Raw genomic sequence first — 50,609 nt, forward strand, 5'->3', positions numbered from 1 at the left:
TGGACGTAAATCAAAAGAAGAACAAGAGCAATGGCTTCAAGAACAAGCCGAACGCGAAGCAAATCTGTCGGTTTTCGAGAAACCCATTGAAGCTCAACTTGATACACCTCTAAATGTATTACGTTCATCCGTACCAAATGCCCCTAAATGGGGCATTAAGAAAAACAGCGAAGGGAAGAATGCTTATTGGTATGGATATAAAGGACACTTAGCCGTTGGAACCAAGAGTCAGTACATTCTACAATCCCTATTTTCATCTGGTAATCTGAATGACGGAAAAGCGGCAATCCCTTTATTAAAAGGCATTCATGAGCGTCTTTCTATCCTTCCGATCTCTTATAGCACATTGGATGCAGGTTACGATTATCCCGCTATTTATCAACAAATCTATCGGATCGGTGCCCAGTCGATTATTGCTTATAACAAGAAGAATGAATCAGAACCAGTAGGGTTTGATAAGAATTTTGCCCCTACTTGTGTTCATGAACATTCATATCGGTATGATAGTTATGACCCAACTTATGAGACGTTAAAATATACACGTCCAAAAGAGTGCAAAGACTGTCCGCTAGCAGAAGATACGTTGTGCCAGAAGGTTTATAAAGTCAAAATCACCACTGATTTACGTCGCTATACAGCCCCAGCCCGCGGTTCAAAGGCGTGGAAAACGCTCTATAAGCAACGAAGTGCTGTCGAACGAGTCATTGCTTATCTCAAAGAATTCTTCCAATTAAATAATGTTCGTTATCGTACAGGAAAACGAGCAAAAGTACACTTTGATTTGACACAATTAGTTTATAACGGAGCGAAGCTTGCTTGTGACCGGATAGCTAAGTCACTTTCCAACAAGGAGCTGAATCACGTGGCTTAAATCCAATTTTAAAAATGTTAAATGTAAAATTGGATTCTTGTACGATTCATGAGTTAGGCTTTATGAAATTGATTCAAATATATGAATTTTATCTATAATGAATCTAATAGGGTTATAACCTGCACGAAGAAGACTAGTTCTTACATCATTCAAAATACAAATGATAATGAGTTTGACAGCCTTCATTAAATGACGATTTACAAACAGGACACTTTGAACCACTATTTACATAAGCATTAATCGTTAACTCTGTCTTACATACGCCACATAAGATCGCTTTCTGGCCCCTTTCCTCCCGCTTCCAAATAACAGACTCATGTCCTGCCACTTCTTCATGGCAAAGGTGACAAGGATAATAAGTGTTGCAACATTTAAATTTAATCGCTATGATATCTTTCTCCGTATGATAGTGTTCACACCTTGTCTGTTTATCTACCTTCACGCCTTTGACTTCTACTTTTTTCATTTTCACCGATCCTTTTTCCCTGATTTTTAAATTCATCTAATTAGTATACCACCTGAAATTGATCAACTGGATGGTCTACCCTACTCATGAACATAGATTCCTCTTTTTTACAACAATCGCCCTTTCTACTGATTTTCGGACGTGAGTTCCGCTATCTACTAAAAGTCAGAAGAACTATACAGTTCATTGATAGATTAGCAGAACTCATGTCCACTCCGCCTCTCTACATCGCCTCCACCAAAATAACAGACTTCACGTCCCCTAATTCCACATGATGGCACACTATAACGAAAAAGAAGCAACGCCCTAACGAGCGCTGCTTCTCATCTTTAAAGTATCCAAGTTAGAACACCCAATACATCTAAAAACACAATAATGATGGCAATAGGTGTGACATAACGCAATAAATAAAACCAAGTATAATAGAAACCCATTCCTACTTTAGAACCTTGCTTAAGCTCATCTAGTAAATCTGTTTTTGAGACTTTAAACGTAACAAAGATGGATACCACAAGCGCTCCTAAAGGCATAAGGATGTTACTCACTGTCATATCAAGAAAGTCGAAGAACGTCCGGCCAAAGAAAACGGTATCGGCCATTAAACCAAAAGATAGACAGGAAGGGATTCCAACAATAAAAATCACCCCTCCGAGAATCCACGTATATTTTTTTCTCTTGTTTAAATCATCTTTTGCTAAGGTTGCCACAAGCGACTCAACCATCGAAAAGGCAGAGGTTAAAGCGGCAAATAAAAACAAGATCAAAAAGGCAATAAAGAAAACCATTCCAAATGGCATTTGATTAAAAACCGCTGGTAACACAGCAAAGATTAAAGTAGGTCCCTCATTGACTTCTAACCCCATCGAGAAGACTCCCGGAAAAATAGCTAACCCTGCAAGCAAAGCGATAAACAAATTCATTCCCACAATGGAGACAGCCGACTTCGGAAGATCCTGTGATTTGGGAAGATAAGAACTATAAGTCACCATAACAGATACACCAAGTGATAAAGAAAAAAAGGCTTGTCCTAATGCAAAGAGAATCACTTCTGAATTCAATTGTGAAAAATCAGGAACAAGTAAAAAACGCACGCCTTCCATTGCCCCATCCAAACTTAAAGACCGAATCACTAGTAATAAAAATAAAACAAACAAGGCTGGCATCATAAAGGTACTAGCTTTTTCAATTCCTTTTTGAACCCCTTTTGCCACGACATAAACCGTGATCAATAAAAAGACAATTTGTCCTGTTAGTGCATATAGTGGATTCGAAATAATATTTCCAAATAACTGTCCGTATTGCTCTTGTGGCAAGTCATTGAGCCCACCCGTAAAAGCTTGAAACAGGTATAAAATAATCCACCCACCGACTACACTGTAAAAAGATAAAACTAAAAAGCTCGTAAATACGCCCAGTCTTCCCGTTAAATGCCATAACGTGCTTGGTGCTAATTTTTTGTAAGTCGTGATCGCATCACTTTGTGCTCGGCGTCCTATTACAAATTCCCCGACTAACAAAGGATAGCCTAATAACAACGTAAAGAGAATAAAAAGGAAAAAGAACGCTCCTCCGCCTGATGTCCCAGCGACATATGGTAACTTCCATATAGCTCCAAGTCCGATCGCCGAACCCGCCGCTGCTAAAATAAAGCCTAATTTTGATTTCCATTGTTCATGTACAGACATTCTATCAAACTCTTTTCTATTATTAATTTAACTTTAAAAAAAGAAACACAAATGAAAGTATAACGCGAAATGCTATCGTTTTAAAAGGCTTTTGTCGAAAATATCGTATTTTGGTATAACTTTCACAAAAGAAAAACGATACAACCTCATCTAACAGGTTTTCAACCACACTACACCCATATTACAATTTGCTTACACTTCATCAAAAAAAGTAAAAAATCAACAATAAATCTATATTAAAGGTGTAAAATTATTTAATTACAATGATAATCTTGTGGTTCTACTATACTTAGAAAATGAAAAAGTTTACGATGATATTGTACACGTGCTTTCATTTGCACTTATATTCCATATGTAGTGAATAATGATTAAAAAAGAAAGGTGGCCGTTGTCATGAATCGAGATTTCACCTTGCAACAAATAGCTGAAGGTCTCACCAAATCTGTATTAAATGCATCGGACAAGGACTTAGAAGGTTTTCAAAGAATCATCGATGAAACCATTAAATTAAGAGAAGCACACAAAGATCTACATAAAATGGTCCAAAGTTATACGACCTCTGGTGTACAACGTTCATAGTGAAAATGACCAAAAACCGTCTGAGAGATAAAACTCACTTAGACGGTTTTTCAATGTATTCACAAAAAGAAGATTAATAGCTGGGACGCGATAGCCACGAAGATGAGTGCAAACGGGTATGCCGCCGCATAGGCAATCGAAGGATCTTCCGAATCAATCAATTGATTAACCGCCCCTAGACCAGGTGTACTAGTAAGACCACCGCAAAGAGCACCAAGTGAATGAATCATGCTCAGTTGGAACAGCTTTCTAGCAAGAAAAAAACCAACTACTATCGGAATAATCGTAATGAGTGCCCCTCCAAATACAAGGCGGAGTCCTTCTCTTTGGACAACCTCAACAAGACCTTGCCCTGCTGTGGTACCTGCTCCAGCTAAAAACAAAACTAATCCAATATCACGGATTACTTGATTAGATGGTTGAAAATAACGTGCCCGAATCGGCCCAAGCTTTCCAAAATGACCGATTACTAAAGCCACAAACAAAGGACCCCCTGCAACCCCGAAAGTAACCGTCCCGAGATTCGGTAAATGAATCGGAACCATGCCCATAACAATCCCAATCAACAAAATCAAACTCAATGAAAAAATATGTACGTTCGTCACGGCCAATGTTTTTTTGCTAAACAGCTTTTCGACTACGTTTAACCGATCTTCACTGCTAACAAGCGTTAGAACGTCACCTCTTTCCATACGCCACTTGGAACTTTGGTTAAATTCAAAGCCTCCTCGCTCCATCCGTGTAACCGTTACCCCATACATTCTTCTTAATTCAAGCTCTCTTAAACTTTTTCCAATCATCTCCTCCGAATCCACAACCACTTTACGTAGTTTCACGTGATCCGAGTTCTTAAAATCGACTTCAACTTCTTTCCCAATATCTTCACAAAGCCTATTTAAATCTGCTCTTAATCCTACAGCTACCAAACGATCACCTACTAAGATCACCGTGTCATTTAAAGCAATAATATTTCTATCTCCACGAATGACTCGACTTATGACCACGGATTTATACTGTTCAAACTTCAACTCTTTTAACGTTCGCTTGTTAATGATCGAATTGGTCACTTCAACGGTCACGACTTCAGGTGAACCTTCATTGCGCGCTGGATCAACCTTTTCCTTTAAATCCTTGACCAAATCAATGTTAAACACTCTTGGCAACAGTTGAACAAATAATACGACTGCGATCACCCCAAATGGGTAAGCAATTCCGTATCCAACTGAAGCAAGCGGATCATTGGTTGCCTGCAAAGCTGCCGCTAACCCAGGTGTACTAGTCAGTGCCCCTGTCATCAGTCCGATGCTAAGAGCCGGAGAAAGTCCGAACACTTTAGACACCACGATCGTTGTCAGCGCCGCAATCAAAACAATGAATAACCCGATGATGCCAAATACAATTCCGCTTGAGCGCATCATTCGAAAAAAACGAGGACCCGCTTGTAAACCAACCGCGACGATAAACAAACTTAATCCTAAATTCTGGACCGTTTGTGAAATCTCGTAACCGAAATGACCAAACAACATCGCAACCAATAGGACCCCTGATGTCCCTAAACTAAGCCCTTTGATCTTCGCTTGACCAAGCATGGATCCTAAAAATAAAATGACAAATAACAATAGTAATGGTTCATTTAATAAAGAAATGACAAATTCCACTTTGGATCCTCCATTAAAAACATACTGTGTCAATACTTTTGACTATGTCTTATTATAGAGATTTCAACCTCGAAAGAAGTGACTTTGCTCACATCTTCACTTGATGATAAAAAGATTATCCCTCTTTTTGAGGCTACTGAGTAGGTGATTTGAATCTTTTCAGTAGCCTTTTCTTTTTAAGAATCTTAAACCGTGCTGTTACAACATCATTAAATTCATCTACAGGAGTCTGTCAGTCACATATCCTTTTTCTTCTTATCCAACACACCTGGTTCTGCTGGTCGATTTTTTAAAAGAATAAGAGGCCCACGAATCATTAGGTCTAACCACTCTCCAAATTTATATGGTGCGAATGGAGATGTATAATAACTACCAAAGCTTCTTAACCCAACAAGGTGAATATTAATCAAAATATATGAAATGACAATGCCAAATAACCCAAGGAAAGCCGCTGAAATCATCACTAGAAAACGCAATATACGAAAGGTGATACTGACATTATAGGCAGGAATGGCGAATGATGCGATCGCTGTAACGGCCACGACGATAACCATGACCGGACTTACAATCCCAGCCCGAACAGCTGCGTCCCCGATAACAAGACCACCGACAATTCCGATTGTTTGTCCAATTGGACGCGGCAATCGAATTCCTGCTTCTCTTAATAATTCAAAGGTGATTTCCATTAAGAAAGCTTCAATAAAAGCAGGAAAAGGTACACCTTCCCGGGTGCTTGCAATCGATAGAGCAATAACAGTTGGGATCATCCCTTGATGATAAGAGACAATCGCAATGTAGAGTCCAGGTAGAAATACAGCGATAGCCGCTGCGAAATAGCGCAGGAGTCGAACAAAACTACTAATGTGCCATCGATCATAGTTATCTTCAGTCGCCCTCATTAAATCACTAAATGTTACAGGTGCCATTAAAATAAATGGTGTGCCATCTAAAACCACCACGACTTTCCCACTCGTTAAAGCGATGATTGTTTTATCCGGTCTTTCTGTTCGTAGTAATTGCGGAAATGGAGACAATACATTTTCTTCAATATATTGTTCAATCACACCTGTCTCCATAGTGATATCCATGTCTAGACAAGAGAGTCGATAACGCACTTCTTCGACAAGATCCTGATTTGTAATTCCCTTTAGGTACACAATCGCAAAATCCGTTTTCGAACGACGCCCTAGTTGACCAAACTGTACAGTCAAATTAGGATCTCGTAGACGTCTCCGTATTAACATAACATTCGTATGAAGAACTTCATTAAACCCATCACGTGGTCCCCTTACAATTACTTCACTTTCAGGTTCTTCTATACTTCGTTGATTATATTGTCTCGTTTCAAATAGAATCAACTTGTCTATTCCATCGATGACCAGTAATGTTTCTCCTGACATGAGAGACAAAATCGCTTCATCAAACGTTTCCTTTTCAGAAACCTCTATAAACGTAACGACTTCCGTCAGTAAGTGTTCGACCAATTGATGACTAGTTAGTTCCTTGTTGATATCAGCAAAATAAATAAGTGGTTTAATAATCCGATCCTCAATACCAGAATCAAAGGCTAGCCCATCAACAAAAAATAAACTCGCTTTTAATTGCCCTCCAATTTTGAAGTCCCTTTGAACGATATCATCGCTTTCTCCAACTATATTATTAATCGTCTCAACCATTTTAGTCAGACTTTTAGAACGCTTAATCTCATACTCATCTGAGGCTCTTTGTTTCTGTTCATTTAACCTTTTCAATAATCTTCTATACATTTCTTCACCTCAATTCTCTTCTAACTCCGCGGTTGTCATATAATGACGAATTTCTACGTCAACCTCTAAATTGATTTCAGCCTTAGAAAAAGCACCATCTTCCCCATCCCAACGATCTTTCACTTCTTGCCAATAAGAATTCTCATGAATTCTCACTTCGTCATGAAGCTGAAAAATATCAGTATAAAATTCATTTTGCATTTTTTCTATTACCTTCGTTGATTGACGTTTAATTTCGTTTGCAACTTCCTGTTCAAGCTTCGAAATGGTTTCATGGGTGTCAAGGTCAATGCCACCAATCCAATTATCCACAAAGAAGCCCTCTGCCATTATCGTGATCGTAAAAAGATCTTTGCCATTTTCGTGTTGATAATCAACCTTTACTTCTCCAGAATCTGTTTCAAAGACAAATGGCTTTTGCTCCGGACCATAAAAAGCTTCAATGGCTTCATTTTCCACTTCCCCCGTTACCCAACCGTACCCTTGAATATCATACTCACCAAGCCAACCTACCATTTTATTTTCTCTTCCAAAAAAAACAGCAGCACCTGCTAATTTAATGCCATCCCCGCCTGTTTTAGTAATCCTCGGAATGATATAGCTCTGATGACTTGCTACATTATTAATTAATTCACCAATATATTTTTTGGGAGGAATACTATGACCTTTCTCGGTATTGTTGCTCATCATCTCAATGGAGATCGCTGGCATGATTTCTAATGGAAGTTTATTTTCTAATATCTCATAACCACTCCCTTTTGAAATAAGAACCAGAAAATCTCTTCGCATTGCATGATCTCGAGCGAAAAAGTCAATAACGCTCTCTATGATTCCTTCTCGGGCTAATTCTTCGTTTATGAGTACTACTTTTACATGTTCATAATTCATTACTCGACTTCTTCTAGATGTAAAATTTCGATTTATCTTAAAGTTAGTCATTCCTGTTGAGCGAATGTTAAAAAATGGCCCTTCAGCTGGACTCCCTCCTCCTTCTCCCCCTCCTTCAATTAACCCCGGAATGACCACTTGATTCGTTACTTGAAACATCTCTTTAGGTAAAGGTCTGCCCGTTTCTTTTTGATATCTTGCTTTTATTTCTTCATCGTCTACTGGATCTAGAGCTGTACCAATAACAAAACTTAATTGTTCTATCTCTGTTAAATCCCAACACCCTGATAACATAAATAGACAAACAAGAAGAAACGATAGAGTTATCCCTTTCATTTTGCTATCTCCTTCGTATTTGTTTGATTCCTTTTCTTTCTCATTTTAATCCATACGGTCAAATAACCTATAATAAGTGACAGTAAAATGAGACTGGCACCTGCATAACCTATTAGATCTCCTAGTGTAAATACTTCTTGAATAGAGTTTGGGATAGCAGCAATATAATAAGTAAAAAACGTAACTACAGCTGGGATCCACATTCCTTTTTCCGTCTTTAAAAGGTCTTTTTTGATCGTTTGCACAGCTAAATAATGGATAATAGCCATGGTGTTAAAAATTTGCATGATCCAAATCACAATCATTAACGGCTCAAACCGTTCAATCAAACCCTCTACGATTTCTACTTCTTTCGCTAACCCAACCGTTGGAAAAACAATCGTTTTTACGCCATTAACAGACATAACCGTATAAGATATAACAACTATGAGAAGATACAACATCGTCACAAAAAGAACCCCTAGATTTAATGGCAAAGCTCGTAAATGGTCTGATTTCATAAAAGCAAGCCAAAAAAACAATAATTCGATTCCTAGAAACGAAAATATGGTAGGTTGTAGCGACGGTAATAGGGAGGTCATCCCCATAGGTAAAACAGGGCGTAGTTCCGTTATATTCATATCTTGAATATTAAAGACGATTAAGATTAGATAAACGAACATAATAAATGGGATAAACATTAGATTTAAATGAACAATTCCTTGTACTCCTTTAGAGACCGCATAGGTCGTCGTTAAGACGATAATTGCAAGTGTTATTTCAGGCGGCGTTCGATCAAGTAAATACATTCGAACGATAATCGTTAAAACTCGAGCTTCATAAGCTAGAAACGGAATAAAGTAAATAACAAAAAGGACAGCAATGAGTTTGGCAATCCATTTTCCCATTCCTTTTTCTCCGACATATTCTAGAAGAGACTGTCCAGGGAAATTCTTTTGAAGCCGGACGATCATGAAAACAAAACCCATGACAATTGCACTACTAACCAGAATGGCTATCCAACCATCTCCGCTATCCATCGCTTCAGCTAAAGAACGTGGTAACGTTAAAATTCCAATTGCCAGCATCATTGATATTAACGTAATGGACATTTCTAAAGGAGAAATACGATATGGTGGCTGATTCATATTTCCACCCCTTAACCTTAGTTTGACTTTTGTTGATTGTTCGCGTTTTGTTCTAGTTGCTTCCTTTTACGCTGGTTTTCTTCCTGCATCCAAGGTAGTTTTAAAATGTGATGTAACCATTTATTTAGAAATTGAAACGCTAATATAAGTATTGCGACTCCCGCCCCCCCTATAAACACTCCTCCTGGAGGTAAAAAACCCAGCAAATTATCCATTATTTCAGCCATATAATCACCCGCATCTGTAGTTACTTGTTTTTTAGCATTTGCACTTGTAAAGAGAAATATGTTATTGAACGTAAGTATTTCCAAAAGAACCTAAAAAGTAGCAACCTAGAACGAGCACGAAAAGGCCAAGTAGACACTAGTCTACTTGGCCTTTTATTAAAAATTGTACAGTTGCTATGAAGAAAGTACGAATGCCCCGAGTAAGCATTTTATAAATGACCTCAATGCTTCCGAAAATAGATTCTTCATGAGCTTGGATCGGCCTACCTGTATGAAACAACACAATCAACCCAGGAGTTAATCGGTTTAAATATGGATGAATATCCTATAGTGTAATAGCCTCTCTTGCTTTTTTTCTGTTACATGAATCACTAATCCTTTTCCTAAAAAAGATTGTAAACCGACCTCATCGATTTTTAAACTAATTTCTCTAAAGCGGAAAGGCGCATCAACATAGGTTTCCCTATGGCAGCCAGATTAACATAACTTACATGATATCCATCTTAATCAATGGTCGCCACTGGTCTGATAACTAGTTTTGATCTTCATTTTGAACCTCCTTCTTCCTAAGATCCATACACATCCGTTCTTCTTTCTTCTAGCATTGTAAAAAATGTCTTTTTTAACTCCTTGCGCCATTTTTGATTAATAGCTGTAATTAGAATTTCTTCTTGATCACTAGCCATTGTGAGACACTCTCCATTAGGACCATACACACACGATCCCCCAAAGAATGTTAGCTCTTGTGATGAACCAATATGATTAATGGTCATTAAGAAAAGGCTATTATCAATGGCCCTTGCCCTGCCAAAGTGATGGTAAGGGCGATCGTAAGGGACTTCCCACGCACTTGGAGCGAGCAAAAGATCTGCCCCTTTTTTGGCAAGCTCCCTCGCCAACTCTGGAAAAGCAAGATCCCAACAGATCATTAACCCGACCTTTCCCATAGTAGTGTCCACAATGACGATTTCATTTCCAGCCGAAAAATACGCTTTCTCCAAGCAAGTTAAATGAATTTTTCGATAATTACCTAAAGAATTGCCACTCGTATCAATGAATTTCAAAGAATTATATAGTATGTTCTCTTCTCCCTTTTCAACATAACCATATGCCAAATGCACATGATATTCTCTTGCAAGCTTTGCCATTTCTAACTCAATCGGACCACCTTGCTTTTCGGCTACCTCATAAAGATGTTCCGTTAAAAAATATCCGGTTGCCGCTAGCTCAGGGAATAAAAGTAGTTTCACATCTGGATTTAAAGTTAGACTTTCTTTTACAAACTCTCTTATCTTCTTTAAATTGTCGTCAATGTCACCTACGGAAAATTCTGCTTGTATTCCGGCAATATAATCCATTATGACAAATCAACGCCTTTTTGTTCCAATGACGATGTGACTGGAATTTGTTTTGAAAGTGTCATGACCACCCAATATAAGAAGCCAGAAACGAAGAATGTTAAAATCGATGAACCCACGAATAGCGGCATGACATAAGTAAAGTAATAGGCAAAAACAGCCCCTAAAATATAGGCAACATATGCGGCAATGTTAATCCCATTTTGATAACGGTAATTTCCCCTCACATCAGAAACAATGTCTTCAGCGTCATAACTCCCCTTTTTGATCATAAAAAAATCAACGAGAACAATCGCAAAAATAGGAATAAACAAGGTAGCAATTAATAGAATGAAGTCAAAGAAATTAGCCATCAATGCATCTTGAAGTAGGGCACCTATAATGGTTATAAGTCCGATCACAGCAACAGGTTTCCAGAATGAAACGTTTGAGAAGACATTCATAAATGACATCGATGCACTGTACAGAGCCATTACGTTTGTTGAAACAACCGATAAGAACACAACAATGGACGCAACAAAGCCAAATCCATAGGCGACAAGTAATAGAGTTGGATCATACGTTTGTTCCATTCCAGCTAAAATACTGAAACCACTAACGGTAGCCCCAAGCCCCATCGCAATTAAAGAAGCAAGGACATACCCCAAATACGTTCCGGCCATCGCCTTTTTTTCTGACTTAGCATGTCGGTTAAAATCACAAACAGTCGACATCCAAGAAAAGGCCGTTGCTACGACAATATCAAACGCAATGATCGTTGTGATTTCAGGATTTTGACTTACTTGCATCGAAATGAGAGACGAAACATCGTAAGTAGTAAACAATTTATAAAAAACAACTGTTGATAAGATTAACATCCCAATGGAAACATATTTTTCTAATCTTTCTACGCCACAGTGTCCATAAATCGTAATTCCAACAACTAGAACCTGTGTCAAAATAACAAATAACGCAATATTGCTGTACCCAGTTGCATAACTGATGGCATAATCTAAACTTAGCCCTGCTAAAAAGGCCTGAATCCAACTCCAACCAATCAAGATAATGGTATTAACAATTGAGGGAAGGATCGCTCCTTTTTGCCCAAATGCAGCTCTAGTCATTACCATTGTTGATAATCCAGTCCTTGTTCCAATAGCCCCTGTCAATGCAAGTGGAATTGCCCCAATCGCCGAGCCAATAATGATGGCCCATATCGCTGTCTTCCATGAAATATCTGGAACAAAAAGCATTCCTGTCAATACCGATGTAATGACCACATTCGCCGCTAACCAAAGAGCAAATGTGGAAAAGAAGGTCATCGTTCGTTTATTTTGAGGAGTAGGTTTAATGTTATCATTACCAAATTGATTGATGAGTTGAGCCATTTTGTTGCCTCCCAAATTTTTTATTTGTTAGCAATTAATCGCTTAGTAGTAGAGAATATTAAAACCTATACCAACCTAGCTTGTCTAATTTAGGGGTAAGATTGATATGCTTCGGTTCGGAATAAGCTGCTAATCCTTGTGGACCTAGCTCTCTCCCAATCCCACTTTGTTTAAAACCACCCCACGGCGCATTGACAAAAGGGGTATGGTAACTATTAATCCATATCGTTCCAGCTTGAATTCGATCAGCCAGACGCTCACAACGAGCGAGGTCTTTACTTAGAATTCCTGCTGCTAATCCAAATTTTGTCCCATTTGCAAGCTTAATCGCTTCCTCTTCACTACTAAAAGATTGAATCACACAGAAAGGCCCAAAAATCTCTTCTTGAACAATCGCCATTTCTAACGTAACATCCGTAAAAATAATCGGTGTTAAATAGAAACCCTTTTGTCCAATTCTTTCTCCCCCAACTTCCAATGTTGCTCCTTCTTCTTTCCCTAATTGAATAAAACTCTCTATTTTTTCTAGGTGCTCTTTACTTATGAGCGGACCCATTTCTGTCTCTTCTTTTAATGGGTTTCCTAGCTGTATTTTCTTTGTCTTATCAATGAGTTTTTTTATGAACGGCTTATACATGTTTTCGTGAACAAGGATGCGCGAAGAAGCCACACATACCTCTCCCTGGTTAAAAAATGCGCCAAAGATGGTCCATTCCACTGCTTGATCTATATTGGCATCATCCCAAACAATTAATGGCGATTTCCCGCCAAGCTCTAGGGATACACGCTTAAACGTACGAGCGCATTGTTCATTAATGGTCCGCCCTGTTTTTGTCCCTCCTGTAAATGAAATTTTGTCAACCTCCTCACTTGTAACCAATGTCTGGCCCACAGTCTGACCATCGCCAATGACTAGATTAAAAACACCGTCTGGTAACGCACACTTCTTCATCAATTCCGCCAGTTTAATCATTGTTAAAGGTGTTAGCTCAGATGGCTTAAACACAATGGTATTTCCAGCGGCTAATGCCGGTGCAATCTTCCAAATCCCTAATAATAGAGGGAAGTTCCAAGGAACAATTAAAGCGGTTACTCCATAAGGAACGTTTTTAATCCTACTTGTCGATCCGTCCCATTGGTCAGTTTCTTCAATCTGTTGGTCTTTTACTAGCTTGGCATAATAGCGCAAACAGTTAACTGAATCCTCCACATCAAGCCGTGCCTCACGAATTGGTTTCCCTGTATTTTCGGTTTCTAGTACAGCAAACTCTTCTCGTCTTTCTGCTAGTGTATCGGCGATCCTTAAGAGGAAATTAGTTCTTTCTTCTATGTCCTCCTTCCAACTTGAGTCATTAAAGGCATCCCTCGCTGCTTGTATGGCCATTTCAACTTGCTTCACCGAAGCCTCATAAACAGTAGCAACTGTGGATTCTGAGGATGGATTTAGAATGCGGCGAACATTCCCTTCTCCTCTAACCATTTCCCCATTCATATATAATTGCTTATCCAACGCATTCCCTCCGTTCATCATGTTACAGTTGTACTGGCATTTCCTACTCGTTGCTCTCTTCGTTTTTTTAATGCAACAAGTGAGATCATCTCATGAGCAACAGCTGAAGCCATTACTGCGGTGATTTCGCTGCTGTCATAAGGAGGTAGCACCTCAACTAAATCAAACGCAATAAAGTTCAATCCGTTCAAACGTCTAACACATTCAATTGCCTCAACATTCGTGGCCCCACACACTTCTGGAGTTCCTGTGCCTGGTGCGAAGGCAGGGTCAACAAAATCAATATCAAAGGAAACAAATGTCGGATGTGAACCTACTCTCTCATGAACTCGCTTCATGACTTGTTCATAACCAATCTTTCTGAACTCTTGCATCGTAATCACTTCAAATCCGAGTTTTCTTGTTTCATTCATATCATCTGGTCCATAAAGGGAACCACGCATCCCGATCATAATCGAATGCTCTACGTCAATAAGCCCTTCTTCTACTGCACGCCTAAAAGGAGTTCCATGCATATACTTTTCTCCGTAATAGTTGTCCCACGTGTCCGAATGAGCATCAAAGAGCACAAGGGCAACGGGTCCATACTTTTCAGCGGCCGCTCTTAAATTACCTAGTGTAATAGAATGATCACCACCAAAAATTATTGGGGTAATCTCCTTTTGTAGAATGGGTCTTAGTTCATTTTGAATATTGTCATAGGTCCGGTGTATGTTTCCAGGAATCACATCAATATCCCCATAATCGACTCCTGAACAGTAATCAAAAATATTGATATCTTGATCTGGATTATAAGGCCTAAGTAGCACAGAGAAATTACGAATATGTTGCGGACCTCCTCGTTGCCCTGTTCGGTAAGAAGCAGCTGTGTCAAATGGAATCCCTACGACAACAAAATCGACATCATCAGTTGTTTTGATCGGTTCTAATCTCATAAATGTTCTGACTCCACAAAACCTGGGTGACAGTGAAGAATCTTTCGGTTGATACATTCTTATTTCCCCCTATCGTTTTACTTTCTACACATATACTTGCAAAAGCCATGCCAACCTCAATTCTTTTAATTATTGAATTTTTTAGATATTTCAATGCAAGAATGAATTATTTTATTTCTAGATAATTCATTTTGGGATTTTAATGCATTTTTGAATTAATTGATACTTCTGAAGCTTACGTACCACCGTTGATTGACTTACTCCCAAATACTCTGCCATTTCATACGTCGTTTTATATTGTCGGTACGCCCTTTTTAACCAACGTTTTTCTACATTCTCTAATGCCTCTTTAAAGCTCATATACTCTTCACCATCTAAACTGGCATCAAATACATCTTGAGTTGAATCTTCGAATGACTGTTGCACCATTAGTGGAAGATGACTAGGTTTTATCGCGTCTTGATCAGAAGTAAGGATTATTCGCTCAATCATATTCTCTAATTCCCTGACGTTTCCAGGCCAGTTGTATGCAATCAGATGCTCAATCACCAATGGCAACAGTTGCTTACTCGTTCCATACTTATCATTGAATTTCTTCACATAATGTTGAATTAAAATCGCTATGTCTTCTTTTCTTTCTCTGAGTGGAGGGATATCAATCGGAATCACATTAAGTCGGTAATACAAATCTCGTCGAAATTCTCCTCGCTCCACCATTTCTTCTAGGTTTTGATTTGTTGAGGCAATTAGTCGAAAATCAATTTTACGTGGCTTCAAACCTCCTACTCTCGTGACCATCTTTTCTTGTAGCACTTTTAATAGTTTCGCTTGTACAGAAAGGGGCAGTTCTCCAATTTCATCTAAAAATAACGTTCCACGATCAGCAAGTTCAATCATTCCAACTTTTCCTTTTTTATGTGCACCTGTAAAGGAACCTGCTTCAAAACCAAACATTTCTGATTCAAACAAGGAATCTGGAATAGCACTACAGTTTACTTCAATAAAGCTCTCCTTTGAACGATCACTTCCATTATGTAAGGCTCTTGCAAATACATTTTTCCCAACACCAGACTCTCCTAAAAAAACGACGGTTGCTTCCGATTTAGAAATACGTTGAATTAAATCCCAAATTTGGAGGATTGCTTTACTCTTTAAGACAATCTCGCCCTTATTTCCTTTTTCCTGTAATTCTTCTATTTTTGACTCATATTGCCCCATTCTTCTCTGTAATTCATCAAAGTTGTCCTTTAATTCTTCTATCTCTGTTAAATCATAAGAAAAACTTATCACCCGGATGATCGATCCATCCTCATCAAAAACAGGCATCCCCGTCGCTAGCACAGTCCGATGGCCTTTGGTTTGCTGCATGATTTGGCAATCCTTTTTTTCTTTCAACACCTTTATTGTAATAGACGGAGATAATATATTTTCTTTTTCAAGATCGAATACGGTCTTTCCAATCATATCTTGATAATCTACTCCATAGATATCTAGACAATTAGGACTGACTTTTAACACAACCCCCTCCCCATCAGTAATTACGATATTATCTTTTGAAGTGGTTAAAATCGCATCTAGTTCTAATTCAAGTAATTTCAACTTATTTTGCATAGCAACCTCCATATTCGTAGATGGTAAGACGACTTTACACCTTAATGAATTCAGAATAGTTATCACTAATCTATTACAACTCTCTCTACTATAGTAATCATTTGTCAGATAATCTAGCAAGCGTTTTCAAAATGACTCAACAAACAGAAACCATTATCAAGCATTTGTAATTGAATAATAATTTTTTCATAAAAAAAGAATCAACCGTCTTATGAACAGTTGATCCCTCTACCTAATCCATTCTTTAGTTACTAGTTTCTTAAAGAAATGGCTCAAACACTCACCAACCGTTTAATGGGAAGTCTTTACTGATGACCATTCACTTCATTAAGGGCCTCCTTTAACGTCTGCACTAGAAATGTTAGCTCTTCTTCTTCAATGGTTAAAGGCGGAGCTAATGTTAATACATTATTATAGCCTGCTACAGTAGCTCCATTCTTACCGATAATAACGCCCTTTTGTTTGCATGAAGCAATCACTTGATTAACAATGCTCACATCAACTGGTGTTTTCGTTTCTTTATCAGAGACGAGCTCTATCCCAATAAGCAATCCTTTGCCGCGCACATCACCCACAAAAGAATGATTTTGTAAATGATTACGTAAGTCATTTTTTAAACGCTCTCCTAACTCTTTGGAGCGTTCATATAGATTTTCCTCTTCCATTAATTCCAGGTTCTTTAGCGCAAGCGCACATGCTGCTGGACTTCCACCAAATGTATTAACATGCCGAAAATAATCATATTGCTCAGATCCTTTAAAAGCATTATAAATTTCTTTTCGAACGGCCGTTGCGGAAAGAGGTAAATAGCCGCTTGTAATCCCTTTCGCCATCGTAATAATATCTGGCTTCACCCCATAGTTCATGAACCCGAAGGCCTCGCCGGTTCGTCCGAAGCCACAAATCACTTCATCTACAATAAGCAATGCCCCGTGCTTTTCACAAACTTCCTTAACGGCTGACAAATACCCATCTGGCGGAATGAGTACTCCTCCTCCTGTAATGATTGGTTCCATAATGACCCCGGCAATGGTATCACTTAACTCCCACGTCATCACGCGATCAATCTCTTTTACGGATTCTAGTTCCGAAGGGTCACAATCTAATTGATCAGTAGACCGATATACATCTGGAGGCGTTACATGAATGAAGCCAGGAGCTAACGGTTCGTACTTATATTTTCTTTCTGCCTGACCAGTGGCAGCGAGTGCTCCCATTGAATTGCCGTGATAGGCTCGATATCTTGAAATAAACTTATAGCGATGACCTTCGCCTTTTTGCTGATGATATTGTCGAACGATTTTAAAAGCCGCTTCATTTGCCTCTGAACCACTATTGGAAAAGAAAATAACATATTCGTCGCCTAGCATTTTGTTTAACTTTTCTCCAAGTTTAATGGCTGGTAAGTGACTTTGAGTCAGAGGAAAATAAGCCAATTCTTTTAACTGTTCATAAGCTGCATCAGCTAATTCTTTACGCCCATATCCTACATTCACGCACCATAGTCCTGACATAGCATCTAAATATTTATTCCCTTCATTATCGGTTATCCATACACCTTCTGCTTTCGTTACAACCATTGTCGTATCAGGATTATAAGGTTTCATGGAATGCCAAATATATTGCTCATCTTTTGTAAGAGCTTCATTCGTCTGATTAGTCCTTACCATTGCCGCCCCTCCTCTAGGAAAGTCTCAAGAATAATGTAGGTTGCTGTCGCGGTCTCGAACCTTTATAACAAAACACGACCTGATCGAACTCTATAAGGTTAACTTGTATAAAACGAGTTTGACCCTCTCGAACTTCTAAAAATCAAACCTAGTTGTAATCATCTTTTTCCGAGTGTAGAAATTCACTCCATCCTTGCCATTTACATGAAGATCTCCGTAGAACGAATCCTTCCAGCCTGAGAACGGGAAGAATGCCATTGTGGCCGGTACACCGACATTCACTCCAAGCATTCCTGCATCTGCTTCTTCTCGGAATTGACGGATTGCTTTTGCATCCTTTGTATAGATCGTAGCTCCATTCCCAAATCTAGATTTTCTAATGTAATCTAAACTTTCATCTAAATCCCCTGCACGAAGCAAACTAATAAGCGGAGCAAAGATCTCCTCTTTTGCAATTGTCATATCCGGTGTTACATGGTCAAAGATTGTGGGACCTAAGAAATTCCCACTTTTCATTTCTTCCATTTCTTTTCTTCCATCTCGAATAAGTGAAGCCCCTTCTTCCACCCCTTTTTCAATATACCCAAGCACTTTTGCACGATGTGACTCTCGAATGACTGGAGTTAGTAATACCTCCTCGTCTAATCCATTGCCAATAGTCAATTGATTCGCTTTAGCCTTTAATTGACTGACAAATGATTCACCATCTCCAACCACCACTACAGCACTACATGCCATACAACGTTGACCGGCGCTGCCATAAGCCGATGCGATAATATGTTCAACCGCTTTTTCCACATCTGCATCCGGCATGACAATATGGTGGTTTTTAGCTCCTGAAAGTGCTTGGACCCTCTTGCCATTGGCTGCGGCTCGTTCATACACATATTTTGCTACTGGCTGAGAGCCAACAAATGAGATAGCCTTCACATCTTCGTGATCAAGTAACCCATTTACCACATCATGTGCCCCGTGAACAACGTTCAATACACCAGCTGGAGCTCCAGCTTGAGTAAACAACTCTGCAAGCTTATTAGCTAACATTGGCGTTCTTTCTGATGGCTTTAAAACGAACGTGTTTCCACATGCAATCGCTAATGGGAACATCCATAAAGGAACCATCATTGGGAAATTGAATGGCGTTATTCCTCCGATTACTCCTAATGGATAGCGAAACATTTCTGAATCAATCTCTTCTGCAATCCCAGATAACGACTCTCCCATCATTAACGTTGGAGCCCCACTTGCAAATTCAACACATTCAATCCCACGTTGCACTTCACCGTGTGCTTCTTTATATGCTTTTCCGTTCTCTAGAACGATAAGCTCTGCAAGTTCATCGTGATGATCTGTTAACAATGTATGATATTTAAACAGGATTCTAGCGCGTTTTGGAACAGGGATATTTTTCCAATAGCTAAAAGCTTCTTTTGCCGCATTTACAGCCTGATCCACATCCGCTCTAGCAGAAACGGGCACAGTTGCCACAATGTCTCCTGTTGCTGGGTTGGGCACTTCTAAAGTTTCATGACTACTTGATTCTACCCACTTACCATTAATAAAATTTTTCAAAACATTTGTTTGTTTTTTTGCCACTGCCATCATCTACGCCTCCTATTTGTTCATTGTTTTTCTCTTCCTTCATTATCTCTTATTGCTTAATCGTATTCATTAGACATAACGTCAAATACCTCAGTGAAAATATTCCACAAAATGAACAGTCATTGTTTCTAAGGCTAACGAAAACACAAAAAGCACTAAATCCTAAGATTTAAGTGCTACATTTCATTTGCTAATACTTGTGTATGATTCTCAATTGTTAAAAAGTCATAAGCAAGAAGCATAAATTCAATGGCTAGCCTTTTCTCCGAACTCATAAAGTCATTTCCAAGAAGGGTTTCCAACTTCTCGATTCGGTGATACATCGTTTGCCTTACTACATAAAGTTTTTTGGCCGTTTCCTGTTTAGAACCATTACATGCTAAATACGTTTTTAATGTCTCAACCAACTTACCATTGTATTTTTGATCGTATTCAATCACAGGCTGTAAATACTCCATCACAATTTCTTGAAGATCACTATGCTTATTGATTAAAGATATAATTCGATACATATGTAGATCTTCATAAAAATAGCTTTTCCCTTTTTCTGTCAGCATATCTTGAAGCAATAAAGTTTCTTTCGCCGTTTTATAACTAATATGTATCTCACTTAGGTGATTTACAAATTTGCCTACTCCAAAAGAAATAGAGGAAAGTTTTAGTTTCTCTGAAAAATCAGCCGTTTTAAAACGAATGAACGCTTGTGACAATCTAGTTTTCCATGTTTTTCTTGTACGCTGATTACCCAGAATGAAAATGATATGATTTCTAATCTCGATTGGAAACACATAAAAACCTTGTTGTTCAAAAATCGTTCGGATGTGAAGTTTAAAGTACGTTTTATCTAAAATAGAAGATTGGTCCGTTAAATGTAGTTTACAAGTACAAACGACTCCCCCATTTAACTTAAGTCCTGGATCCACATATGTTAAATGCTCCCTTATATCCACATTACTGTGGTGACCATTAAGCCAGTCCGTCATCCATTCAGCTTCTTCCATTCTTCTTTTTTCTTCCACGTATAAAACTCGTAATAGGTGTTGAGCTAGTGCTGTTGTGGTACGATCAAGAATAAGTAAATCAAATTCGGCTAATTCCCTATCATTTGAAATAATAACTAATTCAGCAAATTGATTTCCTAGAACTTGAACAGGCTGTCGCGCAATCGAATTCAATCCGTTCTGCTCGTTTGTTTGGATTCGTTCTAGCAATATATGTCTTTCATTAGCTGGTAACTCCGGTATGCAGAAGATTTCATTATCAAACAACGCCACTACTTGTACATCCAAAAATGTTTGAAAAAACACAAGAATCTCTTCATGGTGATTGATTTCAAGTAACTGCCTATTTAATCGTTGTGAATAACTTTCTAAGTCTGTAATCATTTGGTACTGATGGTTAATGAGTAAGGAATGAATATCTTGAGTAATTTGAACAAATGGTACCTCTTCATGAAAGAGAATGATAGGGAATTGATGTTCATTTGCAACATCGATAATATCTTGAGGAATCGTTGAGGTATGCGTATTAATTTCAATACATAATCCTGATGCTTGACTTTCAATTAATTGTGATAAGAAGGACATAAATAATGCTTGATTTTCCTTCCAGCCCAGTCCTGTTGTTAGAACGAGCTCATCTCCATTAAGTAGCTTTTTAATATTAATCACTTCAACCACATGAACCCATTTGACGTTCCGATTCAGCCCACCTTCACCAGCAATTACTTCCGTACGTTCAAAGTGCTTTCGTTTTAATATTTCATTAATCGTTATATAAGATTTCATTTATTCACTTCCTCTATATAACTTCTACTCCTTAATATAAAATCGAAATATTTATGTCTATATCTATTATAATAGTAAATGTATCTTAAAATGAATGATTTTTCTAATTTCCCCAAAAAAACCAGACAAAGGTCTCCCTCAGCCTGGTTCTTCTCTGTATTCATCTCAATGTCATTCTAACATTTTTTACTCAGGAGGTGTCCATTATTGGTTTGATAGAATAATAGAACTAAAGTATTTTCTAGCATCAGCGGTTAAAATGTGTAGCCTTTCAACCGGTTCTTTGTAGCCAGCTGAATCCGGAGTCAATAATTCAAATTCAACAAATGCCCCGCTCAGATTTTCTGCAACAGCCTTTATCTGATAGCCCTGTTCAATGAGAAAATCAATTTTTTCTCTTTCTGCCATGAATTCCTGGTATGAAGACATGCTTGAATCCCCTTTCTATCTTGCTTCTAATTGTTTACTGAGACAGTTGATTCGGGATCGACTTCGATCCCTTCTTCTATTACCCAGTCTCTTCCAACCGTAATACCTAAATACTTTTCATCACTTGGATCCTCCATTTCAGCTTGTTTGTATTTGACGAACCACCAATATTTTGCAAGGAAGTAATAAGCGGTCAAGCCAACAGCAAATCCGACAATAAACGAATAGTTGGATAAAAAGTAAGCTGCTATTCCACCTAAAACAAAGGCAATAAAACCTGCTAAATTAAATCCACCTAAATATGTGTATTGACCTTCATCCCTATACAGATCTGGAACATTCACTCGGCGCTTACGAATGAGATAGTAATCTGCAACTAGAATTCCTACAATGGCTGATAAGATACCCCCAACAATTAATAAAGCTGGAATGATGATGCTAAACAAACTCCACGGTTGAACAAGAGAACCGATTATACCTGCTGCAACAACCCCTGCCCAAAACGGCACTTTAGGTCCACCTACATTTGAAAATATCGTTGCTGCTGGAATTAAATTCGCTGAGATATTGGTTGACCACTGTGCAAAGACAATCATGAGTAGGAGAACCCCTAATATTAAGCCTGTCGCTGCTTGTTGAAGGGCAACAACTGGATCATAATTAGAGACGGCAATATAAGAAACCCCTCCAATAATAACCATAAAAGTTTGTGTAATGGGTAAAGCAATTAAACTACCGACAATTTGTGATTTATTTCGTTTAATCCAACTTCTTTCGTGTTTCGGCGCTTTAATAAAGCGAGAAATGGACGGCATATCTGCTGCTAACGTTCCCCAAAAGCCCATATTACTCATAATGACGACGATAAATGCAGTTATCGCCGCACCACCAGTTACTGGACTTTCAATCCAAGCCCAAACATCACGACCTTCGGCTAATGCTTTATCTGCCAGAGTCAGGTACATCCATCCTGAAATGATGATGATGATAGGAGCTGCTAAATCTGCGAAACGTTCAACGGCTTTAATCCCGAGTGAGGTATTCACAATTTGAAGCGTCGCAAAAATTAAGAAACAGACAAACCAATTATCAAAACCGAACAATACAAATAAGATGCCATTCATTGCTGTTGAACCGAAGTACGTATTGATACCAAACCAACAGGAAGCAACAAATCCACGAATAACAGAAGGAATATGAGTTCCAATCGTACCAAACGGAGCCCTTAGATAGACAGGAAAAGACAGTCCATGTTCAACACCAATGTCACCTGTCATCGTCATAAAGAGACCAATTGCTACAGATCCAATAATTGTTGCCAAAACCACCCAACCTAAGGAGAGGTTTTGAACACCAGCCCCACCAATTGCAAAAGCAGCTAAAACAACGGCCATACCAATCCAAATAAACGCAAACCCAAACGTTCCAATCTTCTTTCCACTATGTGGAATTGGCAATAAATCTGGCGACTTTAAATGGCTTTGTTTTCCCTTCATGGTATCACCCTTCAGTTATTATTATACTAAATATTCAGTTTATTATTAGCAAATGGCATTGTATATGTGTTCTTTGTCTAGCCCATTGCTCGACCTTGATTACCAAAGGTCAAGCAATGGCTTTTTAATCATATTGTTAATGAATTACTTTGTCTTACATCTGTTTTTTCTGAGTTATATTTGGCTCTTTTAAGATATCGACCATGTCCTAGCTTCCCGACAAACTGCTTTTCACGAATAACGAATTCACCACGAGATAACACTGTTACAGGCTCTCCTGTCACCTTCATGCCTTCAAAAGGATTATAATCAGCTGCCATATGATGAGTTTCTACAGAAATAATTCTTTCTATTTTCGGATCAAAAATGACAAGATCTGCGTCCGTTCCAACAGCAATGGTTCCTTTTTGTGGATATAATCCAAATAATTTTGCGATTCGAGTCGATGTAATATTAACAAATTGATTTAATGTGATACGACCTTTGTTTACTCCCTCTGAAAAAAGAATGCTTACTCGATCTTCGATAATCGGTCCTCCATTGGGGATCTTTGTAAAATCACCTTTTCCTAAATCCTTTTGTCCTTTGAAATCAAAAGAGCATTGATCTGACCCTAATGTTTGTAAGTCCCCATTTTTTAGTGCATTCCACAATACGTCTTGATGCCACTTTTCTCTAAGAGGAGGTGACCATACGTACTTTGCACCCTCAAAGTCAGGCTTTTCTAGATAAGTTTGGTCGAGAACTAGATATTGGGGACATGTCTCTCCCCAAACGTCAAACCCTTTTCTTCTAGCATCTGCGATTTTCTCAACCGCATCAGCACAGGAAACATGCACGACATACAACTGAGAATTGGCTAAACCGGTTAACTGCGTCGCTCTACTGGTTGCTTCTCCTTCTACTTCTGGTGGTCTAGTAAGAGCATGATAGATTGGATCTGTTTTTCCTTCTGCTAGCGCCTGTTGGATTAAATATTCGATGACATCTCCATTTTCAGCATGCACCATGACTAATCCACCAAGTTCTTTTGCCGCCACTAATGTTCGAAAGAGTGTTCCATCATCCGCTTGGAAGACATTTTTATAAGCCATAAATACTTTAAAAGACGTAATCCCCTCTTCGTCCATGACGACCGGCAATTCTTCTAGGACGTCATCATTTATTTCTCCGATCATTAGATGGAATCCGTAGTCTATTACCGCTTTGTCCTTTGACTTTGCATGCCAAGTTTGAATCGCATTTGTCAAAGGCTCTCCTTTACTCGTTAAACAAAAATCGATCACCGTTGTCGTTCCGCCAAAAGCTGCAGCAATTGTCCCTGTTTCAAAATCATCCTTGGAAACCGTTCCACCAAACGGCATTTCAAGATGTGTGTGAGGATCAATTGCCCCTGGAAACACATAGCACCCTTTTGCATCAATGACCTCTGCCCCGCCTACGGCTAAGTCTTGCCCTATACAGGAGATTTTTCCATTCTCAATAAGTAGGTCTGCTTGATACGTATCAGTAGCCGTTACAATGATTCCATTTTTTATGAGTTTTTTCATTATTCATTATTCCCCCTATCACTTTCCTACATCGACTTCACAGCTTTGTATTGAACCGATTGCTGCTTGACGTTCGTTCCATGTCATTGGTGGTTGTTCACTTTGAAGTTCAACCATGTCAATGGCACCATCCACTGGACATACGATTGAACATAGATTACAACCTACACAGTTATCTTCATCTACTTTTAAGTAACTTTTCCCGTTTTCGTCCTTTAACATATCGATACATTGATGGGATGTATCTTCACAAGCAATATGACATTTATTACAGTTAATACACACATCCGTGTTAATTCTAGCCGCTACTTTATAGTTCAGATCAAGATTCCCCCAATCTGAGTAGCGCGATACAGATTTCCCAACTATACCGTCAATGGACTCGATCCCTTTTTCGTCTAAATAGTTGGAAAGCCCTTCGATCATGTCTTCAACAATGCGGAATCCATGGTGCATCGCTGCTGTACAAACTTGAACTCCTGTTGCCCCCATCAACAAGTATTCAACCGTATCCTTCCAGTTGGAGATGCCTCCGATTCCTGAAATAGGTACGTTAATGCGCGGATTGCGCGCACACTCTGCAACCATATTAAGAGCTATAGGTTTAACAGCTGGGCCACAATAACCACCATGAGCACCTTTACCAGCTACATGGGGAATGGTATTCCATGTATCAATATCAACACCTGCTAAACTATTAATGGTGTTAATCATACTAATCGCATCAGCACCCCCTTGAACCGCTGCCTCTGCAGTTACCGTTATATCCGTAATGTTCGGTGTGAGCTTTACGATAACAGGTGTTTGGGCCACTTGTTTTGCCCAATATGTTTGCTTTTCTACTAATTCCGGAACTTGCCCAGAAGCAGCACCCATCCCACGCTCTGCCATCCCATGCGGACAACCAAAATTAAGTTCAAGACCGTCAACTCCAACATCCTCAACACGTTTAACGATCTCATGCCATTTTTCCTGTTTCGGTTCAACCATTAGCGAGGCAATAATGGCATGGTTTGGAAACTTCTTTTTCGTCTCATAAATTTCTTTTAAATTCACCTCAAGTGGACGATCTGTAATTAGTTCGATGTTATTAAAGCCTGCAACCTTTTGTCCATTAAAACTTACTGCAGCAAAACGAGAAGAAACATTTAAAATAGGATCTCCTAACGTCTTCCAAACAGCTCCCCCCCAACCTGCTTCAAATGCTCTTTGAACTTGGTAACCTGAATTAGTGGGTGGAGCCGAAGCAAGCCAAAATGGATTCGGCGATTTAATTCCTGCCAGGTTTATTTGTAGATCAGCCATAATTGTATTAAACCTCCTCTTTTCTTTTAAATGAAAGCCTTCACGCAGATTCTGTTATGCTCTTAAATAGTTGTTTATGAATGGCATACGCTGTCTCCTTGCCTTGTTGAGCTGCGGAAACAACCATTGCTTCACCTTGTCCTTTACCAAAGATAACATCACCACATGCAAAGACTTTTTCATTTGATGTTTGGAAGGTTTCTTGATTTATTTTTACGACCCCACCGTCATGTTGCAAACCAAATTGTTCGATCAACTGAATGTATCGAGATTGACCAATGGCCTTAATAACAGCGTCTACCTGTAAAGTAAATTCTGAACCTTTTACAGGTAGAGGACGACGACGACCATCTTCACTTGGGTCCGCTAATTCCATTTTGATACACTCAATTGCTTTCACTTTACCATTTTCATCACCGATTAATCGTCTTGGAGCTGTTAACCAACGGAATTCAACACCTTCTTGCTTAGCAAACTCATACTCAAAGTCATAAGCCGTCATTTCGTCTTCGGTTCTACGGTATAGGATTTTGACATTTTCTGCACCTAACCGAACAGAACAAGTAGCACCGTCAATGGCTGTATTGCCTGCGCCAATAACAACAGCACGTTTTCCTACTAAATGATTTGAGATTTCCTCTGACTTTGTTCCCTTCACAAAATCAATAGCATCATACACACCTTCTAGTTCTTCTCCCTCAATCCCGAGATTAGGTACGCTTGACATTCCAATAGCCAACACAATAACGTCGAAATCTTCAGTTAATTGTTCGACTGAGATATCTTTGCCAACTCTTGTATTCGTTCGGATATCTACTTCTAATGTTTTCACCTGATCTACTTCCCAGAACGAAATAGCTTGAGGTAAACGGAAAGAAACGATCCCATACGTATTTAAACCACCAGCTTTTTCTTCCGCTTCAAAAATGGTTACTTGATAGCCTAACAATGCAAGTTCACGAGCAGCAGATAAACCAGCAGGTCCACCGCCTACAATCGCGACTGTTTTTCCATTTTTCTGACCAGGTTTAAATAATACTTGTTCATTTTTAATCGCCCAATCAGTTGCATACCTCTGTAAATTGCCAATCATAATCGGTTTCGTACTATGGTTAAGAACACAAGCCCCTTCGCATAGTTCTTCAGTTGGACAGACTCTCGCACAGCTTGCTCCTATTGGGTTTGCTGTCATAATTGTTTTTGCAGACCCTTTTAAATTTCCAGATGCTATTTTTTTAATAAAGGATGGGATATCAATTCCAGTAGGGCAAGCGGTAATACAGGGAGCATCATAGCAATATAAACATCTGTTAGCCTCTTCAATCGCTTCTTGATTGGCTAAACCTAGATGGGCTTCTTCAAAATTTTTCTTTATATCTAATAATGATGTATGTTTTGCGCTTTTATGATCCAATAGAAATGCCTCCTTTACAAAATAGTTGCTATTAATAAAATGGGTTTCACATAGATACTTCTTTCTTACTACTAATCTATGTAAAACCCATTAGGTCCATTTACTTATGGAAGAAGAGAAGTCATTTCTTCGTAAGTCTCCGGGCGGCGGTCGCGATAAAATTGCCAAGTATCTCTCACTTCACGTATAAGTTTTTTATTCATCTCGCCAATTATGACCTCATCTTCATCTCTGCTTCCGATAGAAACAAAGCTTCCTCTTGGGTCCACTAAATACGATTGTCCATAGAACTCCCCCATCTTCCAAGGCCCTTCTATCCCAACACGATTGATTGCTCCGACATAGTAACCGTTGGCTACTGCATGTGCTGGTTGCTCTAACTTCCAAAGATACTCTGATAATCCAGCTACGGTTGCTGAAGGATTAAATACAATTTCAGCTCCTTTTAATCCGAGTAGTCTAGCACCCTCTGGAAAATGTCGATCATAGCAAATATAAACACCTACTTTGGCAAAAGCCGTATCAAATACTGGATACCCTAAGTTACCTGGCTTGAAGTAGTATTTCTCCCAAAAACCATGTCCTTCATTACCAACTCCAACTTGAGGAATGTGTTGCTTACGGTATTTACCAAGATAAGAACCATCTGCGTCAATTACAGCAGCTGTATTATAATAAGTGGCAATCCCTTCACGCTCATAGATTGGGAGAACGATCACAATACCTAGTTCCTTAGCCAAATCTTGAAAGCGTCTCGTTGTAGGGCCATTCGGAATTTCTTCTGCAGCATCATACCATTTTGAGTTTTGCTCAGAGCAAAAGTAAGGTCCATAGAAAATTTCTTGCAAACATACAATTTGTGCTCCTTTATCTTTTGCCTCTTTTACTAAATTGATATGTTTCCCAATCGCTTTTTCCTTATGAACCTCAACAGGCTCATCCCCATGTACATCATTAGAAGCTTGAATAAGGCCTATTTTCACAGTATCTGACATAACAATTCCCCCTTAATACCTCAGTATATTTATAGAAGAAACTCTATAGTAAGCTAACATCTCTTACTACAAATGAGTTCATCATAAGGTTCATGGCGGTACTTGTATCAATTACTACACCCTAAAACTGAATTCAATTTCAGTTGATCATTAGCTACTTTCATACTATTGTTATGTAAATCCTAGTGAACTCTGATTTAATTCTACTTTTAATCCTAGGCTATTACACTATACATATTGTTAAATAGTCCAATTCAATTATTTATCAATATGTAAAATAGACATCACCCTTTCATTCAAGAATATTATCCTTTCAAACTAATAATGTTAGTCTATCTCACACCTCACCTAGGATTACTAAAGTTATAGCATATATCATTTGCGAAAATTGCAAAAATATAGGAGGTGTTGAAAATAAACAGTTAGAAATACTCACAATCTATTTTTTTACATCAAAAAGACCTTGCCACAACCCCTAGGACTCAGAATAATCTCTACAAATCCTCAAACATACGAAACTCATCCTCTGGTTCTGAAGAAAATAAGAAAGCAAAAAATCAACTACCTAATAGCAGTTGATTCGATTCTTCATCCTCATTCTGTTGTTGAGTTTTTCGTATAGTTAGATCGGTTTCCCTGTTTGAGAAAAAGATGAAAAAATGGTTTCCCAACCAATTGTATTAAACAACTATCATTTAATCACTTTCCTGTTCAGCTTTTTCATCATCATTCTCTAGAAACCAAAGGGGACTCATATTATCCACTTCGCCATTATAATTAATTAAAATTTCTTCTCCAGCTTTTATATCTTGATACGCATAATAGTTAAATGTATGGCTTTCAAAATCAATATCATACGTTGCATTAGGTTCATACGAGTGATTAAACAACATCCCGTATCCCAACACAACTGCTGAGTGATTTTTTCCATATTCATACACATAATCCGCCAGGGTCGTTTCCTGTATAAGAATATGTTCTTCATTTAGATAAGGGATAACAGGAGCTACGTGTATCAGCTCTCCTTTAGTGATATCTCGCGTTGCGAATACCCCTCTATTAAACTCCCCTGTACTGAGTTTGGACGTCTTGACTTCAATCATTTGTAATCACCTTCACGTTCTTTATAATACGTTCTAAGTAGCATGTCTATTTATTCAAAAGGGTGGACTTGTTTATCATAACATATTCATTCGTATTCAATAAGATTTTACTGTAAATAGGAATGACTTAGATTCTTAAAGCCGAGCAATCCCCTATACAGAGTTAAAATGGTCACTCCGTCTTATATTACACTAAAAAAACTTGTCTAGATTCACCCTAGACAAGTTTTTTAACCTATATAACAATAGATTGTTTCTCTTTATTAATAAAGTAATTCATCTCTTTAAAGCCTATTTCCTTCAGTCTTTTCTGTACTTCCTCAAATTCGTCCCCTACTCGGTTAGGATGATGCGCATCCGATCCGAAGGTTACACCGACGTTGTGAAACAACGCTCTCTCCAGTATGTCATCTGCGGGATACCAACCACCAGAATCCTTTGTTTTACCAGACGTATTGATTTCAATTACTACCCCTTGCTCTCCAATCACACGTAACGTATGATCGATCGCAGCCACTTGTATACTCGAAAATTCTGGATAATACCCCTTCATGGCATCAATGTGTCCAAGAATCTGGAACAACCCACTGCGCGCAGAATGTTCAATTAGACTATAATAGTTTTCTTTTGTTTTGACTTTCTGAGCATTCGTTAATCCGTCCCAACGTCCCTTTTTAAAAATACTAATATTATCAACGAAATGAACAGAACCAATCACATAATCAAACGGCTGCTCCTTTAGCGCTTGTTTGTACACTTCACTACTTTCTGGAAAAAAATCACTTTCTATTCCTAAAAGAACCTCAATTTGATCCGCATACACCTCTTTTAAACGCAAAACTTCCTCAATATACTGAGCGAAACCCGATTTTGCCATAGTAATACGTGGAAAAGGTTGATCTTGATCACTGTGAAAATACGGGGTGTGATCAGATATTCCTATGATTTGCAACCCTTTTTCTATTGCTGACCTCACATAATCTTCAATCGTACCAATTGCATGACCACACATCTCATTATGGGTATGTAAATCAAATTTCACAGAAGGATTTGTCATAAATAGCTCCTTTCAAAACTTTCCTATCGTTTAAGTATAAGGAGATGAAACATGACTTACAAGGTCATTAGGAAAATTTGGTAATGTTTTATACATTTGGACTTGGAAAAGACTAAGAGGCAAGGTTAGAGATCTCATTCATATGAAAGAAGAATGAAAGCACTAACTGTGTGATATATCCCATTTTTCAATCCTAAAAACTACTAAACTACTAGTATAAAAGTTATAACGATAACATAAAGAGGTGCTTTAAATGTTGAAATTGACGAAAATAACTCATAAATTAGGCTTAATCATTCTATCAATGATGCTTTTATGTATTACTTCCATTTGTTTTTCTAATTACAAAATTACGTACGATAAGGTGAAAGAAGCGGTTGTATGGGTGTGCCAATATTACAACCGGTTTATTGGATCCTTTAGTGATGGAACAATTAGCAAATGGAGATTTTTCTGCCGCTGCACAAACAGGTGATATAATCAGTTGGACTGTTGAGCACAAAGATATCTTTAGTGCTCAATACATATTATCTTTGGACGAAACCCTTCTAGCAGCTGATGAAAATTACAACAACAAGGCTTTACTTATGGTGACTCTTTTTATATCGAGGATGAAGCGCTTTTCCACCTCAAATAGACGAACTCATTCTAAGTTTTAACAGGCTAGTTACCAATTTCAAAACGATTCTAATAGAAGTTGGATCAAATTCCGGTCTTGTTTTTGAATCATCTAAAGTGATCTCTCAAGGGTCAGAGCAAGTGAGTCATTCAGTAGAGAAAATCTCAGACCACTTACAAGAAGTAGCAACAGGAAACACAGTACAAGCCGATAATACGATAACGATCAATCAATCCATTTCAACGATTTCAAATGAATTTGATCGAATTGGAGAAATGATCAAATGAGTGTCACACTCGTCAAATGTTACAACCATTCAAGCTAATGAAGGGAATGTGATTGTTGAAAAAGCAATCGAACAAATGCATTCTATTGACAAACATACTGATTCTACTGTTCAAGTCATTCTAAACCTGAATAATAAAGCAAATGAAATTCAAGAAATCGTTTCACTCATAACAGGTTTTGCTGAACAAACGAATTTACTGGCTTTAAATGCTTCTATTGAAGCAGCACGTGCAGGTAGGCACGGGGCTGGTTTTGCCGTTGTTGCTTCTCTCATTAATCAAATTAAGAACGAAACCAAGGTAGCCGTTACCGTTACAGAACAAGGCAGTCAATCGGTAAAAGAAGGATTGTTACTAGTCAATCATGCAAACAATGCTTTTAAAGAAATATCTACTTCTATCTTTGGCATTCCCAATGATATTAGCGAAGTCGACCAGCTTTCAAACGAGATTAACCGAAACATTCAAGAGATTGCTTCTTTTATAGACAACATCCAAACAATCTCCATTCAAAACGCCGAAAATGTTCAATATGTGGCTGCTTCAACAGAGAAGCAATCTGTCACGATGCAATAGATTATTACTTCTATTAATGATCTTGTCCACACAGCAGAAATTTTACAAACAGAAATAAACCGATTTAAAACGAACTAAAACATCCTGACTTACGAAGGGATTCTCACTTTACAGTTGCAGTAAGAATCCCTTTCTCTTTTATGGTCAGCTAGGCTCAATATCGGTCATTACTAGAAACTACTGCTTATCCCATAGATTAATCAATTTTAGATTCTCATTTTTAGTGAGCAGCACATCAAGTTACTCCAAACAATTAATCCTTCTTTCTAATCATCAACCTCTGTTGTTTCCGTAGCAACTTCGCCGTCAATTCAAAGAACCATTGCTCGTCTCGAGTGGAGAGCGCTAAATCTATTAAATTGAGAAGTTCTCCTTCTACATATTCTGAAAATATAGGTTGTTTCTCAACTGTCTTTTCATTTAGCTTAATCGTTCTTCCTTTAAATCTTAAATTATCACTATCAATGACAAAGACCTTTACTATGGTGTTCAACGGCTCAATTATTTCTATATATCCATGTACAATTTCTCCATTATACGATTTTCCTATAACCCAATCTCCCACTTTAAAACCTTTCTTGTTATAGGTTTCCACTATCTCACCAACCTTTAAATACCTTGTTTGTTAACATATCCACCTTGTCACTTCTGAATTTAAAACCCTTTAATTATTATCATTCTATTCAGTTCCCTCTGCTTTTTCTTGGGCTTTTGTTATTTTGTTCGCGGTCTTGTCAATTCACCATAAATTATGGATAACATAGGAGCAGAGAACGAATGTGGTAAGCTAAGTAGAGGATGCAGGCAACAAAAAGCCTACTTATGTAGACTTCTTGTTCCTATTGTCTCAATCACGTCTATACTCAATCGTGCAATCTTGATTTCTTGAAAACATTGAAAACCACTCATTCCACAACACCCACATTTCAAGCGGAATCTTTCTTGTCATCGTGTATTAATTCATCCATCCTTTTTAATCATTTACGTACACTTTGTCCACAAAACTTTCGGATTCATGTAAGATTGGTACGTCTAGATGGCCTGCTTTGTTTCTTTCAATCCATTAAGCGATTGTCAATTTGATCTCCGGATTATTCTCAAACTCTCCACCACCCCAAAAATCATTTTCCTCCAAAAAGATCCTGACTGGGAACTCATAATCTGTTTTGACTTTAGGAGGAAATTGGACACTGTTCCTCATTGAAACCATAGGCATTGTGAAGGTGTTGACCAAGTCGCTATTAAAAACGGATACTTGCGAATAACACTGCTAGCACTTAAGACTAGCTTCGTTTTCAACAAAAAAAGCATTCCTCAACGGAATGCTTTCAAATTGCCTGGCAACGTCCTACTCTCACAAGGGGAACCCCCCAACTACCATCGGCGCAAAAGAGCTTAACGACCGTGTTCGGCATGAGAACGGGTGTGGCCTCTTCGCTATTGCCACCAGCCTAAATATAGTAATAACCGTGCACCTTTCATTGATACGGTCACATAAGTGTAACTCACGTAGCCAGCTCAATCAGAGCTACCTGCGGCACACAGAATGATCTACTTATGGCTGCTTCCTTCCGGATCTGACCAAATTCATAGATTTCTGTTGCGCAGACCCCGATGGTCATCACCGCTTGCATAAGGCAAACCTTACATGAGCCATACCGCTAAAAGGAATTCAACCCCGCTAAGGCGGATTGCGGGTTACAGGGCACCGCCAACTCCCCATCTAGCACGGTATGTATAAAAAATGAATTCTATGTTGTTTTTTAACCTGCTCTCACAGATGATTACCCGCATATAACTTCTTGATCCTAATAAAAGATCCAGTCGTTAACAGCGACTAGTAATACTATAACACATTATATAATTCTACGCAAACTTATATGGCAGAGTATTTTATTTTTTAGCCTTTTACTTATAGGTATCTTCACTTATCCGTCTCAAGTTGCAAGTATTATGTTCATTATTGCAGCTGTAGGTGTATTTTTCATATTCGAGACACTAATTTCAGATAAGAATAAGTCCTTTAGATTTGGTTTTGCAATAACTATTGCAATAATCTTCTTTCTAATTACATTTATAACGGTATTTGTTGTCAACTAATACTATGGAGGTATTACATTTCTTGTCGAATAGAGAAAGTTAAATCAAATAATCAAGCATTTAATCCCATGCTACCTCCTACTAATTATGAAAAGGTAGCATTAGTATTTGAACTCTTTTTTATGGGTGTTTTCGTATAGATTGTTGCTTTCTTAACCACACTGTATAAAGGTTGATAAAATGCAGTTTAGGAGGCGTTCAAGTATGCAGAAAGATGTATATGAGGATTTCAGCGAATTAACAAAATCAGGACAAATGGGATAACTACCTCTATAGGTTCCGTTGGCTCGAATTAGGAAAGGATTTAGCATTTGATAAACAGGTAGAGCAAATACTTATTTCAGCCTGTCAAAAATCAAACTATACAACTGTTGATAGTTTGAAAAGTGCATAAAAAATAACCTCATTTTTTGAGGTTATTTAAGATGGGTAACTTTCTAAACCTTTATGTTGGATTAGTAGAACGGATGATACTATCCCGATAAGGCTTAACACTATTCCAATTGGCAAAAGAATAAATTCCAATAATGTTGGCATACCCATCATTGGAGTAAATATGCTCAATGGAACACCAATCAATAAAGTAATTAAAACGTTCCTATATAATCTTTTCGAATTCATTTCGAGTACCTCCTTTCATAATAAGACTGCCATAATACTAATTCTCTCTCCATATTTTAATATAATATTTTAAATTTGAGAAATTCATTTAAAAAGCAACAGCCTTTATAAAGTAAAAAGAGAGACACAAGATCGTACTTTAACCTTGTGTCTCATCGATTAAGATATCAATTCAACAAACTCTTATAAAAGTTTAGCCTCTGCTTGGCATTCCCTTTAATAATAATGTCTACCCCACTATCGATCGTACTTTCCACCCTTTCGCTTCTAGATACTTTTAACGCTGTTTCTGCGCTTAGGTACCCCATATCAAAGGGATTCTGTGCAACCGTACCAGGAATCTTTTCATCTTCAATCAATTCTATCATTTCAATAATTCCATCGGCTCCTGTAACCGGAATCGAAAGGCCGTGTTCCTCCAAAACTTTAACCACTTGTAAAGCAATTACATCATTTGTGGCGATAATGCCTTTTATATTAGGATGCTCTTCAAGAATTTCCTTCGTTGCATCCTTTATAGGAGTTGCCTCGTTTGCTAGATTTACTTTTTCTGTTGCAATGTTGATTTGGACCGCATTTAAACTAAGTCTCGCTCCTTCTATTCGTTCACCTGAAACAGGGCTTTTTACATCTCCTCCAATAACGGCCACATCATCCCCAGGCTGAAGTTGTGATGCCAATAAGGATCCTGCTTTTCTCCCTAAATCAAAATTATCAGTTCCAATATAAGCTATTTTGTGTTCCCAGGAGTTATCTGTATCTAGTAATAATACTGGAATATGTTGTTCAACAAACTCATCTAAAATGGGCATAATGATCGGGGCATAGGTAGGAGAAACGACTAAGACATCCGGGTTCTCTTTAAGGATCCCCTGTAACAATTCGCTTTGCTCCTCAGCCGTTCCAATAATCGGCGCAACGACCCTGCCATCAAGAGCAAAATCACGAAATCCTTTTTCTGCTCCTGCTTTGACAATTTCCCAGTACTGAGAATTTAAGTCTTTTAGGACGAAGACGACTTTTGGTTTTTCTTCTGCAAATGATTTTGATAGAAAACCTATTAATATAGCAAAGAGCAGAATACCAATAAAGCTAATGATTGATTTTTTTTTCAACTTTCCTCCCCCTCATTTATTTATTGCAGTTTCATTCGCTTAAAACAAATAGAAAATGTCGTTCCCTTTTTTCCTGTGTCAATATGAATCGTCGCATGATGTCGTTTGGCCACACTGTAGCAAATCGCTAGCCCCAATCCCGTTCCTTCATCCTTCGTAGTAAAAAAAGGTGTACCCATTTTTTCTAATACTTCTGGGGTAATTCCGACACCTTGATCTTTTATTTCTAACACTACTTCTTGTTCATTTGCATATGTCTTAATAGAAAGTTCTCCATTAGAAGACATCGCATCTAGTCCATTTAAGGAGACATTTAAAATGATTTGACGAATTTCCTTTTGATCTAATAAAAGGTCAGGACAAGAATGTAAATTAAGAATCGCATGTTTATTACAACGGAGCGCTTCTGCTTGAATCAGCGGAAATAAACTTTCAATAATCGTGTTTAAATTTTGCATCTTTTTATTACTGACTTTATCCTTCGCTAACGTGAGAAATTCTGTGATAATCGAATTCGCACGATTTAATTCTTGCAACATTAAGTCCACGATCTCAATGGGTAATTCATCACGTTCATTCCTTACCAGTTGCAAAAAGCCATGAACCGTTGTCATAGGATTGCGAATTTCATGAGCGATTCCAGCGGCCATTTCGCCAATTAAATTCAAGCGATCTAAACGAAAGATTTCTTTTTCTAAAACAGCGGTCTCTGTAATATCAGTTAATACAATAAGCACGCATGGCTCAAGATGAACATCAATCGTTTCCGTTGCTAATAGACCTGCTCGAATCTCTCCGCTTTTCGTTTCGTAACTAACCTTCAAATTACGAACAGGTAGGCTTAAATCAACAGAATACCCACTTATTTCCTCCTCTATATTGAGCACACTTATCTTCTCATTTTTGATCTCATCGTAACTATATCCGGTAGTATTTATCCAGCTAGTATTCATATCGATAAAGGACTTTTCATTTAGCGAGTAAATGGCTATTAAATTGGGACTCGATTCAAAAATGGTACGGAACCTCTCTTTAGAAGCAAATAAGAAATCGGCCATTTTTTTTCGCTCCGTAATTTCCTTCTGTAATCTTTCGTTAGCCAATTCAAGATCTAATTTCCGCTCCTCCACTATCTGCTCTAAATTCTGAAATTGCTGCCTTCTCACTTCCTCAATCTGTTTTCTTTCAGTAATATCGCGAATGGTACAGACAAAAATACGTTGTCCTTCAACGGTTACCACCCCTACTTGAATATCAGCTGGAAAGTGAGTTTCATCTTTACGTAAAGCAACAGATTCAACCACTTTTCCAACTGCTTTCTCAATTAAAGAAAAGAGAAAATACGGCGATCCCTGCCCCTCATCTCCCTCAATATTTAAAAAGAGTTTTACCACATGCTGACCAAATAAATCATCGTCCGTATATCCAAACATTTGTGTAGCAGCTGGGTTTACTGAAAGGATGTAGCCTTGTTCATTAAAAGTAACAATCGTGTCCATTAACGTATCAGTAATTGCCTGCGTTAACGCTTCTGACCGACGCAAGTCTAAAGCAGCTCGATCTAACCTTTCGTTCATTTCCTCAAGTTCAACCGTTCGTTCTAATTTATTTTGGAACAATTCTTCCTCATGCTTTTGCTGAATCCTGACAAACTGCTCCATTTTTTGCTTCAAGGTGTCTGGTTGAAACGGCTTAAAAATATAATCGATAGCGCCTACTGAATAGCCATGCTGAACATGTTCATCCTCTTGACTAATAGCTGTAATAAAGATGATAGGAATATCTTTTGTTTTCTCTCTCTTTTTAATGATTTTTGCAAGTTCAAACCCATTAAGGCCCGGCATCTGAACGTCTAATAAGATTACCGCAAAATCTTGTTTAAGCATATACTTTAACGCTTCATTCCCTGACGTTGCGCTAACCAAATTATAGTTGGGAGATGTAAGTACAGCTTCCAACGCTAGTAGATTTTCAGGGTGATCATCGACCATTAATATATTAACTTTTTTGATAGGTGTACTATTTGTATTTACGGTAGAGTTTTTCTTTTGAGTCAATTCCCTCGTAAGAATTTCCATAACTTGTGAATTCAATCCCCTCTCTTTTACCTAATCCAAGAAATCCTCGTAAACTAAGACTTTCATACAATAGTTGATGTACCTTATTTTGCAAATTCTTATTAAAATAGATTAAGACATTTCTGCAGATAATCAGGTCAAACTCATTGATCGATTGATCGGTAACGAGATTATGTTCGGCAAACACCATATTTTTCTTGAGAAAAGGGTGAAAAATCACTTTATCTCCTACTGCCTTATAATATTGTGAAAAAGCCCCTTCTCCGCCAGATTCAAAGTAATTCTTAGTATAGAGCTGCATTCCATCAATCGAACAAGTTCCTTGCTTTGCTTTCTCTAAAATATGAGTATTAATATCCGTTGCATATATTTGTGATTTTTCATAAATACCTTCTTCCTGTAAAAGGATAGCCATAGAATACACTTCCTCGCCAGTCGAACAGCCGACATGCCAGATTCGAATGGATGGATATTCCCTAAGGATTGGGATGACCTTTGTTCGCAAAGACTTAAAGAACAAGGGATCTCGAAACATTTCCGTTACGTTGATCGAGAAGTCAGCAAACAACCTCTCCATCACTTCGGGGTGATGAAGAACCTTCTCCAGTAATGCTGATATAGTGGAGAGCTTCTCATTTCGAAGACGATGCCCGATTCTTCTTTGAAGAAAAGGGAGAGCATAATTCCTGAAATCATAACCATAATAGCGGTAGATTGCTTCAAGTAATAATTCTATTTCAATTTTCTCCAACTCGCTTAATTGACTTTGTATTGCTGATGCGTTCGCGATCTTTGTTCCCTACTTTCTATATAACCAGACTTGTATGAGCGAGAGTAATTGATCCATGTCAATCGGTTTACTAATATAATCGGTTGCTCCAGCTTCTAAACACTCATCACGATTATGTTTCATCGCCTTTGCCGTGACTGCAATAATCGGTAACGTTTTAAAGTCAGGAAGCTTCCGTATTCTCCGGATCGCCTCAAAGCCATCCATCTTCGGCATCATGATGTCCATTAAAATTAAATCAGTATCCGGATTTTCTACTAACTCCTCTATTCCTTCTATGCCATTTTCAGCATAAATGATATCCATTTCGTATTTTTCTAGCGCTGACGTTAGAGCAAAAACATTGCGAGTGTCATCATCGACTATGAGAATTTTTTTATCCTTTAATAACGATAGCTTCTGTTGAATCATACTAACTTCTTCTTCATTCAAGATGTCTTGCTCTTCAATCTCCGACTCTGAAAAAAGGTCTACCTCAAGGCCAGCTGCAACTTCCTGATCATTAACTGATGTATTGTCTACTTTTTCATCTAACTGTAAGTATGGGATCGACAAAATAAATGTACTGCCTTTCCCTTCTTCGCTTTCTATTTCAATAGAGCCACCTAATAAAGAAGCAATTTCTCTGCTAATAGATAAGCCTAATCCCGTACCCCCGTATTGACGACTCGTCGTTCCATCCGCTTGCCTAAACGCATCAAAGATCGTATTTTGCTTTTCTTTCGCTATCCCAATCCCAGTATCACTCACAGAAAATACTAGCAGCTTCTGTTTTGGGTCTGCGTCTGGCATCTGTTTCTCTTGAATCAGTAACGTCACACTTCCATGCTCGGTAAATTTAAATGCATTCGACATTAGATTTTTTAGTATTTGCTGTAACCGATGCTCATCCGTAAAAATTTGTTCCGGTACATTTGACTCCACTTGAATGGAAAGTCCAACGTTCTTCTGTCTAGCAACAGGTGAAAACTGCCGATAGACAAACTGTTGAATACTTTTTGTTTTAACCTCTTTCGGAACCACTTCAAGCTTACCAGATTCTACCTTAGCCAAGTCCAGAATATCATTAATCAAGTGAAGTAAATCATGACCTGAGGAGTAGATGGTGCGAACATATTCCTCTTGTTTAGGAGTAAGATTTTTATTGCTATTCTCCGAAAGAATTTTTGCTAATATTAGTAAACTGTTAAGTGGTGTTCTAAGCTCATGTGACATATTAGCCAGAAATTCTGATTTGTATTGAGAACTTAGTTCTAGCTGCTGTGCTTTTTCTTCTAATGCCTCTCGAACTTTCTCTAACTCTTTTTTCTTTTGCTCAGACGTCTCATATTGCTCTTCAAGCTTCTCATTCGTTGTCCTTAATTCCTCTTGCTGTACTTGAAGTTCTTCTGATTGGGCTTGTAGTTCTTCTGTTAATACTTGAGATTCTTGTAAAAGCTTTTCTGCTTTCACATGGTTCGCGATGCTTACCATCGTAACCCCAATATTACTGATCACTTCTTTTAGTAATTTTACTTGAGACTTACTGAATGAACCAAACGAAGCGATTTCAATAACGCCCAAAACATTCCCTTCGTATTCTACAGGTAAAATAATGCTCGCTTTTGGTGTAGCTATTCCAATACCAGTTTGAATCTTCATAAAACCATCTGGAATCTCATCTAATAGAATCGGACGTTTCTCAATCGCGCATTGTCCAATTAACCCTTGTCCGATTTGGAAAGTTTGTTCAAAGCCCTTCCCTTCTTTAGCTATTGCATACGTAGCACTTCTTTTATAATATTCTTTATCTCCTTCTACTTCTTTTATATAGAAGATTCCCCAGCTGCCCCCAACCATAGGAACTAGTTTCCTTATTACCATTTCAGTCAGCATCTGCACATTTTTAATTTCAGGAAACATGGTAGCAATTTCTGCAATTCTTGTTTTAAGCCAACTCTGCTCTTCTGCCTCCACCTTTAACTCATTCTCAATCTTGCTTTGTTCCTCTAACGTATAAGCCATTTTATTAAAAGCACGAGCAATAGCACCAAATTCATCTTTTGAAGCAATTTTTATCCTAGGTAATGTTGCTACGTCATCATTTTTCACACTCTGCATCACAGCCGTTACATGATTAAGGTTTTTGGTAATGCTTTTAATCACCCATATCGTTAAACTAATGCAAAGCACTAATCCAACAGCTAAATATATGTATATCACTTTAACTGCCCAATTATAGGCATCTCTTGATCTAAAAAGTTCATTTTTCAGCTCTTGCTCTTGTAACCCATGTAGGAGTTCAGTAATTTGAAGCATTCTTTGTCTAGTTAGCTCTGCTTCTTCCCATAACGCAGCTTGTATTTCAATATCTGGTTCTAATCTTTGAATCGTAATAATCTGCTGAGCCAAATCTTGATAAGATTGATGAAGCGTCTTGAACTTCGCAATTAACTCTTGTGACTTTTCCTGAGTGTCCTTTTTCTCTAATGACTCTGTCGCTAGTTTCAGATTAACGTGAGACTCCTCCCAAGCATTTAATACAGATTTATTAATCGTTCCCGTAGAGTCCGTTGTCGTCTCTTTCAGCTGCCGACCAATATTAGCCGTCTCATACTTAATATCTGCACTCATATCGATGCGTTCATTTAACTCTTGAACTAGAACATGCATATTTACCGTAGATTGTTCTAGTAAATTAAGTAAAACAACAACTATAATGGCAATGATTATAAGAATGGAACCTAAACTAGTATAAAGCTTCGTTCTAAATTTCATAATGCCTCCGTCTACATAAAAGTATATTTTTATAGTAACTAACTTTTTTACAGCGTTTTTTTAATTTTCTGCAAATTTTAAATAAAAAAATAGGAACAGCACATACCGACATTTTTTTCAAATGACTCCCTTAATATCTTACTGCAAATCATGGAAAATCGCTACCTAATATTAGGTTTTATAAAGAATCTCGTTATCTCTTGTCATAAATATATATTATTCTGTTGATGAAAATGCCCCTATTGAATTTGCTCAGCTACCTCCGACTTCATAAAGAACGAGGTAACTAGTTTGTTCACTCACGAATATGCTTGTTTGAGTTACGATTATTCGTTATGTCAATCGCTATAAATATTGCTGAACTTGTGAATAAGTGGCTGGTATCGATAAAATTGGATAAGTCGCAATATTTTTTGGAGCGCGATTTAAATCGGGAAAATCACCTTTAAAAATAAAAACTCACAAATATAGGTGGGCTTTTGCGCCCTATACGTCTAATTACACCAATTCTTTTTGAAAAATACCTCGATAAGCATGGCTTATTTATAGTAAGAACAAAATTCATTTTTACATTTTTTGACAACCCAAAAAGCACTCCTCAACGGAATGCTTTCGATACGTCTGGCAACGTCCTACTCTCACAGAGGGAGTCCCCAACTAACACCGCAGCTCCACGTGTCGTCAGGTATCTCATGCATGTCTCCTACTCGTATTCTGACATTCTTCACTTATACCTAAGTAGCAATCACATTTGACGCAACCATACAATTTAATTATACTAAAATCATCATAAAAGTATGTATAGCAACTAATTGCGAGGTGTCCTTTATTGAAATTAGCGTTTCAAGACTATATCAGTATTAAATTACATAAAACGGATTTAATTCTGACCAGTTGTGTAAAAGCCAAACTCGAACCTTTTAACCTTGCACCAGAGCAAAATATGATTATGATGCTTCTTTGGGAACAGGACGGATTATATCAACATCAAATTGTTTGCAGGTTAGAAAAGGATAAGACAAACATTGCAAGAATGGCTTCAAGCCTTGAGAAAAAAGGGTTTATTAAAAGAAGTCATTGCCAAGATGACCGACGCTCCCTAAAACTCTATCTTACTCCATGTGGAAAAAAACTTGGTGAAGAAATCATTCCAATTGCTGAAAACTTTAATGAGGTCGTCTGCAAAGGTATTTCAAAAGAGGAACTTCTACAAATGGAAAGGTTGCTTGAGAAAATGAATAAAAATGTACAGGAGTTCCTATAATTTAATCGTACTAGTAACTCTTATACAAATGTACCTTGAGCACTCCTGCCTAAAAAAATTGGCTTAACCTTAACGGCTGGAACCGAGCTTAGAATTAAAACGATTATTAAAGTAGATAACATGGCCGAACGAGCAAAGATGGCATCTGGGCTGCTACTACGATAGCAGGCGTAAGCGTACATACAATAGTGACCGATGGAATTGGTGCAGCTGTTGCCATTAATATTATTAGTGAATTAAAATGGAGAGCGTTATGTGGATCACGCGACATTCTAAAGTAATAACCTAACAGGACGGCTATTACGCTGTCCTGTTTTTATAGCAAATCCCTACATGTTCAACCACTACCGTCCTTTCTAAGAGACATCTTAACATTCTCCTAAGAGGCCATTCTTTTTTCTTATCCTCTTTTCCCTTCATTAAAACAACATTCCAGCAATTGATGCACTTAATAACGACGCAAGCACGCCTGCGACAACAGCCTTCATCCCAAGTTTAGCGATATCTGTTCTTCGACTTGGCGCTAACTTTCCTAAACCACCTAGTAAAATTGCCACCGATGAAATATTTGCAAATCCACATAATGCAAAACTAATGACTGCAACCGTTTTTTCAGAAAGCTCTCCTATCTGTGGTGCGAACGATGCATAAGCAACAAATTCATTTAGAACGATTTTTTGACCAATAAGTCCCCCTGCTATTACAGCTTCATGCCAAGGAACTCCAATTGCAAACGCAAGCGGGGCGAACAAGTACCCAAGAATCAACTCTAGGGTTAACGTTGGAAAATTAAACCAACCACCGATCGCACCTAATATTCCATTAATTAACGCGATTAACGCAATAAAAGCCAAAAGCATTGCCCCAATGTTCAAAGCTAACGTTAATCCAACACTAGCCCCACGCGCAGCCGCGTCAATCACATTGGCTGACTCCATATCTCTATCAACCATAACCTTATCTGACGTCAAAGATTGCTCCGTCTCTGGCATAATCATCTTTGCCATAATTAATCCAGCAGGTGCTGCCATGAAACTTGCTGCAAGTAAGTACTCTAACGGAACCCCAAGTAATGAATAACCGATTAGAACCGAACCGGCAACAGATGCTAGTCCCCCCGTCATAACAGCAAATAATTCAGATTTCGTCATTTTTTCAAGATAAGGTCGTACCACTAGAGGCGCTTCCGTTTGTCCGACAAAAATATTTGCAGCGGCAGACATCGATTCCGTACTACTCGTCTTAAGAAGTTTAGATAAAACCCCACCTAGAATTTGAATCACTTTTTGCATGACACCTATATAATATAAAACTGCAATCAGAGCTGAAAAGAAGATAATAATACTCAATACCTGTATCGCAAAAATAAACCCTATCCCTTCGGCCTCAAATAATCCACCAAACAAAAAGCCGATTCCTTCGTTCGCATAATCAATGATAGCTGAGATCCCTAAGGTTAACCATTGTAAAAACGCAAACCCAGTCTCCCACTTCAACACAATAATAGCAAACCCAATTTGAATAACCAATCCACCTAGAATCGTTTGTAAATTAATCGCCTTTTTATCACTAGAAAAAAGAAAGGCAACCGCAAAGATTGTCAGTATTCCAAAAATACCCCAAATTATATTCATCTACTATTCCTCTCTTTCATCACTAAAGAATTCAGTGAAGCATACCTTTTAGTATTCGCTCTTACTCGTCGTAAAGCTGACCCTTTTGTAAGTAATTCACCCTTAGTATGGTTTAATACGAATGAAATAATCGAAAAAATTCCCATGCCGTGAGATTGTTTAAACATCTGAAAAATTAGACTTAAAAAAGGAAGTTTACTGTGAAGTAGGCTTCCTTAATTATTAGTGTAGAATGATGTGCAAAATCGGTAAGCACGTATGTCGAAATAAGTTTATAATTTTATCAAAGTTATACTATAATACCTTTAAGATAAGGAAATAGATTGGCATAGATGAGGATATTCCACGGTTTCTTGATACCTAATAGTTAAATTTAAGAACTACAGTTCAATGATAGAAGCTCGAGGAAGATCATATTTGTACTAATAAATTTCAAGCGGAAGCCTTCATAGTGAGAAGTTATTTGCTGGTCATATGCGCTTAATCACATGGATGTCCGTTTCGTTATCATTAACTCTTTGAACTACATCTTTCAAGATAACTTCCTGTTCTGTATTATGACTTACTTATGAGGAGAGAACATCAAGCTTTTTACTCACTAGTTCAAGATCCTGTTTCTCGAGATCCTTCTTGGAACCCACATTCTCGAGGTCTTTCTTACTAACCACTCTCAACTTGGTAACCATACTTCACATTGAACTCTATTAGATCTAATACAATTGCTAACAATTATGTAATGATAATAATTCAAATCTATATAATAACAAATTTCACACTAAAAAAAGAAAGTATTAATGTTTATACTAACCAAAAACAGAAAAAGCATCCCTCAACGGAATGCTTTCAATTTGCCTGGCAACGTCCTACTCTCACAGGGGGAATCCCCCAACTACCATCGGTGCAAAAGAGCTTAACGACCGTGTTCGGCATGGGAACGGGTGTGGCCTCTTCGCTATTGCATCAGACTAGTATATAAGGTATTTTCTAGAAAATACCGTGAACATCGGATTCTCAATAGAGTATCTTAGTACACATTTGAGATGGCTCTCTAAAACTAGATAATGCAAAATAGAAACATATCAAGAATAGTTTGGATAAGTCCTCGACCGATTAGTATCTGTCACCTCCACACAGACCATTCACTAAAGGCACTACAGTACTTTCATTCAAGAATATATAAAAGAGCTATTCTTCAATTGATTATGATGAGCTTCTAATATATTATTTAAGACTAAAATTAGGTTTCAATCCAACACAATTTAAGAATACCTCTATCGTTATCCGGAAAAAAGTAAAGAAAGGATACATAATTAGGCATCCTTTCTCTGCCTCCATTAGCAAAACAGAACTACTTTATTGAATATGCATCACAGCTCCATTCCTTAAATAAAAATTCTCTTCGCTTCCTTTCTCTTCAAAAACAATCCCATCTGCTGTTGTTTTTGTTTTTTTCTCTGGTCTTGGTATTGGTTGTGGCTTCTTTGGTCCAACAGGTGTTGGTTTTGTTTCTTCTTCCAAATTAAATGCCATCGCACTTCCTCCTCCACGACGAACGGCTTCTGCTACAGCCTGCTTTTCTCCGTTTTCGGCGAATGCAATTCCATTAAAGGAGCCAATTCCATGAGTAAGGTCAGAAACATCAAATTTATGACCTAGTGCAAGAAGTTCTTTGTATTCTTGTGAGTCTCTAAACCATTCTTCTATAAGTGTTCGACCATGAATTCGATTTTCTTGTGATAGCCTTGCTGACTCTACTGCTGCCGGTAAACTCATGCCACGATCTAAATGAAGTAACAGGACGAGTGACACGGTTGTTGGAATTGTCAGTCCACCTGGAGACCCCCCCGCAAAAACAGGCTTTCCATCTTTCATTATGATTGTTGGTGACATTGTACTTAATGGCTTCATAAGGTTTGCAGCCGCATTCGGTTCTCCTTCATCTGCCGCTAAACGTGTACGGTTTCCGAGTACATTGTTAAGCATAAAGCCATAACCGGGTACAACAATTCCACTACCTGCAACACTTGTTATGGTACTAGTATGAGCTACAATGTTTCCATATTGATCAGCGACAGTTACGTTAATCGTCTCTCCTTCATTATTAATCTCTGTTGTGTCATCTGTTGCTTCAAGAATCTCATGAATACTGATTTCTCCAATACTAAATGCCCCACCGGCATTGTCTGTAAATTCATAAGCACTTATTAAGAATCTACCTTCCTCTAAAAACGGGTCATCCTCATCTGTATAAACTAAATTCCAATCATACGGTTCACCTTCAGTAGAATTCCATATTTTTACATATAGTTGATTGTCAACGATTCTAGCTCTTAGCATTTGCTCTTCATTAGAACGCGGATAATCAAAGCGGGCAATCTCACTTTGCTCTCCATTTATCGCTTTGTGAATTCGAATGTTGTTAAACCCTGATTTTATCTCTACACTATAACCATTTTTTGGAACAGTATTTGAATCCCACTCATCACCACGTAGCCATAAACGTAGCGTTCGACTACTTCCGATTTCATCGATTTTGTAACGCAATAAAAGTTCTTTATTTTTTACTGCAAGCATATCCGGAATCACTCTGGCATAATCATGCTGATTTTCACCTAAGTCGATACGTCCAAAACCATCTCCACTTTCTTCAACGATCGAATTTCTCGTTTCAACAGAAAAAATATCCTCATTCCAACTACTTGCAGCATTACCTGTAAATTCGTAAGTAAATCTAGGTTCAAAAACAAAATCTTCCTCCACTGGGTTTTCTTGAACGGTTTCGTCCGTTTCCGCAACTAAAATCTTGCCTAAACGAACTTCAGCACCACTACTCCCAAACTCATATGCACCAATCATTAATCTACCTGAGCGATCAACGGAATTATCGGTGGTTACAAATGTCCAGTCTGTTGGTTCTGCATCTTTTTTGTCCCAGATCTTTACAGAGATTTGATTATCAATCACTTTAAATCGAAGCATTTGTTCTTCTTCTGTCCCTTTATAATCGATATCTTGGAACCACGTATTAGATCCGTTTACTGCTTTTACTAATCGAATCCGGTTTTGCCCCGGTCGAATATCTACTCCAAAGCCGTTAACAGGTGATATAGTTGTGCTAACCGTATCTGCTCTAAGCCAAATTCGCAAGTGAGGATTTGAATTTGTCTCTAGATCTGTAAACTGGAAAGGAATCTGTAATTCTTGATTTTTAGTAAGTTTCATATCCGCAATTACATTAGCAAACGCCGTATTAACTGGAATATCCATTCTTCCAGTTCCTTCACCTGTCAATTCCATTGTTGCATCTCTTGTGCTCATTGAAATAAACTTTGTAGCGTCCCACAGATCACCTGCATCGCCAACAAAATTATAAGAAAAACCTGATTCCAACTCTGTTTTTTCATCTGTCTCTTCCACAACAATTGGACCTACTTCAAACGCCCCACCTTCAGTTACATCTGAAAGTTCAACTGTACTAATAAGCAGTCGTCCTGCTCCTGTCACAGAGTCATCTTCTTGGACCAAGTTCCATCTATTTGGTTCAGCTTGATCATCATTCCAAACTTTAATAGAAATTTGGTCATCCACAATTTTAAACCGTAACCACTGTAGATCATTTGTTCTTTCATGATCAAATTTAGCAATAATGGTACCTGAACCATCCACTCGATTAATCAATTGGATTTCATCAGTACCAGATTTAATTTCGACAGCATACCCATTATAAGGACTTGACGTCATATTAAATCCATCACCACGTAGCCAAAATCGCAGACGGCGATCCCCATCAAACCCATCGATCCGAAACGGAACAAGGAGTTCTTGATCCTCAGACCAAATCATTTCTGATATAGCTCGCCCAGCTGAATTTCTTCTTGCTCCGATTTCGATACGTCCAAAACCATTTCCATTAAGAGTATAGGACGTATCATAAGCAGAGCTTACAAAAAGTTTAGATTTATCCCACTCTTTCCCTGTCTTCCCCTCAAAATCATATGAAAATCCAGGTTCTAAATCAGGTAAAGGGTTCGGCTCGTAAGTTGGGTCTTCAAATAACCAAGGATCTCCATAAGCCCTTTCACCAATTAATGCTGTTTCACCTATGCTTTGACGAAGTTGCTCTGCGTATTTTTTTGAAATAATTCCATCGACTGGTACGTCCACATGCTCAGGATCACCATGATATTTCCGATAATCCGCAAAAGCAAATCGTGAAGCCTCTAAATAATTATGAAGAAATTCTGAGTGTGACATGTTTGATAAATCATATCCTTCAAGGATGTTTAGCATCTGACCTATCATTAACCCTCCACTAGATACAAGCGGCATGCCATAATAATCATAGCCTCGATAGGTGGTATGAACCGGCTTTCCAGTGTCAGTTCGATACTTTGCAATATCATCCATTGTCATATGCCCAGCAAATGGTAAAGGTACATCTAGTTCCCACTCCACTTCAGGGTTCTCAATGTATGGGGGATTCGTAACAGCATTAACGATCGCTTCTCCAATCTCTCCATTATAAAAAACCTCACTACCATGTTTACTAATTAACTTAAAAGTACGTGCTAAATCCGGATTCTTTATGATCGTTCCTGGCACAGGAACGTTTCCATCTTCAGTTAAATAAATGCTTCTAGAAGATTCGTATATACGTAAACGGTATTTGTTTTCAGAGATCTCTCTTATAATATCTTCATCTGCAATAAACCCCTCTTTTGCATGTTTAATAGCTGGAGCAAGAACCTCTTTAAACGTTAAATTACCGTAAGCCTCCAAAGCCTCTTCCCATGCTTTTACGGCACCTGGTACCCCGACTGACATGCCACTACTTAATCTAGTAAGCTGTGGAATTACATTCCCATCTTCATCTTCAAAGGAGGTAATATCAAATGAGTCTGGTGACATGGATCGATGCGTAAGCGTAACAACTTCATCTTTTTCAGCAAGGTAAATATTCATCATCCCACCGCCACCTACTCCTCCTGCAAATGGACGGACTAAATTCTGAACCGCATGCGCTGCTATCGCTGCATCAATAGCATTCCCTCCTTGTTCCATAATCTCTTTAGCAGCTTGGGAAGCTAAAGGATGCTCTGTTGCAACAGCTCCACCTGTCCCTGTTGCAGTCGGTTCTTGTTCATACCATTTGTTCTCAAAATTCGGATCAGGAACATAGCCTGAAGCATACCCAATCCTAAAACTAGGTAAAAGTAGAGAGATACATAGTAAAACACAAAACATCCGCTTAACTCTTTTTTTATTCATATTAGCCTCCTTTGGATATAGGTTTTTACTATTTTCAATAAATACCCTACTCCCTACTCCCTCCTCCCCTGTTAGAGTTTGTTAAATTTAAAATATTCTAATTATTCTAATATTAACATAAATTTACATGGGAATTTAAAGAAATTTTGTGGTTATTGTAGAATGAGTAGTTTGGAGGAGGCTGGCCGAATCAGAAATCTCTTCTACCCTTTCTTTTCATAATACGCAAAAAAAGCATTCCACAATTGGAATGCTCAGTCTGTCGAGAAAGTCTCGGCAGCTATTATTAAAATTTATGATACAAGATATAGTGGCTATAGGCTTTTTCAAAAAAGTTGCATGTTCTTCTATATAGTAAGTTTCAAGCTCTTCCTAATTTATGTATATCAAAAAAAGCATTCCTGCCTTGCTCTAAGGAAGATTGCTTCGTTAGCAACCGCTCGTAGACACAGGAGCAAAAGCTTTTAAAAAAATGGAGCGTTTTGAGTCCTCTCAAAATTGAAGAAAGGCCAAAAAGTTCTGCGCATCTATTTCAGGAAGATAAATCTCTGCTCTTCAGCAGTGAGAATTAATACTTTAACAGCTTACTCTTGTTCAAATCAATATTTTTCTTGATTACTGGTAATGAATGGTGCGGGTGAAGGGAGTCGAACCCCCACGTCATAAGACACTAGATCCTAAGTCTAGCGCGTCTGCCAATTCCGCCAC

At 38.1% G+C, this 50,609-nt stretch carries 36 protein-coding genes, 2 rRNA genes, 1 other RNA gene and 2 pseudogenes; 8 read left to right on the forward strand and 33 right to left on the reverse strand.

From position 1 onward, the window contains the following. Positions 1–871, forward strand: an 871-nt coding sequence (locus PQ474_RS19970; RefSeq protein ID WP_273847167.1) for a transposase, incomplete at its 5' end; no start/stop codon positions are given. A 145-nt stretch (positions 872–1,016) separates the two neighbouring features. Here the strand turns inward: PQ474_RS19970 and PQ474_RS19975 are convergent. Both PQ474_RS19975 and PQ474_RS19980 read right to left on the reverse strand, forming a co-directional pair. Beyond that, entirely contained in the window at positions 1,017–1,373 is a 357-nt protein-coding gene (locus PQ474_RS19975; RefSeq protein ID WP_273847169.1) for a CHY zinc finger protein, read from the reverse strand. Positions 1,374–1,666: 293 nt separating this feature from the next. Beyond that, entirely contained in the window at positions 1,667–3,022 is a 1,356-nt protein-coding gene (locus PQ474_RS19980; protein ID WP_273847171.1) for a sodium-dependent transporter, read from the reverse strand. A gap of 393 nt (positions 3,023–3,415) precedes the next feature. On the opposite strand from PQ474_RS19980, the gene PQ474_RS19985 reads away from it, so the two are divergent. Further along, positions 3,416–3,601 (forward strand): hypothetical protein, encoded by a 186-nt coding sequence (locus PQ474_RS19985; protein ID WP_273847173.1) that lies wholly within the window; start codon positions 3,416–3,418, stop codon positions 3,599–3,601. 59 nt (positions 3,602–3,660) lie between these two features. On the opposite strand, the gene PQ474_RS19990 is transcribed toward PQ474_RS19985, so the two are convergent. The 21 genes from PQ474_RS19990 to PQ474_RS20090 all read right to left on the reverse strand — a co-directional run bounded on the left by PQ474_RS19990 (position 3,661) and on the right by PQ474_RS20090 (position 30,792). Beyond that, positions 3,661–5,259, reverse strand: coding sequence for an aspartate:alanine exchanger family transporter (locus PQ474_RS19990; protein ID WP_273847174.1), 1,599 nt, complete (start codon positions 5,257–5,259; stop codon positions 3,661–3,663). A gap of 236 nt (positions 5,260–5,495) precedes the next feature. Continuing rightward, entirely contained in the window at positions 5,496–7,025 is a 1,530-nt protein-coding gene (locus PQ474_RS19995; RefSeq protein ID WP_273847175.1) for a spore germination protein, read from the reverse strand. Between the two features lie 9 nt (positions 7,026–7,034). After that, positions 7,035–8,249 carry a Ger(x)C family spore germination protein gene (locus PQ474_RS20000; protein ID WP_273847176.1) on the reverse strand — a complete coding sequence of 405 codons (1,215 nt, stop codon included), beginning with the start codon at positions 8,247–8,249 and terminating at the stop codon, positions 7,035–7,037. After that, positions 8,246–9,376, reverse strand: a complete 1,131-nt coding sequence (locus PQ474_RS20005; RefSeq protein WP_273847177.1) for a GerAB/ArcD/ProY family transporter — start codon at positions 9,374–9,376, stop codon at positions 8,246–8,248. Before PQ474_RS20005 ends, PQ474_RS20000 begins: the two co-directional genes overlap by 4 nt. 17 nt (positions 9,377–9,393) lie before the next feature. Further along, entirely contained in the window at positions 9,394–9,603 is a 210-nt protein-coding gene (locus PQ474_RS20010; protein WP_273847178.1) for a hypothetical protein, read from the reverse strand. A gap of 566 nt (positions 9,604–10,169) precedes the next feature. Next, positions 10,170–10,961, reverse strand: a complete 792-nt coding sequence (locus tag PQ474_RS20015) for a carbon-nitrogen hydrolase family protein (RefSeq protein ID WP_273847179.1) — start codon at positions 10,959–10,961, stop codon at positions 10,170–10,172. Beyond that, positions 10,961–12,328: a purine-cytosine permease family protein gene (locus PQ474_RS20020; protein ID WP_273847180.1), complete on the reverse strand. Its 1,368-nt coding sequence runs from the start codon at positions 12,326–12,328 to the stop codon at positions 10,961–10,963. The genes PQ474_RS20015 and PQ474_RS20020 overlap by 1 nt, the downstream gene beginning before the upstream one ends. A gap of 58 nt (positions 12,329–12,386) precedes the next feature. After that, on the reverse strand, positions 12,387–13,838 hold the full coding sequence (locus PQ474_RS20025; protein WP_390186758.1) for an aldehyde dehydrogenase family protein: 1,452 nt from the start codon (positions 13,836–13,838) through the stop codon (positions 12,387–12,389). Between the two features lie 17 nt (positions 13,839–13,855). Further along, positions 13,856–14,830 (reverse strand): agmatinase, encoded by a 975-nt coding sequence (gene speB / locus PQ474_RS20030; RefSeq protein ID WP_273847181.1) that lies wholly within the window; start codon positions 14,828–14,830, stop codon positions 13,856–13,858. A gap of 129 nt (positions 14,831–14,959) precedes the next feature. Continuing rightward, positions 14,960–16,384 carry a sigma-54 interaction domain-containing protein gene (locus PQ474_RS20035; protein WP_273847182.1) on the reverse strand — a complete coding sequence of 475 codons (1,425 nt, stop codon included), beginning with the start codon at positions 16,382–16,384 and terminating at the stop codon, positions 14,960–14,962. A gap of 305 nt (positions 16,385–16,689) precedes the next feature. Beyond that, positions 16,690–18,054 carry an aspartate aminotransferase family protein gene (locus tag PQ474_RS20040; protein WP_273847183.1) on the reverse strand — a complete coding sequence of 455 codons (1,365 nt, stop codon included), beginning with the start codon at positions 18,052–18,054 and terminating at the stop codon, positions 16,690–16,692. 135 nt (positions 18,055–18,189) lie between these two features. Next, positions 18,190–19,656, reverse strand: coding sequence for a CoA-acylating methylmalonate-semialdehyde dehydrogenase (locus PQ474_RS20045; RefSeq protein ID WP_273847184.1), 1,467 nt, complete (start codon positions 19,654–19,656; stop codon positions 18,190–18,192). Between the two features lie 176 nt (positions 19,657–19,832). Continuing rightward, a complete protein-coding gene (locus tag PQ474_RS20050) occupies positions 19,833–21,443 on the reverse strand; it encodes a PucR family transcriptional regulator (RefSeq protein WP_273847185.1) in 1,611 nt (536 codons plus the stop codon). A 204-nt stretch (positions 21,444–21,647) separates the two neighbouring features. Beyond that, a complete protein-coding gene (locus PQ474_RS20055; protein WP_273847186.1) occupies positions 21,648–21,872 on the reverse strand; it encodes a hypothetical protein in 225 nt (74 codons plus the stop codon). 26 nt (positions 21,873–21,898) lie between these two features. After that, a complete protein-coding gene (locus PQ474_RS20060) occupies positions 21,899–23,368 on the reverse strand; it encodes an NCS1 family transporter (RefSeq protein WP_273847187.1) in 1,470 nt (489 codons plus the stop codon). 128 nt (positions 23,369–23,496) lie between these two features. Further along, the gene (hydA, locus tag PQ474_RS20065; protein ID WP_273847188.1) at positions 23,497–24,918 is read right to left on the reverse strand and encodes a dihydropyrimidinase; all 1,422 of its coding nucleotides are present in this window, start codon (positions 24,916–24,918) and stop codon (positions 23,497–23,499) included. An 18-nt stretch (positions 24,919–24,936) separates the two neighbouring features. After that, positions 24,937–26,223 carry an NAD-dependent dihydropyrimidine dehydrogenase subunit PreA gene (gene preA / locus PQ474_RS20070; RefSeq protein ID WP_273847189.1) on the reverse strand — a complete coding sequence of 429 codons (1,287 nt, stop codon included), beginning with the start codon at positions 26,221–26,223 and terminating at the stop codon, positions 24,937–24,939. Positions 26,224–26,263: 40 nt separating this feature from the next. Further along, complete coding sequence (locus PQ474_RS20075; protein ID WP_390186756.1) at positions 26,264–27,637, reverse strand: NAD(P)-dependent oxidoreductase; 1,374 nt, start codon at positions 27,635–27,637, stop codon at positions 26,264–26,266. A gap of 104 nt (positions 27,638–27,741) precedes the next feature. Further along, on the reverse strand, positions 27,742–28,632 hold the full coding sequence (locus tag PQ474_RS20080; protein ID WP_273847190.1) for a nitrilase-related carbon-nitrogen hydrolase: 891 nt from the start codon (positions 28,630–28,632) through the stop codon (positions 27,742–27,744). A gap of 695 nt (positions 28,633–29,327) precedes the next feature. Continuing rightward, the gene (locus PQ474_RS20085; RefSeq protein WP_273847191.1) at positions 29,328–29,735 is read right to left on the reverse strand and encodes an SET domain-containing protein; all 408 of its coding nucleotides are present in this window, start codon (positions 29,733–29,735) and stop codon (positions 29,328–29,330) included. Between the two features lie 235 nt (positions 29,736–29,970). Beyond that, the gene (locus PQ474_RS20090; protein WP_273847192.1) at positions 29,971–30,792 is read right to left on the reverse strand and encodes a histidinol-phosphatase; all 822 of its coding nucleotides are present in this window, start codon (positions 30,790–30,792) and stop codon (positions 29,971–29,973) included. Positions 30,793–31,217: 425 nt separating this feature from the next. Between PQ474_RS20090 and PQ474_RS20095 the strand changes: the two genes are divergently transcribed. The 3 genes from PQ474_RS20095 to PQ474_RS20105 all read left to right on the forward strand — a co-directional run bounded on the left by PQ474_RS20095 (position 31,218) and on the right by PQ474_RS20105 (position 32,274). Further along, on the forward strand, positions 31,218–31,451 hold the full coding sequence (locus tag PQ474_RS20095; RefSeq protein ID WP_273847193.1) for a RidA family protein: 234 nt from the start codon (positions 31,218–31,220) through the stop codon (positions 31,449–31,451). 100 nt (positions 31,452–31,551) lie between these two features. Further along, positions 31,552–31,698 (forward strand): hypothetical protein, encoded by a 147-nt coding sequence (locus PQ474_RS20100; RefSeq protein WP_273847194.1) that lies wholly within the window; start codon positions 31,552–31,554, stop codon positions 31,696–31,698. Continuing rightward, positions 31,699–32,274, forward strand: coding sequence for a methyl-accepting chemotaxis protein (locus PQ474_RS20105; protein ID WP_273847195.1), 576 nt, complete (start codon positions 31,699–31,701; stop codon positions 32,272–32,274). Between the two features lie 253 nt (positions 32,275–32,527). Here the strand turns inward: PQ474_RS20105 and PQ474_RS20110 are convergent, their stop codons facing one another. The 3 genes from PQ474_RS20110 to ffs all read right to left on the reverse strand — a co-directional run bounded on the left by PQ474_RS20110 (position 32,528) and on the right by ffs (position 34,006). After that, the gene (locus tag PQ474_RS20110) at positions 32,528–32,869 is read right to left on the reverse strand and encodes an IDEAL domain-containing protein (protein ID WP_273847196.1); all 342 of its coding nucleotides are present in this window, start codon (positions 32,867–32,869) and stop codon (positions 32,528–32,530) included. A 740-nt stretch (positions 32,870–33,609) separates the two neighbouring features. Beyond that, positions 33,610–33,725, reverse strand: a 5S ribosomal RNA gene (rrf, locus tag PQ474_RS20115). A gap of 16 nt (positions 33,726–33,741) precedes the next feature. Continuing rightward, positions 33,742–34,006, reverse strand: an RNA gene (ffs, locus tag PQ474_RS20120) — signal recognition particle sRNA large type. A gap of 627 nt (positions 34,007–34,633) precedes the next feature. Here ffs and PQ474_RS20125 point away from each other — a divergent pair. Next, a pseudogene (locus PQ474_RS20125) lies at positions 34,634–34,768 on the forward strand (IS1595 family transposase); the annotation flags it as partial. A 394-nt stretch (positions 34,769–35,162) separates the two neighbouring features. On the opposite strand, the gene PQ474_RS20130 reads toward PQ474_RS20125, so the two are convergent. From PQ474_RS20130 to PQ474_RS20145, 4 genes are read right to left on the reverse strand one after another with little or no spacing between them, the layout of a single operon-like run. Continuing rightward, positions 35,163–36,110 carry a substrate-binding domain-containing protein gene (locus tag PQ474_RS20130; protein WP_273847197.1) on the reverse strand — a complete coding sequence of 316 codons (948 nt, stop codon included), beginning with the start codon at positions 36,108–36,110 and terminating at the stop codon, positions 35,163–35,165. A gap of 20 nt (positions 36,111–36,130) precedes the next feature. Further along, positions 36,131–38,203 (reverse strand): PAS domain S-box protein, encoded by a 2,073-nt coding sequence (locus tag PQ474_RS20135; protein WP_273847200.1) that lies wholly within the window; start codon positions 38,201–38,203, stop codon positions 36,131–36,133. Further along, entirely contained in the window at positions 38,130–38,939 is an 810-nt protein-coding gene (locus PQ474_RS20140) for a CheR family methyltransferase (RefSeq protein WP_273847202.1), read from the reverse strand. The genes PQ474_RS20135 and PQ474_RS20140 overlap by 74 nt, the downstream gene beginning before the upstream one ends. Before the next feature lie 48 nt (positions 38,940–38,987). Beyond that, positions 38,988–41,735, reverse strand: a complete 2,748-nt coding sequence (locus tag PQ474_RS20145) for a response regulator (RefSeq protein ID WP_273847204.1) — start codon at positions 41,733–41,735, stop codon at positions 38,988–38,990. 829 nt (positions 41,736–42,564) lie between these two features. Here PQ474_RS20145 and PQ474_RS20150 point away from each other — a divergent pair. Together PQ474_RS20150 and PQ474_RS20155 are read left to right on the forward strand one after the other, a co-directional pair. Beyond that, a complete protein-coding gene (locus PQ474_RS20150; protein ID WP_273847205.1) occupies positions 42,565–42,999 on the forward strand; it encodes a MarR family winged helix-turn-helix transcriptional regulator in 435 nt (144 codons plus the stop codon). A 45-nt stretch (positions 43,000–43,044) separates the two neighbouring features. Beyond that, positions 43,045–43,275: pseudogene (locus PQ474_RS20155) on the forward strand (pyridine nucleotide-disulfide oxidoreductase); the annotation flags it as partial. A 143-nt stretch (positions 43,276–43,418) separates the two neighbouring features. Here the strand turns inward: PQ474_RS20155 and PQ474_RS20160 are convergent. From PQ474_RS20160 to PQ474_RS20170, 3 genes are all read right to left on the reverse strand, one after another. Continuing rightward, positions 43,419–44,633 carry a NupC/NupG family nucleoside CNT transporter gene (locus PQ474_RS20160; RefSeq protein ID WP_273847207.1) on the reverse strand — a complete coding sequence of 405 codons (1,215 nt, stop codon included), beginning with the start codon at positions 44,631–44,633 and terminating at the stop codon, positions 43,419–43,421. 850 nt (positions 44,634–45,483) lie between these two features. Further along, positions 45,484–45,598: ribosomal RNA gene (rrf, locus tag PQ474_RS20165) — 5S ribosomal RNA — on the reverse strand. A gap of 388 nt (positions 45,599–45,986) precedes the next feature. Then, positions 45,987–49,901, reverse strand: coding sequence for a gamma-glutamyltransferase (locus tag PQ474_RS20170; RefSeq protein WP_273847208.1), 3,915 nt, complete (start codon positions 49,899–49,901; stop codon positions 45,987–45,989). Positions 49,902–50,609: the final 708 nt, after the last annotated feature.

This window comes from Halalkalibacter alkalisediminis (genome assembly GCF_028610705.1).
Classification (GTDB): domain Bacteria; phylum Bacillota; class Bacilli; order Bacillales; family Bacillaceae_D; genus Halalkalibacter; species Halalkalibacter alkalisediminis.

Coding starts and splice junctions, on each gene's coding strand:
- PQ474_RS19985 (WP_273847173.1), top strand. CDS start 3,416: ATGAATCGAGATTTCACCTTGCAACAAATAGCTGAAGGTCTCACCAAA.
- PQ474_RS20055 (WP_273847186.1), bottom strand. CDS start 21,872: ATGTCTTCATACCAGGAATTCATGGCAGAAAGAGAAAAAATTGATTTT.
- PQ474_RS20085 (WP_273847191.1), bottom strand. CDS start 29,735: ATGATTGAAGTCAAGACGTCCAAACTCAGTACAGGGGAGTTTAATAGA.
- PQ474_RS20060 (WP_273847187.1), bottom strand. CDS start 23,368: ATGAAGGGAAAACAAAGCCATTTAAAGTCGCCAGATTTATTGCCAATT.
- PQ474_RS20020 (WP_273847180.1), bottom strand. CDS start 12,328: ATGGCTCAACTCATCAATCAATTTGGTAATGATAACATTAAACCTACT.
- PQ474_RS20050 (WP_273847185.1), bottom strand. CDS start 21,443: ATGAAATCTTATATAACGATTAATGAAATATTAAAACGAAAGCACTTT.
- speB (WP_273847181.1), bottom strand. CDS start 14,830: ATGTATCAACCGAAAGATTCTTCACTGTCACCCAGGTTTTGTGGAGTC.
- PQ474_RS19980 (WP_273847171.1), bottom strand. CDS start 3,022: ATGTCTGTACATGAACAATGGAAATCAAAATTAGGCTTTATTTTAGCA.
- PQ474_RS20005 (WP_273847177.1), bottom strand. CDS start 9,376: ATGAATCAGCCACCATATCGTATTTCTCCTTTAGAAATGTCCATTACG.
- PQ474_RS19975 (WP_273847169.1), bottom strand. CDS start 1,373: ATGAATTTAAAAATCAGGGAAAAAGGATCGGTGAAAATGAAAAAAGTA.
- PQ474_RS20040 (WP_273847183.1), bottom strand. CDS start 18,054: ATGGTAAGGACTAATCAGACGAATGAAGCTCTTACAAAAGATGAGCAA.
- PQ474_RS19995 (WP_273847175.1), bottom strand. CDS start 7,025: ATGTATAGAAGATTATTGAAAAGGTTAAATGAACAGAAACAAAGAGCC.
- PQ474_RS20000 (WP_273847176.1), bottom strand. CDS start 8,249: ATGAAAGGGATAACTCTATCGTTTCTTCTTGTTTGTCTATTTATGTTA.
- PQ474_RS20160 (WP_273847207.1), bottom strand. CDS start 44,633: ATGAATATAATTTGGGGTATTTTTGGAATACTGACAATCTTTGCGGTT.
- PQ474_RS20035 (WP_273847182.1), bottom strand. CDS start 16,384: ATGCAAAATAAGTTGAAATTACTTGAATTAGAACTAGATGCGATTTTA.
- PQ474_RS20095 (WP_273847193.1), top strand. CDS start 31,218: ATGGAACAATTAGCAAATGGAGATTTTTCTGCCGCTGCACAAACAGGT.
- PQ474_RS20015 (WP_273847179.1), bottom strand. CDS start 10,961: ATGGATTATATTGCCGGAATACAAGCAGAATTTTCCGTAGGTGACATT.
- PQ474_RS20090 (WP_273847192.1), bottom strand. CDS start 30,792: ATGACAAATCCTTCTGTGAAATTTGATTTACATACCCATAATGAGATG.
- PQ474_RS20080 (WP_273847190.1), bottom strand. CDS start 28,632: ATGTCAGATACTGTGAAAATAGGCCTTATTCAAGCTTCTAATGATGTA.
- PQ474_RS20170 (WP_273847208.1), bottom strand. CDS start 49,901: ATGAATAAAAAAAGAGTTAAGCGGATGTTTTGTGTTTTACTATGTATC.
- preA (WP_273847189.1), bottom strand. CDS start 26,223: ATGGCTGATCTACAAATAAACCTGGCAGGAATTAAATCGCCGAATCCA.
- PQ474_RS20145 (WP_273847204.1), bottom strand. CDS start 41,735: ATGAAATTTAGAACGAAGCTTTATACTAGTTTAGGTTCCATTCTTATA.
- PQ474_RS20045 (WP_273847184.1), bottom strand. CDS start 19,656: ATGGCAGTGGCAAAAAAACAAACAAATGTTTTGAAAAATTTTATTAAT.
- PQ474_RS20010 (WP_273847178.1), bottom strand. CDS start 9,603: ATGGCTGAAATAATGGATAATTTGCTGGGTTTTTTACCTCCAGGAGGA.
- hydA (WP_273847188.1), bottom strand. CDS start 24,918: ATGAAAAAACTCATAAAAAATGGAATCATTGTAACGGCTACTGATACG.